This window comes from Amycolatopsis sp. NPDC114503 (assembly GCF_055633655.1).
Genome location: NZ_JBVKDT010000018.1, coordinates 1 through 57,671, shown reverse-complemented (window position 1 = coordinate 57,671; position 57,671 = coordinate 1). Strand labels below are relative to the sequence as shown.

Annotated in this window: 44 protein-coding genes, 1 pseudogene and 1 riboswitch (1 of these 46 running past the window's edge); of the genes and pseudogenes, 18 read left to right on the top strand and 27 right to left on the bottom strand. The window is 69.8% G+C overall.

Translation table 11 applies throughout. The annotated features are described in order from the left end of the window. On the top strand, window positions 1-176 hold the end of the coding sequence (locus ACZ7OI_RS44610; protein WP_470270155.1) for a glycosyltransferase. Its footprint begins 1,024 nt before the window's first position; the window shows 176 of its 1,200 coding nt (coding positions 1,025-1,200); its start codon lies beyond the left edge, outside the window; its stop codon occupies window positions 174-176. Window positions 177-186: 10 nt separating this feature from the next. Here the strand turns inward: ACZ7OI_RS44610 and ACZ7OI_RS44605 are convergent, their stop codons facing one another. From ACZ7OI_RS44605 to ACZ7OI_RS44585, 5 genes are all read right to left on the bottom strand, one after another. Next, a complete protein-coding gene (locus ACZ7OI_RS44605) occupies window positions 187-555 on the bottom strand; it encodes a DUF5684 domain-containing protein (RefSeq protein ID WP_470270154.1) in 369 nt (122 codons plus the stop codon). Window positions 556-701: 146 nt separating this feature from the next. Then, window positions 702-1,919 (bottom strand): glucose-1-phosphate adenylyltransferase, encoded by a 1,218-nt coding sequence (glgC, locus tag ACZ7OI_RS44600; protein ID WP_470270153.1) that lies wholly within the window; start codon window positions 1,917-1,919, stop codon window positions 702-704. Then, window positions 1,916-3,073 carry a glycogen synthase gene (gene glgA / locus ACZ7OI_RS44595; RefSeq protein WP_470270152.1) on the bottom strand — a complete coding sequence of 386 codons (1,158 nt, stop codon included), beginning with the start codon at window positions 3,071-3,073 and terminating at the stop codon, window positions 1,916-1,918. Before glgA ends, glgC begins: the two co-directional genes overlap by 4 nt. Before the next feature lie 66 nt (window positions 3,074-3,139). Then, window positions 3,140-3,904, bottom strand: a complete 765-nt coding sequence (locus ACZ7OI_RS44590) for a putative protein N(5)-glutamine methyltransferase (protein ID WP_470270151.1) — start codon at window positions 3,902-3,904, stop codon at window positions 3,140-3,142. Further along, complete coding sequence (locus tag ACZ7OI_RS44585) at window positions 3,901-4,395, bottom strand: universal stress protein (RefSeq protein WP_470270150.1); 495 nt, start codon at window positions 4,393-4,395, stop codon at window positions 3,901-3,903. Before ACZ7OI_RS44585 ends, ACZ7OI_RS44590 begins: the two co-directional genes overlap by 4 nt. Before the next feature lie 199 nt (window positions 4,396-4,594). Between ACZ7OI_RS44585 and ACZ7OI_RS44580 the strand changes: the two genes are divergently transcribed. Further along, on the top strand, window positions 4,595-6,667 hold the full coding sequence (locus tag ACZ7OI_RS44580; RefSeq protein ID WP_470270149.1) for an AMP-binding protein: 2,073 nt from the start codon (window positions 4,595-4,597) through the stop codon (window positions 6,665-6,667). A 1-nt stretch (window position 6,668) separates the two neighbouring features. Here ACZ7OI_RS44580 and ACZ7OI_RS44575 read toward each other — a convergent pair whose 3' ends face one another. Continuing rightward, on the bottom strand, window positions 6,669-10,829 hold the full coding sequence (locus ACZ7OI_RS44575; protein ID WP_470270148.1) for a tetratricopeptide repeat protein: 4,161 nt from the start codon (window positions 10,827-10,829) through the stop codon (window positions 6,669-6,671). Window positions 10,830-10,902: 73 nt separating this feature from the next. Further along, window positions 10,903-11,787, bottom strand: coding sequence for a LysR family transcriptional regulator ArgP (locus ACZ7OI_RS44570; protein WP_470270147.1), 885 nt, complete (start codon window positions 11,785-11,787; stop codon window positions 10,903-10,905). Between the two features lie 40 nt (window positions 11,788-11,827). On the opposite strand from ACZ7OI_RS44570, the gene ACZ7OI_RS44565 reads away from it, so the two are divergent. The 7 genes from ACZ7OI_RS44565 (at window position 11,828) to ACZ7OI_RS44535 (ending at window position 19,321) form a co-directional block, all read left to right on the top strand. After that, the gene (locus ACZ7OI_RS44565) at window positions 11,828-12,463 is read left to right on the top strand and encodes a LysE/ArgO family amino acid transporter (protein WP_470270146.1); all 636 of its coding nucleotides are present in this window, start codon (window positions 11,828-11,830) and stop codon (window positions 12,461-12,463) included. A gap of 70 nt (window positions 12,464-12,533) precedes the next feature. Then, window positions 12,534-12,986: a MarR family winged helix-turn-helix transcriptional regulator gene (locus tag ACZ7OI_RS44560; RefSeq protein ID WP_470270145.1), complete on the top strand. Its 453-nt coding sequence runs from the start codon at window positions 12,534-12,536 to the stop codon at window positions 12,984-12,986. A gap of 43 nt (window positions 12,987-13,029) precedes the next feature. Further along, window positions 13,030-13,827: an ABC transporter ATP-binding protein gene (locus tag ACZ7OI_RS44555; RefSeq protein WP_470270144.1), complete on the top strand. Its 798-nt coding sequence runs from the start codon at window positions 13,030-13,032 to the stop codon at window positions 13,825-13,827. Continuing rightward, on the top strand, window positions 13,787-14,608 hold the full coding sequence (locus tag ACZ7OI_RS44550; protein WP_470270143.1) for an ABC transporter permease: 822 nt from the start codon (window positions 13,787-13,789) through the stop codon (window positions 14,606-14,608). The genes ACZ7OI_RS44555 and ACZ7OI_RS44550 overlap by 41 nt, the downstream gene beginning before the upstream one ends. Window positions 14,609-14,653: 45 nt before the next feature. Then, entirely contained in the window at window positions 14,654-16,783 is a 2,130-nt protein-coding gene (locus ACZ7OI_RS44545) for a transglycosylase domain-containing protein (protein WP_470270142.1), read from the top strand. A gap of 96 nt (window positions 16,784-16,879) precedes the next feature. Continuing rightward, window positions 16,880-17,299: a contact-dependent growth inhibition system immunity protein gene (locus ACZ7OI_RS44540; protein WP_470270141.1), complete on the top strand. Its 420-nt coding sequence runs from the start codon at window positions 16,880-16,882 to the stop codon at window positions 17,297-17,299. 408 nt (window positions 17,300-17,707) lie between these two features. Beyond that, window positions 17,708-19,321: an AMP-binding protein gene (locus tag ACZ7OI_RS44535; RefSeq protein ID WP_470270246.1), complete on the top strand. Its 1,614-nt coding sequence runs from the start codon at window positions 17,708-17,710 to the stop codon at window positions 19,319-19,321. A 124-nt stretch (window positions 19,322-19,445) separates the two neighbouring features. Here ACZ7OI_RS44535 and ACZ7OI_RS44530 read toward each other — a convergent pair whose 3' ends face one another. The 4 genes from ACZ7OI_RS44530 to ACZ7OI_RS44515 all read right to left on the bottom strand — a co-directional run bounded on the left by ACZ7OI_RS44530 (window position 19,446) and on the right by ACZ7OI_RS44515 (window position 22,716). Continuing rightward, window positions 19,446-19,856 carry an ATP-binding protein gene (locus ACZ7OI_RS44530; protein ID WP_470270140.1) on the bottom strand — a complete coding sequence of 137 codons (411 nt, stop codon included), beginning with the start codon at window positions 19,854-19,856 and terminating at the stop codon, window positions 19,446-19,448. Window positions 19,857-19,858: 2 nt separating this feature from the next. After that, window positions 19,859-20,233, bottom strand: a complete 375-nt coding sequence (locus tag ACZ7OI_RS44525; protein WP_470233371.1) for an STAS domain-containing protein — start codon at window positions 20,231-20,233, stop codon at window positions 19,859-19,861. A gap of 327 nt (window positions 20,234-20,560) precedes the next feature. Further along, window positions 20,561-22,156: an FMN-binding glutamate synthase family protein gene (locus ACZ7OI_RS44520; protein WP_470270139.1), complete on the bottom strand. Its 1,596-nt coding sequence runs from the start codon at window positions 22,154-22,156 to the stop codon at window positions 20,561-20,563. Between the two features lie 41 nt (window positions 22,157-22,197). Next, complete coding sequence (locus tag ACZ7OI_RS44515; protein WP_470270138.1) at window positions 22,198-22,716, bottom strand: DUF6790 family protein; 519 nt, start codon at window positions 22,714-22,716, stop codon at window positions 22,198-22,200. A gap of 59 nt (window positions 22,717-22,775) precedes the next feature. Here ACZ7OI_RS44515 and ACZ7OI_RS44510 point away from each other — a divergent pair, with 59 nt between their 5' ends. Continuing rightward, complete coding sequence (locus ACZ7OI_RS44510) at window positions 22,776-23,189, top strand: MarR family winged helix-turn-helix transcriptional regulator (protein ID WP_470270137.1); 414 nt, start codon at window positions 22,776-22,778, stop codon at window positions 23,187-23,189. A 129-nt stretch (window positions 23,190-23,318) separates the two neighbouring features. Here ACZ7OI_RS44510 and metH read toward each other — a convergent pair whose 3' ends face one another. The 10 genes and pseudogenes from metH to ACZ7OI_RS44460 all read right to left on the bottom strand — a co-directional run bounded on the left by metH (window position 23,319) and on the right by ACZ7OI_RS44460 (window position 35,994). Then, the gene (metH, locus tag ACZ7OI_RS44505) at window positions 23,319-26,924 is read right to left on the bottom strand and encodes a methionine synthase (protein ID WP_470270136.1); all 3,606 of its coding nucleotides are present in this window, start codon (window positions 26,922-26,924) and stop codon (window positions 23,319-23,321) included. Between the two features lie 17 nt (window positions 26,925-26,941). Beyond that, a riboswitch (S-adenosyl-L-homocysteine riboswitch) is annotated at window positions 26,942-27,018 on the bottom strand. Between the two features lie 44 nt (window positions 27,019-27,062). Continuing rightward, window positions 27,063-27,665 carry a maleylpyruvate isomerase N-terminal domain-containing protein gene (locus tag ACZ7OI_RS44500; protein WP_470270135.1) on the bottom strand — a complete coding sequence of 201 codons (603 nt, stop codon included), beginning with the start codon at window positions 27,663-27,665 and terminating at the stop codon, window positions 27,063-27,065. Between the two features lie 4 nt (window positions 27,666-27,669). Then, the gene (locus ACZ7OI_RS44495; RefSeq protein WP_470270134.1) at window positions 27,670-29,040 is read right to left on the bottom strand and encodes a carboxylesterase/lipase family protein; all 1,371 of its coding nucleotides are present in this window, start codon (window positions 29,038-29,040) and stop codon (window positions 27,670-27,672) included. A 251-nt stretch (window positions 29,041-29,291) separates the two neighbouring features. Continuing rightward, window positions 29,292-30,053, bottom strand: a pseudogene (locus tag ACZ7OI_RS44490) (lysylphosphatidylglycerol synthase domain-containing protein); the annotation flags it as partial. After that, window positions 30,053-31,054, bottom strand: a complete 1,002-nt coding sequence (locus ACZ7OI_RS44485) for a glycosyltransferase family 4 protein (protein ID WP_470270245.1) — start codon at window positions 31,052-31,054, stop codon at window positions 30,053-30,055. The pseudogene ACZ7OI_RS44490 and the gene ACZ7OI_RS44485, both read right to left, overlap by 1 nt. Window positions 31,055-31,107: 53 nt before the next feature. Then, the gene (locus tag ACZ7OI_RS44480; RefSeq protein ID WP_470270133.1) at window positions 31,108-31,947 is read right to left on the bottom strand and encodes an aldo/keto reductase; all 840 of its coding nucleotides are present in this window, start codon (window positions 31,945-31,947) and stop codon (window positions 31,108-31,110) included. A gap of 43 nt (window positions 31,948-31,990) precedes the next feature. After that, window positions 31,991-32,326, bottom strand: coding sequence for an STAS domain-containing protein (locus tag ACZ7OI_RS44475; RefSeq protein WP_470270132.1), 336 nt, complete (start codon window positions 32,324-32,326; stop codon window positions 31,991-31,993). Between the two features lie 781 nt (window positions 32,327-33,107). Next, window positions 33,108-33,521 (bottom strand): SsgA family sporulation/cell division regulator, encoded by a 414-nt coding sequence (locus ACZ7OI_RS44470; RefSeq protein WP_470270131.1) that lies wholly within the window; start codon window positions 33,519-33,521, stop codon window positions 33,108-33,110. A 613-nt stretch (window positions 33,522-34,134) separates the two neighbouring features. Then, on the bottom strand, window positions 34,135-35,007 hold the full coding sequence (locus ACZ7OI_RS44465; protein WP_470270130.1) for an alpha/beta fold hydrolase: 873 nt from the start codon (window positions 35,005-35,007) through the stop codon (window positions 34,135-34,137). A gap of 51 nt (window positions 35,008-35,058) precedes the next feature. Further along, entirely contained in the window at window positions 35,059-35,994 is a 936-nt protein-coding gene (locus tag ACZ7OI_RS44460; protein ID WP_470270129.1) for a LysR family transcriptional regulator, read from the bottom strand. A gap of 118 nt (window positions 35,995-36,112) precedes the next feature. Here ACZ7OI_RS44460 and ACZ7OI_RS44455 point away from each other — a divergent pair, with 118 nt between their 5' ends. Both ACZ7OI_RS44455 and ACZ7OI_RS44450 read left to right on the top strand, forming a co-directional pair. Next, complete coding sequence (locus ACZ7OI_RS44455) at window positions 36,113-36,982, top strand: alpha/beta fold hydrolase (protein ID WP_470270128.1); 870 nt, start codon at window positions 36,113-36,115, stop codon at window positions 36,980-36,982. After that, the gene (locus ACZ7OI_RS44450) at window positions 36,979-38,385 is read left to right on the top strand and encodes an MFS transporter (RefSeq protein WP_470270127.1); all 1,407 of its coding nucleotides are present in this window, start codon (window positions 36,979-36,981) and stop codon (window positions 38,383-38,385) included. Before ACZ7OI_RS44455 ends, ACZ7OI_RS44450 begins: the two co-directional genes overlap by 4 nt. A gap of 13 nt (window positions 38,386-38,398) precedes the next feature. Here ACZ7OI_RS44450 and ACZ7OI_RS44445 read toward each other — a convergent pair whose 3' ends face one another. Continuing rightward, entirely contained in the window at window positions 38,399-39,313 is a 915-nt protein-coding gene (locus ACZ7OI_RS44445; protein ID WP_470270126.1) for a LysR family transcriptional regulator, read from the bottom strand. A 109-nt stretch (window positions 39,314-39,422) separates the two neighbouring features. Here ACZ7OI_RS44445 and ACZ7OI_RS44440 point away from each other — a divergent pair, with 109 nt between their 5' ends. From ACZ7OI_RS44440 to ACZ7OI_RS44420, 5 genes are read left to right on the top strand one after another with little or no spacing between them, the layout of a single operon-like run. Continuing rightward, the gene (locus ACZ7OI_RS44440; RefSeq protein WP_470270125.1) at window positions 39,423-40,175 is read left to right on the top strand and encodes an alpha/beta fold hydrolase; all 753 of its coding nucleotides are present in this window, start codon (window positions 39,423-39,425) and stop codon (window positions 40,173-40,175) included. A 32-nt stretch (window positions 40,176-40,207) separates the two neighbouring features. Then, window positions 40,208-41,008, top strand: a complete 801-nt coding sequence (locus ACZ7OI_RS44435) for an SDR family NAD(P)-dependent oxidoreductase (RefSeq protein WP_470270124.1) — start codon at window positions 40,208-40,210, stop codon at window positions 41,006-41,008. Then, on the top strand, window positions 41,005-41,850 hold the full coding sequence (locus ACZ7OI_RS44430) for a sugar phosphate isomerase/epimerase family protein (protein WP_470270123.1): 846 nt from the start codon (window positions 41,005-41,007) through the stop codon (window positions 41,848-41,850). Before ACZ7OI_RS44435 ends, ACZ7OI_RS44430 begins: the two co-directional genes overlap by 4 nt. A 31-nt stretch (window positions 41,851-41,881) precedes the next feature. Beyond that, window positions 41,882-43,168 (top strand): MFS transporter, encoded by a 1,287-nt coding sequence (locus ACZ7OI_RS44425; protein ID WP_470270122.1) that lies wholly within the window; start codon window positions 41,882-41,884, stop codon window positions 43,166-43,168. Continuing rightward, window positions 43,149-43,769 (top strand): nuclear transport factor 2 family protein, encoded by a 621-nt coding sequence (locus ACZ7OI_RS44420; RefSeq protein WP_470270121.1) that lies wholly within the window; start codon window positions 43,149-43,151, stop codon window positions 43,767-43,769. Before ACZ7OI_RS44425 ends, ACZ7OI_RS44420 begins: the two co-directional genes overlap by 20 nt. Window positions 43,770-43,894: 125 nt before the next feature. Here ACZ7OI_RS44420 and ACZ7OI_RS44415 read toward each other — a convergent pair whose 3' ends face one another. The 4 genes from ACZ7OI_RS44415 to ACZ7OI_RS44400 are packed head-to-tail and all read right to left on the bottom strand — an operon-like array spanning window position 43,895 to window position 48,850. Then, window positions 43,895-45,301, bottom strand: a complete 1,407-nt coding sequence (locus ACZ7OI_RS44415) for an L-fucose/L-arabinose isomerase family protein (RefSeq protein WP_470270120.1) — start codon at window positions 45,299-45,301, stop codon at window positions 43,895-43,897. 3 nt (window positions 45,302-45,304) lie between these two features. Then, window positions 45,305-46,315 carry a substrate-binding domain-containing protein gene (locus tag ACZ7OI_RS44410; protein ID WP_470270119.1) on the bottom strand — a complete coding sequence of 337 codons (1,011 nt, stop codon included), beginning with the start codon at window positions 46,313-46,315 and terminating at the stop codon, window positions 45,305-45,307. 22 nt (window positions 46,316-46,337) lie between these two features. Next, complete coding sequence (locus ACZ7OI_RS44405) at window positions 46,338-47,327, bottom strand: ABC transporter permease (protein WP_470270118.1); 990 nt, start codon at window positions 47,325-47,327, stop codon at window positions 46,338-46,340. Further along, window positions 47,324-48,850, bottom strand: coding sequence for a sugar ABC transporter ATP-binding protein (locus tag ACZ7OI_RS44400; RefSeq protein WP_470270117.1), 1,527 nt, complete (start codon window positions 48,848-48,850; stop codon window positions 47,324-47,326). The genes ACZ7OI_RS44405 and ACZ7OI_RS44400 overlap by 4 nt, the downstream gene beginning before the upstream one ends. Before the next feature lie 578 nt (window positions 48,851-49,428). On the opposite strand from ACZ7OI_RS44400, the gene ACZ7OI_RS44395 reads away from it, so the two are divergent. After that, window positions 49,429-54,891 carry an ATP-binding protein gene (locus ACZ7OI_RS44395; RefSeq protein ID WP_470270116.1) on the top strand — a complete coding sequence of 1,821 codons (5,463 nt, stop codon included), beginning with the start codon at window positions 49,429-49,431 and terminating at the stop codon, window positions 54,889-54,891. A 110-nt stretch (window positions 54,892-55,001) separates the two neighbouring features. Here the strand turns inward: ACZ7OI_RS44395 and dnaE are convergent. Continuing rightward, window positions 55,002-57,671 (bottom strand): DNA polymerase III subunit alpha (gene dnaE, locus ACZ7OI_RS44390; RefSeq protein WP_470270115.1); only part of this gene is annotated, 2,670 nt, incomplete at its 5' end.

The window sequence follows — 57,671 nt, the reverse complement described above, 5'->3', positions numbered from 1 at the left end:
GCGTCGGGCTGAGCCACGATCCGGCCGCTGTGGACGCCGAGACGATCCGGGAACTGGTGCGGCGGCTGCTCGAGGAGGACTCGTTCGCCTCGGCCGCGGCCGAGGTGCGCGCGGAGATCGCCGGGCAGGCGAGCCCGTCCGAGGTCATCGCGCGCGCCGTCGCCGCATTGGGCTGAACCGGATCCGTCACCGGGGACCGGGCGCGGTGTACCGGGCCCGGCCGAAGCCCAGGATCAGGTAACCGATGATCGAGAACAGGAACAGGCCGAAGAACCAGAAGACGCCGCTCTTGCCGAACGCCCTGGCGATGTCGAGCGACACGACGATGACGACCACCAGGTTGACCAGCGGGACGAGCAGCAGGAGCAGCCACCATCCGGAACGGCCGGCGACCTTCAGCCAGACGTAGACGTTGTAGATCGGGACGATCGCCGCCCACCCGGGGTATCCCGCCTTGGAGAACACCAGCCACAGCGCGACGACGGTGAGGACCGTGACGACGATCCCGCCCGAACCGAAGCCGAGTGCCGGATTGAACGAGGTCTCTTGGTTCACGGTGCGGGAGTCCTTTTCGAAGTGCCTGCCGGACGCGCGACTTTAACGTCGCGGGGCAGACACAGCAGAACGAACTCGGGCCGCGCTTCATTCATTGACCGAATGTGCCCGGCAATCGGGACGACAGGGCAGCGAGACCCCGTCGGCTAGATCGCGGTTTCTCCCTTGCCCAGCACCACAATCCCGAAATCGCTCACGTGGTAATGACCGCGGTCCCGTGCCAGATCCACCCCGATGTGCGCGCCCGGCGGGACAACCACGTTCTTGTCCAAGATCGCCCGCCGCACCACCGCGCCGCGGCCGACTCGCGCGCCGTCCAGCAGCACCGAACCCTGCACCACCGCGCCGTTCTCCACGAAAACATCCGGCGACAGCACGGAATCCACCACCTGCGCGCCGGAAATGATGCAGCCGTTGCTGACGATCGACTGGGTCGCCGTGCCGCCTTCCACGAACTTCGCCGCCGCGCGCTGGCCGGGGTGGGCCAGGATCGGCCATTTCCGGTTGTACAGGTTGAAAATCGGCTGCGTCGAAATCAGATCCGTGTGCGCGTCGTAATAGCTGTCGATCGTTCCGACGTCGCGCCAGTAGCCGTGGTCCCGGCCGGTTTCGCCGGGCACCACATTGCCGTTGAAGTCGTACACCGCCGCCTCGGATTTTTCCACCAGCGCCGGGATGATGTCGCGGCCCATGTCGTGTTTGGACGCCGGGTTCTTGGCGTCCGCGTGCAGCGCGTCGAGCATCACCTGCGTCGTGAAGACGTAATTGCCCATCGACACATACGATTCGTCCGGCGAATCCGGCAGGCCGGGCGGATCCTCGGGCTTCTCCAGGAACGCGTCGATCTTCGTCCCGTCCTCGGTGCTGATCACGCCGAACGAACGGGCCTCCGCGCGCGGCACGCGGATTCCGGCGACCGTCACGCCCGCGCCGGACGCGATGTGCGCGTCGATCATCTGCCGCGGGTCCATCCGGTAGATGTTGTCCGCGCCGAACACCGCGATGTACGCGGGCGATTCGTCGTGCACGAGGTTCAGGCTCTGGTGGATGGCGTCCGCGCTGCCCTGGAACCAGCGCGGGCCGAGCCGCTGCTGCGCGGGCACCGGCGTGACGTACTCGCCGGTCAGCGCCGACAGCCGCCACGTCGTCGAGATGTGCCGGTCCAGCGAATGCGATTTGTACTGCGTCAGCACGCAGATCCGGCGGATCCCGCCGTGCACCAGATTGGACAGCACGAAGTCGATCAGCCGGTGCACGCCGCCGAACGGGACCGCGGGCTTCGCGCGGTCGGTGGTCAGCGGCATCAGCCGTTTGCCCTCGCCCCCGGCGAGGACGATCCCCAGCACATCGGATCCGTCGATCACGAAACCCTCCCGCACGCCTCGTAAACCCCGACCGTCGCGGCGGCGATCGCTGCCCAGCCGAACTCTCCCACCGCGCGGTCCCGCCCGGCGAGGCCCAGCCGGGTGGCGCGGTCCCGGTCGGCGGCAAGGTCGTTGATCCCGCGCGCGAGCCCGGCCTCGAAAGCGCCGGGCTCGGTCTCGTCGTAATGCACCAGCACCCCGGTCTCGCCGTCGGCGACCACCTCCGGAATGCCGCCGACGTCGCTGGCCACCACCGCGGTGCCGCACGCCATCGCCTCCAGGTTCACGATGCCGAGCGGCTCGTAAACCGACGGGCACACGAACACCAGCGCGTGCGTCAGCAACTGGACGACTTCGGCGCGCGGCAGCATTTCCGGGATCCAGTGCACGCCGGACCGTTTTTCCTGCAGCTCCGCAACAAGCCCGCGGAATTCGGCGTCCAGCTCCGGCGTGTCCGCGCCGCCCGCGCACAGGATCAGCTGCACGTCTTCGTCCAAAGCGGCCCCGGCGCGCACGAGATGCGGCACGCCTTTTTGCCGCGTGATCCGTCCGACGAACAGCGCATACGGCCGGTTCGGATCGATGCCGTGCTTCTCCAGCACATCAGTGCCGGGATCGGGTTGGTACAGCTCGGTGTCGATGCCGTTGCGCACCACGTGCACCCGCGCCGGATCGACGTTCGGGTACGCGGCGAGCACGTCGCGTCGCATGCCGGAGCTGACCGCGATGATCGCGTCCGCCGCTTCGTAAGCGTCGCGCTCGATCCACGACGACACGCGGTAGCCGCCGCCGAGCTGCTCGGCCTTCCACGGCCTCAGCGGTTCGAGCGAATGCGCGGTGATGACGTGCGGAATGCCGTGCGCGAGCTTCGCCAGATGACCGCCGAGATTCGCGTACCAGGTATGACTGTGCGCGAGATCGTGGCCGGCGAGCGCGTCGGCCATCGAGACCGCGATGTCCATCGTGGCGAACGCGGGCTGGGCGTAACCGTGCGCGTCGCGGTGCCCGTGCGCGCCGTCCGGACGGTCGGGGCCCCAGCAGTGCACGTCAAGGTCGACCAGCGACCGCAGTTCCCGCGCGAGGAACTCGACGTGCACCCCCGCTCCCCCGTAGACGTCCGGCGGGTACTCCCGGGTGAGCAGGCCGACCTTCATGCGTCGACCCTAGACGGCCCCACCGGGCCCACGCAGTACGGAAAGCGGGCGAATCCGGTTTGCCGTTCAGTGTTCGCGCAGTCCCACCACGACCGTTGCGCCGAGTTCGTCATCCTCTTCGACGGCCGCGGCCAGCCCTGCCCGGCGCACCCCGGCGACAGCGGCGGCCGATTGGCGTTCGCTGGCTTCGAAAAGCACGTGCCCGCCCGGCGCGAGCCACGCCGGAGCCTCGGCGACGACGCGACGGAGCACGTCGAGACCGTCCGCGCCCCCGTCGAGCGCGACGCGGGGTTCGTGGTCGCGCGCCTCGGGCGGCATGAGCGCGACGTCGTCGGTGGGGACATACGGGACGTTCGCGATCAGCACGTCCACCCGGCCGCGCAACCGCTGCGGAAGCGGGGCGTAGAGATCGCCTTCGTAGACCTCACCAGGCACGTTCTGCCGAGCGCAGTCGACCGCGGCGGGCTCGACGTCCGCCGCGTGCAGTTCGATCCCGGGCAGCTCGGCCGCGACCGTTGCGCCCAGCGCACCGGAGCCGCAGCACAGATCGAGCACCACCGACTGTTTCCGCGCGAACCCGACGGCCAGCCGCACGAGCAGTTCGGTGCGGTGCCGGGGCACGAAAACGCCCGGCGCGACGACGAACCGGCGTCCGGCGAACTCCGCCCAGCCGAGGATGTACTCCAGCGGTTCCCCGGCGACCCTTCGCTCGACCATCGCGGCCAGGTCGCCCGATTGGCCCAGCAGGAGCCGCGCCTCGTCCTCGGCGAACACGCATCCGGCGGCACGCAGGCGCGCGACGGTGTCCTCAAAGTCCGCGAGATCGCTCACGGAACGACGACGACCGGCCAGGTCGCGGCGCGCACCAGCCGGTTGCCGACCGAGCCGACGAGCCGGTGCCCGCCCTGTTCGGACGCGCCGACCACGACCATGTCCGCGTTCGCCTCCTGCGCGGCCTGGCGCAGTTCGGGGAACGTCTCGCCGCGGCGGACCACGAACGTGACCGGCACCTGCAGGTCGGCCGCCCGGTCGCGCAGTTCCGCGCGCAGCAGCTCGATCTCCTCCTCGAAGGTCTGCTGCTGCACGTCGACCACCGCGGACGCGGCGAGGCCGGTCCACACCGTCGGCGCGGCCACGTACACCACGACCAGCCGCGCGCGCTGCCTCCGGGCGAGGCCGCCGCCGTAGGACGTCGCCCGCAGCCCGGTCGGCGACGTGTCCGCTCCGACCAGGATCACGCGCGGTCCGTCGGTGCCCCGTTCGTACGGGCCCGGGTCCCAGCTGGGTCCGTATTCCTCGACCAATTGCTCCACCCGGCCCATTATGTCCGGGGCGCCGGAACCCGCCCGATCGCGCCTGTCGCCGGCGGGGAAAACCCCGCAAGAAAATTCCCACCTGGTTGGATTTCCGGTCTTTCGGAGTACCCCAGGCCTCTCTTGCCTGGTAGCGTCCCCGCAACCTGAACACGCGTCCGGGAAGGACCGGGGAGCCCACACGCGTGCGGCGGCGAGGCGGATCGCGATGCGAGACGATGTAGTCGAGGCGAGTGCGGTGGTCGGGCACTCGCCCGAACAGGTGTGGCAGATCGTCGGCACGCCCGAGCTCTACCCGAGGTTCGTCCCGGCGATCAGCTGGTGCGAGGTCACCGTGCCCGCCGAACGCGGCCGCGGCCCGCACTGCCTGATCCGGCTGGCCCCGGACCGGGAAACCGTGGCCGAGGGCACCATCCACGCGGCGGTGTACCGGCCGGGCGAGCACGTCGTCTGGTGCGGCCTCCCGGACGAGCGGACCTGGGTGTCGGTCGAACTGCGCCCGGTCCCGCGCGGCGGCACCGAGATAGTGCTGCGGATGATGCTCCCGTCGCTGCCGCCGGAACACTCCGGCCTGCTCGCCCGCGGCACGGTGAAAGGCCTGCTCAAGCAGCTGTCGAAGCGGATCGGGCAACAGCTGTCCGGACTGCCGGGCGACCCGCCCGAGCACGAGCCGGCGACCGCCCTGCGCACGGCGAACACGCTGGTCCGCGCGGGCGTGCTGGCCGCGGGACGGCCGGACAAAATGGTCAAGCAGCTCAGTTCGTTCGCTCGCTGGGGCGCGACACTGGCCGGCGGGTACCTCGCCGCGACCGCCCGCGGCGCGGACGACATCGCGGTGCACGACGAGCGCAACACGCGCACGTTCGGCGAGATAGACGAACGCAGCAACCAGCTGGCCAACGCGCTGGCCGCGCTCGACGTCGAGGCCGGTTCGCGGGTCGCGCTGATGTGCCGCAACCACGCGGCGATGGTCGAGGCGTTCGTCGGATGCAGCAAGCTCGGCGTCGACGTCGTCCTGCTCAACACCGGCCTCTCCCCCGCCGCCGTCGAAGAAGTGCTCACGCAGCACCCGCCCGCCGCGGTGCTGGCCGACGACGAGTTCGCGCCGATCATCGCGTCAGTGCCCGGCGAATTCCCGCGCGTGAGCACGTGGGACGACGCCGATCAGGGCTACCGCACGCTGGACGAGCTGCTCCAGGACGCCCCCACGACGCGGCCGAAGCCGAGCGAACGCGAAGGCCGGATCGTCGTGCTGACCTCGGGCACCACCGGGGCCCCGAAGGGCGCGCGCCGTCCGACGCCGAAGGGCGTGAGCACGTCGGCGACCGTTTTGTCGCGAATCCCGTTGCGGGCAAGGGACAAGATCGCCGTGGCCGCCCCGCTGTTCCACAGCTGGGGACTGGCCGCGATGCAGCTCGGCATGGCGCTGCGGGCGGAGCTGTCGCTGATCCGCCGGTTCGACGCGGAGCACACGCTGCGCACGATCGCCGAACACCGCTGCGACGCGCTGTTCGCGGTGCCGATCATGCTGCAGCGGATCCTCGACCTGCCCGAACGCGTGCGCAACCGGTACGACCTGTCGTCGCTGCGGATCGTGGCGAGCAGCGGATCGGCGATGCCGGGCGCGTTCGTGACGTCGTTCATGGACACCTTCGGCGACGTCCTCTACAACTTCTACGGCTCCACCGAGGTTTCCTGGGCGAGCATCGCCGACCCGGCGGACCTGCGCGCCGCGCCGACGTCCGCCGGCCGCTGCCCGCCCGGCACCCAGGTGGCGATCCTGGACGAGGACCGCCGCCCCGTCCCGCCCGGCGACGAGGGCCAGATCTTCGTCGGCAACGACATGCTGTTCGACGGCTACACCAACGGTTCCAGCGTCCCGCGCGCCCACGACCTGATGGCCACCGGGGACGTCGGCTACCAGGACGCGTCCGGGCGGCTGTTCGTGACCGGCCGGGCCGACGAGATGATCGTGTCCGGCGGCGAGAACGTGTTCCCGCGCCCGGTCGAGGAAGCATTGGCCGCGCTGCCGGGCGTTTCCGACGCGGCCGTGGTCGGCGTACCGGACGACGAGTTCGGCCAGCGCCTCGCCGCCTACGTCGTCCTCCGCCACGGCGCGCGCATGCACGCCGAGGACGTCCGGCACTACATCCACCAGAAACTCGCCCGGTTCGCTGTGCCGCGCGACGTCTACTTCGTGCCCGAACTTCCCCGCAACGCCACCGGAAAGATCGTGAAGCGGCTTCTCAACGACGACCTCTGGCCCATCACGCAGGGATAAATCAGAACCTGGCCAACTGCCCCTGCGGCCCCGGGCTCGACGCGGCGGCGGTGACGCTGAACCGGCCCGGCCCGAACGTCTCCTCGCCGGTCGGGCCGGACGAGATCTGCCGGATGCTCGCGCTCAGATCCGCCTCGACCCCGCCGGGCAGCTTCAGCCTGATCAGGAACGGCAGCACCAATCCCACCACCATGAGCCCGACGAGCACCGGCGTGAGCGTCGTCAGCATGACGCCGGTGATCTTGTCGGACAGGAAGAACGCGACCCACAACGCGATCAGCGCGGCGATCCCGACGACCACCACGACGACGCTGCCCGCCGTGCTGCTCCGGGTGATCCGCAGGCTTTCCTCCATGATCTGCAGGCTGCGCTGCGCCTCGACGTTCCCCGGATCGAGTTTCACGCACCGGCGCAGATCGCGGATCGCCTTGCGCCGCTGCATCGGCTTCGCCGGGAAATCCCCGGCGGACTCAGCCAGTTTGTACCGCGCGACAGCGGCGACGAAGTAGGGCTCGGCTTCGTTCGAGGCAAGGGAAATCGCCTCCTGCGCGCGAGCGAGCGCGTCGGCGTGAAACTGCCGTCCTTGGGTGGCGTCGCCGCGTTCGATGAGCAATTTGGCCACTGCCACCAGCAACTGCCACCGCGGCAGGTCACAGTCGTTGCGGCGCAACGCTTGCTGCAGGACGTCTTCGCCCTCGACGAAATCGCCCGCTGACCGCATGAGCGCGACCGCGAGCCCGAGACTCGCGCTTCCGTTCGCCGGATCGATCTGCCGCGCCTGCCGGAAATGCCGCGCGGCGCCGGCGCCGGATTTGCCCGCCGGATCGTCGATTTCCCGCTGCAGATGGAGATATCCGAGTTCGACGTGCGCCTGGGCGTCGTACCAATCGCGTTCCAGCGCCGCGTCGAGGTGGGCTTCCGCCTCGTCGAACCGGCCGAGCTGCGAGTAAAGCGCGCCGAGATCGACGTAGCTGGCGTGATGGCGATCCAGTTCGACCGCGCGGCGGAAATGCTGTTCCGCCTGAGCGAACTGCCGCCGCTGGTAATTCAGCACCCCGAGGCAAGTGTGCGCGGCGTGATATCGCTTGTCCTTCTCCAGCACGGAAAAACACAGCTTCTCGGCTTCGTCGCGACGCTGCGGCGTAGCCTGCCGGACCAGGCACCAGGCGAGACCGAACTGGTGATCAGCGCTGTCCGGCTCCTTCTCGCAGGCGGTACGGAACCGTTCCTCAGCGGCCGGATAATCCCCCGCGGCGAACCGGATCCACCCCGACTGCGCCGCGGTTTCGGCTTCCTCGCCGGAATTCCGGGCATCGGCCCGCAACAGCGCGAGCTGCTGGTCGGCCTCGTCCAGCCGACGGCTGTCGTGGTAGATCCAGACGAGTTCCTCGCGCAGCGACCGGTTCCACGGCATCCGTTCCAGCACCTCGGCGACAGCCCGCTCGGCCTCGTCGAACCGGCGCAGCGAGCGCAGCGCGGCGGACCGCCCGGTGATCGCGTCCACGAGCAGCGGATCGATCCGCAGCGCCCGGTCGAACCAGGCGAGGCTCTCCTCGTACTTCAGCTGCTCGTCGTGCAGCAGGGCCAGCTCCGCCAGCAGATCCGGCTCGTCCGGACGCCGCTCGATCGCCTCCTTCGCCGCTGCTTCGGCCTCCTCGAACCGCCTCGTCCGGCGCAGCGCGACCACCCGCCACTCCAGCGCCAGCGCGTGGAGCGGATCCAGGTCGAGGGCTTGCCGGATGCTTTCCAGCGCCTCCTCGAAATGCCCCTCGTCGCCCAGCAGCAAGGCGCGCTCCACAAGCAGTTCAGGGGTATTCGGACAGAGCGCGATCGCTTCCTTGACCGCCGCCCGGGCTTCGCCGAACCGGCGCAGCCGGCGCAACGCGGTCACCCGCCATTCGAGCGCACCGGCGTGCTTCGGGTCGACCGCCAGCACCCGGTCGTACCACTGGATGGCTTCCTCGGCGCTGTCGCCGCCCCGGCAGAGCGCCGCCATCTGCATCAAGCCGGTGATGTTGCCCGGCTGCCGGTCGAGGATCGCCCGCGCGCTGGCCTTCGCCTCGTCGAACCGGCGCAGCCGGAAATACCCCACCGACAGGGCCAGCAATGCCCAGGAATGCGCCGGGTCGAGCTCGAGCGCCCGGCGGAACGAATCCAGCGCCTCCTCGAACCGGGACTCGTCGTACCGCACCCAGCCCAGCTGCACCAGGAGGTCCGGTTCGTCCGGGCGCTGCTTGATCGCCTCTTCCGCCGCTGCCTCGGCCTCCTCGAACCGCCGCAGCTGACGCAGCGAAGCCACGCGCTCCCCGAGCGCCCGAGCGTGCGCCGGGTCGAACTCCAGCACTCGGTCGCACCACGAAAGCGCTTCCTCGAACCGGGACCGGTCGGTCGCCAGCCAGGCTCGCTGCAGCAGCAGTTCCGGTTCGTCCGGGCACTGCTGGACCGCTTCCTCGAAGACTGCCTCGGCCTCGACGTGCCGGCGCAGCGAAATCAGCACCGACATCTGCGACCGCCAAGCCCAGGAAAACCGCGGGTCGAGACCGGCGGCCCGCTGGAACCACTCCAGCGCCTTCTCGTATTCGTGCTGGTCACCGTCGATCCAGCCCCGTTGCACCAGCAGGCTCGCGTTCTCCGGGTAGCGCGCGGCCGCGTCCTCCGCCGTCGCTTCGGCGTCGGAATAGCGGCACAGCTCGCGCAGCGTGTCGATTTTCGACCGCAGCGCGGGCAAATGCGAGGGCTCCAGCCCCAGAGCCCGGTCGTAGCACTCGAGGGCCTCCTCGTGCCGGAGCAGATCCCCGGCGACCCATCCGGCGACCACCCAGCGAGCGGGGTCGTCCGGATGCTGTCCGACCGCCTCCCGAGCGACCTCCTCGGCCGCTTCGAACCGCCGCAGCCCGCGAAGCGCGAACACCCGGTTCTCCAGCGTGCTCAGGTCCTCCGGATCGACGGCGAACGCCCGCTCGGCCCAGTTCAGCGCTTCCTCGAAGCGGAACCGGTCCTCGGCCACCTCGCCCGCTCTCAGCAAGCAGTCCACGTCGTCCGGATGCCGGTCGACCGCCTCCCGCGCGGCGACCTCCGCCTCGGCGAGCTTCCGCTGTTTCCGCAGCAGGTTCACCTTCGCCAGCAACGCGAGCTTGTCCCGCGGTTCGACCGCGAGGGCGCGGCCGACCCAGTCCAGTGCCTCGTCGAGGCGGGACTGGTCCTCGGCCAGCGCGCCGCCCTCCAGCAGAAGGCCGGCATCGTCCGGCCGAAGGTCGAGCGCCTCCCGCAGAGCCGGCTCGGCTTCGCCGAACCGCTCCAGCAGCCGCAGCTTCCGCACCCGCCACCGAAGCGCCGTGCCGAGCTGGGGCGCGATCTCCAGCGCCCGCTCGAACCAGGTCAGCGCCTCGTCGTCGCGCTCCCGGTAGTCGGCCACCCAGCCCATCTCGACCAGGAGCCGCGGCTCGCGGGGATGCAGTTCCATCGCCGCTTTGGCCGCGTCCTCCGCTTCCTCGGCCCGGTCCAGGTACCAGAGGGTGCTCACCCTGCACCGCAACGCCCACTCGTTCCGCGGATCGACCGCCAGCGCGCGTTCGTACCAGGCCAGCGCCTCCTCGTCGCGGTCCCGCTGGTCCGCTATCCGGCCCATCGTCGTCAGCGGATCCGGTTCGTCCGGGTGCCGCTCGATCGCCTGCCGGCCGGCCTCCTCCGCTTCCGCGTAACGCTTCAGCGAAGCCAGCGCCAACACCCGCCAGCGCGCCACGTCCACGCGCCCGGGATCGACCGCCAGGGCCTTTTCGAAGATCGGCAGCGCGTCCGCCCAGTCCTCTTGATCGCAGTGCACCCGCGCTTGGGCGTGCAGGATCTCCGGGTCGTCCGGGAACCGGATCAGCCCCGCTTCGGCCGCTGCGTGCGCCTCCTCGAACCGGCGGAGCTGGCTCAACCCCGCCACCAGCCACGCCGCCGCCAGTGCCGGGGAATCCGGGCAGTTCACCGCGTGCGCGAAGGACTCCAGGGCGTCTTCGAGGCGGTACTGGGTCAGCTGCACCTTCCCCAGCGCGATCCACCGCGCCGGGTCGTCCGGGAAGTCCCGCACCGCCTGGCGGCCCAGCTCCTCGGCCTCGGCCAGCTTCCAGTCGTCGCTCAGCCGGTCGATCGCCTCGGCGGTGGCCGCTTCCGTCACTGGAGTCCCTTTCCTTCGAGAAGCCCGCGCACAGCATGCCCGGTCCGGACGGGTTCTGTCTGCCGATCCGCGGTCACGGTCCCAGCGCGCGCCCGGCCGCCCTTCCCACCGCCTCCGCCACCGCGGCCAGCGGCGGCGAGTCGAGCTTCCACTGCTGCCAGTACAACGCCACGTCCACTGCCCGGTCCGGCGCGAGATCGACCAGTTCCCGCCCGGACAGCTGCAGGTCCGGCACCATCCCCCACCCCAGCCCGGCCGCCACCGCGTCCACAAAGGACACCGACGCCGGGACGTAGTGCCGGACCCGGCCCGGCAGCTTGCGCCGGGTCAAGCGGCGCAGAAAGCGGTCCTGCAGATCGTCTTTCCGATCGAACAGCACGGCGGGCGCGGCGGGCAGCCGTTCCGCCAGCGAACCGCCGTCCAGCCAGCGCCGCGCGAACTCCGCCGACGCCACCGCTCGGTACCGCATCGTGCCGAGACGGCTGACCGTGCAGCCCTGCACTGGCTGTGGCGTCGCGGTGATCGCGGCCATCACCAGCCCCTCGCGCAGCAGGGCGGCGGTGTGGTCCTGATCGTCGCTGCGCAGGTCGAACGAGACCGGCGGCTCGGCGGGCACCTCTTCGAGCGCGGGCAGGAACCAGGTGGCCAGCGAGTCCGCGTTGACCGCGATCGGCAGCGTCGTCGGCGCGCCGGGACCGCCGAGGCCGAGCTCCGCGCGGGTGTCCGCCTCGAGCCGGGTCAGCTGCCGCGCGAACCGCACCAGCACCTCGCCGGATTCGGTGAGCCGCACGGGTTTCGATCGCAGCACGAGCACCCGGCCGATCCGCTGTTCCAGCGCCTTCACCCGCTGGCTCACCGCGGGCGGCGTCACGTGCAGCACCGCGGCGGCGCGGTCGAACGACTGCTCGTCCACCACCGCGAGCAAGGTGCGGACCTGGTCGAGCGGAAGATCGGACATCACGATCGCTTATCTTAGTTCAGAATCTTTACCTGGAATAATGGTCGCTCCGGCTCTTAACGTCGGCAGGGTGATCGCTGCGCTCAGCGCCGGATTCGGCACCGGCATGTCCCTCATCGTCGCCATCGGCGCGCAGAACGCCTTTGTGCTCCGCCAAGGGCTGCGCGGCGGCCTGGTCGTGCCGGTGATCCTCGTGTGCACGCTGTCCGACGCGGTCCTCATCGCCGCCGGGGTGAGCGGGATCGGGGCAGTGCTGCAGCAGTGGCCGTCGGGGATCAGAGTGATCGCGATCGTCGGAGGGCTCTTCCTTGTGGGGTACGGAATCCTCGCCGCACGCCGCGCCTTCCGGCCGGGCACGCTGACCGTCTCCCCCACAGACCTGACCTCGCCGAAACGCACGCTCCTCACCTGTCTCGCACTCACCTGGCTCAACCCGCACGTCTACCTCGACACCGTTCTCCTCGTCGGCTCCGTCGCGGCCGGACACGGCGACAGCCGCTGGTTGTTCGGCATCGGCGCGGTGGTCGCGAGCGCGGTCTGGTTCAGCGCCCTCGGCCTCGGCGCGCGACGGCTGTCCGATGTGTTCGCCCGGCCGGCGGCCTGGCGGATCCTGGACGGCGTGATCGCGGCGACGATGATCGCGCTGGGCGTCGCCCTTCTCCTGCGCCGGGGATGAATCAGCAGGCTTCCGGCGAACGGGACATTTAGTGTTGCTAATGACTCTGAGTCAGAGCTAACTTGGCGGCATGCCCGCTCCCCGGATCGACCTCGCCGAACGCGTTCTCACCGCGGTACTGGGCGTACGCCGGGTCGTGCGCCGCCGCGTGCGCACCGAACTGCCCGGCCCGCATCTGCCCGGCTCCCAGGTGGAACTGCTGCGCGTGGTGCACCGGAACCCGGGCATCGGCGTCGCGGCGGCGGCCCGGGAACTGAGCCTCGCCGGGAATTCGGTGAGCACGCTCGTGAACGTGCTCACCGACGCCGGCCTGCTGCGCCGCGAAGTCGACCCGGCCGACCGCCGGGCCGCGCGGTTGCAGCTCACCGACGCGGCCCGGGACCGGATGGCGGCCTGGCGGCGCGCCCGCATCGGGCTCGTTTCCGAGGCGCTCGCTCAACTGTCCGAAGAGGACACCGCGGCGATCGTCGCCGCGCTGCCCGCTCTCGAACGGCTCACCGAGGTGCTCAAGGAGGACACATGAGCGCAGCTTGCTCCGGCGTGAAGCTCCTCAAGGAGGCGACAGCATGATCGAACCGGCAGTCCGCTGCACCGGATTGCGGCACGCCTTCGGCGCCACCGTCGCGGTCGACGGCGTGGATCTCTCCATCGAGGCAGGCGAAGTCTTCGGTCTCCTCGGCCCGAACGGAGCCGGGAAAACCACCACGATCCGGATGATCACCACGCTTCTGCCCGTCTCCCCGGACCGCATCAGCGTCTTCGGACTCGACGTCGCCCGCCGCCGGATGGCCGTCCGCAGGCTGATCGGCTATGTCCCGCAACAGCTTTCCGCCGACGGCGCGCTCACCGGCCGCGAGAACGTGTCGCTGTTCGCCCGGCTCTTCGACGTGCCGCGCCCGCAACGCGCCGTTCAGGTGCGCGAGGCGCTCGAACTGGTCGGACTGGAGAACGACGCGGACCGCCCGGCCGGCCGCTATTCCGGCGGCATGATCCGACGGCTGGAGCTGGCGCAGGCGCTGGTCAGCTCGCCCCGGCTGCTGATCCTCGACGAGCCGACCATCGGCCTCGACCCGGTGGCGCGTTCGGCGGTCTGGGAGCGGATCACCGAGATCCGCGCCAAAACCGGGATGACCGTGCTCGTCACCACTCATTACATGGACGAAGCCGAGCAGTACTGCGACCGCGTCGCGCTGATGCACAGCGGCAAGATCCGCGCGCTCGGCGCCCCGGCCGACCTCGAAGCCGGACTCGGCCCGGAGTCCACTTTGGACGACGTCTTCCGGACCGTCACCGGGAACGCGCTCGACGCAGGAGGGATCCGCGATGTCCGTGCCGCTCGCCGCACCGCCCGCCGTCTCGGCTGACCCCGGCCCGCTGGGACAGCTGCGCGTGCTGTTCTCCCGGATCGGCGCGATGTGCCTGGTGGAACTGCAGAAACTCCGCCGCGACCAGACCGAACTGCTCACCCGGGCGATCCAGCCCGCGCTGTGGCTGCTCATCTTCGGCGAAACGTTCACGCGGCTGCGCGCGATCCCGACCGGATCGGTGCCGTATCTCGACTATCTCGCGCCCGGCATCCTGGCCCAGTCCGCGTTGTTCATCTCCATCTTCTACGGCATCCAGATCATCTGGGAGCGCGACGCGGGCGTCCTCGCGAAGCTGCTCGTCACGCCCACGCCGCGCGCGGCACTGGTGGCGGGCAAGGCGTTCGCCGCCGGGGTGCGCGCGCTCGTCCAGGCGTTCATCGTGGTGATTCTCGCCGCGCTGCTCGGGGTCGGGCTGACCGCGAATCCGTTGCGGCTGCTCGGCACCGCGGTGGCCGTTGTGCTCGGTTCGGCCTTTTTCTGCTGTCTTTCCATCGTTATCGCCGGTTTGGTGCTTTCGCGCGAACGGCTGATGGGCATCGGCCAGGCGATCACGATGCCGCTGTTTTTCGGGTCCAACGCGCTCTATCCGGTGAACCTGATGCCGTCCTGGCTCAAGGTGCTGAGCCACGCGAACCCGCTGAGTTATCAAGTCGATGCCTTGCGGGGGCTCTTGATCGGCACCCCTGCGAACCTCTGGGCGGACTTCGGCGTCTTAGCAGGTGCGACCGCATCGGCGATCGCGGTCGCTTCGGCTCTGCTCGGAAGGCTGGCTCGATGAAACACCCTCGTCCGCACACCGGTTTCTCACCCGGACAGGCATAACGTGGGAACCGTGTCTCGTCGCAGGGGGATAGCCCCGTTCCTCGGATTGTGCGTGCTGGCCGGAATTCTCGTCGCGGGCGCGCTGGCCCCGGTCGCCATCGGAGCCGGCGTGCTGTCGAACCAGGTGAGCGATTCCGTCGACTCCATTTCCGCCGATCTCGTGCACGCGGAGCCGCCGCTCGTCACCACGGTCACCGACCGCAACGGCGGGACGATCGCGACTTTGTACGCGCAGTACCGCATTCCGGTCACCCCGGCGCAGATCTCCCCCGCGATGAAAGCCGCGATCGTCGACATCGAGGACCGCCGATTCTACAGCGAGGGCGGCGTCGACCCGCAGGGCATGCTGCGCGCCGCGGTGCACAACAGCTCCGGCGGAAACCTGCAGGGCGCGTCCACGCTCACGCAGCAGTACGTGAAGAACTACCTCGTGAACGTCGTGGACCGCAACAACAAGGCGGCGCAGCAACGGGATCAGGAGGATTCGCTGGCGCGCAAGCTGCGCGAGGCGAAGATGGCCGTGCAGCTGAGCCAGACCGTGTCGAAAGACGACATCCTGGCCGACTACCTGAACGTGGTCGAATACACCGGCACGGTCTACGGGGTCGGAGCCGCCGCGCAGGCGTATTTCGGGACGACAGCGGACAAACTGACCGTGCCGCAGGCCGCGTTGCTGGCCGGGATGGTGAACAACCCCAACGTCTACAACCCGTACACGCATCCGGACAAGGCGCTCCAACGGCGCAATCTGGTGATCGATTCGATGGTGTCCGCGCGCTCGATCCCGGCGTCCTACGGCGCGACAGCGAAGGCGACTCCGCTGGGCCTCAGCGGTTCGCGGCCGCAGGCTCCGTCGAGCACGTGCCTCGGCGCCGCCCCGGACGCCGGATTCTTCTGCGCGTACGCGGTGCGCTACCTCGTCCAGTCCGGGCTCACCGCCGACCAGATCGACACCGGCGGGTACACCGTGAAGACCACAATGGACCCGCACGTGAGCCAGGTGACGAAGGACGCGGTGAACGCGAACGTGCCGACCGCGCAGGACGGCGTCGCGAACACCTTCGCGAGCGTGCAACCGGGCAGCGACGGGCACCAGGTCCTCGCGATGGTCGCGAACCGCAACTACGGCACCGATCCCGACCAGGGCGAGACGTCCACGAACATCGTCGCCGACGCGAGCAACAAGTTCGGCGCGGGCTCGTCGTTCAAGATCTTCACCTCGGCCGCGGCGATGGTCACCGGGAAAGCGGGCCTGAACACGCCGCTGCCGAACCCGTTCAGCGACTGCTTCAACCCGCCCAACATGAACCGGTACACGCACTGCTATCCGGTGAGCAACGACGGCACGAGCTACCCGAACCCGATCTCGCTGGCCACCGGACTGGCGACGTCGCCGAACGTCGCCTTCGTCGGGCTGGAGGCGCAAGTGGGCATGCCCGCGGTGCTGGACATGGCGCGGAAACTGGGCCTGCGCAACACCATGGCGACCAACGACGCGGGCAGCAAGCCGATCACCGACCCGTCCGACGCGCGGTCGAAGAACCCGCAATACAACGAACCGCAGTCGCAGTACTTCCAGAACCTGCTGTCGTTCACGCTGGGCAACAGCCCGGTGAGCCCCTTGGAGATGGCGAACGTCTCCGCCACCCTGATGAGCGGCGGGATGTGGTGCCCGCCGAACCCGATCCTGTCCGTGACCGACCGCCACGGCCAGCCGGTTTCGCTGCACCAGCAGGCCTGCGAACAGGTGATCCCGCCCGGCGTCGCGAACACGCTGGAGGCGGGGCTGAGCCAGGACACGACCGTCGGCACGTCCGCCCGCGCGGCCCAGTCGGCGGGCTGGACCCACCCGGACATCGGCAAGACCGGCACCACGCAGGAAAGCGAATCCGTCGCGTTCGTCGGCGGAGTCGACCGCTACGCCGTGTCGTCCATGGTCTTCGCCGACGGCCCCCACCCCCAGGAAATCTGCCCCGGCACCCCGGTCCACCTGGGCGACTGCGGCCACGGCGCGTTCGGCGGCACGGTCGCCGCGCCGCCGTACTTCGCCGCGATGAACCAGCTCCTGGCCGGACAGCCGGACGTCCCGATCCCGCCGCCGGATCCCGCCTATCTGGACGCCCACGCCTGAGCTGCCGTGTGTCTTGAGGGGTTCCCTCACGGACTTTTCGCGAAGCCTCGGGTGTCCTCCGATGCGAAAATCCTCGCCGGAAGGAGGTGACCGCCCATGCCCCGACGAGCCGACCGGTCCGACCAGTCCCTGGAGCAGATCGAAAACTCCGATTGGGGCGACCCGCCCGCCGACGCGACGCGGCTGATCGAAACCGTGCATCGCTTGCGGCGCAAGCCGATCGCGCTGCTCACCGTCGAGGACGTCCGCCTCCTGCTCGGCCAGGACGTCGGCGCGCCGATCCTCGTGCCGCGGGCGCTGGCCATGCTGGAGCAAGACCCGCTCTGCGAGGGCGACTTCTATCCCGGCGATCTCCTCGAGTCGACGATGCGCGTACCGCCGTCCCACTGGCGCGCCCGCCCGGACCACCTCGAGCGGCTCGAACGTGTCATCGCGGCGATCGACACCTCCGCCGAGGACTTCGACAACCTCCTCCGCCGACGCATCGCCGCGTTCCGCGAGCGGCTCCGTTCCTGACCGGCCGGGCCACCCCGCCGCGCTCCGGCACGAAGCCGCGCACCACCTGCGGCCGCACCGAGGTCCCCACCCACCTCCGCGAGCGCCCCTGAGCGAATGACCCGAAACCCATCCCCGCCGTGCTCTGGAGCGCCCGCACCGTGGGCTTCGCTCCCCGCCTCCCGCGAACAGCACCGCGCCAGTCCACCCCGGACGCGCTCCGGAGCACCCGCACGGCGGACTTCGCCTGCCGCCTGCCGCCCCCACGCCCCACCCCCGCGGAAGCCCGAACCACCCGCGCCCCGGAGCGTCCCGACTGCGCTCCGTGCCCCCGCGAGCGCCGTCCGATGTTGCGTCTTCCTGACGGTCGTAAAACGTATTACAGTAGCTGGACGCGTGAATGGCCGTCGTCTGAATTGGGGGCACGTGGTGCAGCTCCAGCCGAGTGCGCATGTCGACACGTTCTGCCGGGACCACCTCCCGCCGTTCGAGCAGTGGCCGCGGTTGTGGTTCGACCTGCCCGAACTGCAGTACCCGGACCGGCTCAACGCGGCCACCCGCCTGCTCGACGACACGATCGCGCGCTGGGGAGCCGACCGTCCCGCGCTGCTCTCCCCCACCGAATCCTGGTCCTACGGCGAGCTTCTGACCCGCGCCAACCAGATCGCCCACGAACTCGTCGCACAAGGCGTCGTGCCCGGGAACCGCGTGCTGCTCCGCGGTCCGAACACCCCGTGGCTCGCCGCGTGCTGGCTCGGCGTACTGAAAGCGGGCGCGGTCGCCGTCGCCACCATGCCGATGCTGCGCGCGCACGAGCTGTCGAAAATCATCGAAGCCAGCTCGCCCGTCATCGCCCTCTGCGACCACCGGTATCCCGAGGAACTGCAGTCCTTCGACCTCCCCCTGATCCGCTACGGCGGCGACACCCCCGACGACCTGGCCGCCCGCTGCGCCACCCGCCCCGAGACCTTCGAGGACGTCGACACCGCCGCGGACGACGTCGCCCTCCTCGCCTTCACCTCCGGCACCACCGGCCGTCCCAAGGCGACCATGCATTTCCACCGCGACCTGCTCGCCATCGCCGACACGTTCTCCCGGCACCTGGTCAAACCCCGGGAAACCGACCTGTTCTGCGGCACTCCCCCGCTGGCGTTCACCTTCGGCCTCGGCGGCCTGCTGGTGTTCCCGCTGCACGCCGGCGCCGCGACGCTGCTCATCGAACGCGCCACCCCGGCCGAACTGGCCGACCTCGTCGCCGAGCACCGCGTGACGGTCCTGTTCACCGCGCCCACCGCATACCGGGCGATCCTGGCGTCCGACCGCCGCTCGATGCTTTCCGGTTTGCGACGCGCGGTCTCGGCAGGCGAGGCCCTGCCCGAATCCGTCGCGACCGACTTCCACGAGGCGACCGGCCACTGGCTCATCGACGGCATCGGCAGCACCGAAATGCTGCACGTCTTCATCTCCGCCGCCGACGAGGACGCCCGCCCCGGCGCCACCGGCCGCGCCGTCCCCGGCTATCGCGCGCAAATCGTCGACGACGAAGGCCGCCCCGTCCCCGACGGCACCCCCGGCCGGCTGGCCGTCCAAGGCCCGACCGGCTGCCGCTACCTGGCCGACGACCGGCAAACCGTCTTCGTCGAGGACGGCTGGAACCTGACCGGCGACACCTACGTCCGCGATTCCGACGGCTACTTCCACTACCGCGCCCGCAGCGACGACATGATCGTCTCGTCCGGCTACAACATCGCCGGTCCCGAGGTGGAGGAGGTGCTGCTGCGCCACCCGGACGTGCTGGAGTGCGCAGTGGTCGCCGCCCCGGACGACGCGCGCGGCTCGATCGTCGCCGCTTACGTGGTCCTCAACGACGGCGTGCCCGGCGACGACGCGAAGGCGAAGGAACTGCAGGAGTTCGCGAAATCCCTTGCCGCGCCGTACAAATACCCGCGGCGGGTGGAGTTCGTCCCGGACCTTCCGCGCAACCCGAGCGGAAAGGTCCAGCGGTACCTGCTGCGGCGTCGCGCCGCCGAACCGGTGAGCTGAGTTCCGAGCCCCGCTGTGCCCGCTCTGCCGTGAGCACTGGTCCGCTCACCGAAACCGAACCTCACCCCAGCCGCCCCGACGCGAGCACCGGGCCGTCCACACAGGCCTGCCCGCGAACCGGTCCTCAGTCCAGCTGCCATCGCAACGTGACCACTGTGCCGTCCGCGCTGGTCCGCACATCGGCCCGATCCGCCGTCGCCTGCACCAGCAGCAACCCGCGTCCGCGCACCGAAACCGGATCGTCCTCGACGTCGTCCGGCGGACGCCACTCCCCGTGGTCCGCGATCACGACCTCGACGCTGTCCGGCCGGCACACCGCGTCGAGATCCACCAGCCCCGGCTCGCCCGGGTAGGCGTGATCCGCGACGTTCGCCAGCGCCTCGTACCCGGCCAGCACGATGTCGTGCGCACGATCGTCCGGAATGCCCGACTCCAGCGCCCACGCCAGCAAGCGGTGCCGCAACGCGCGCAACGCCCCCGGTTCCGCCACGATCCCGTGACAGCTCAGTGCGCGGGTGTCCTCCTGCACGTCCATGGTCAACCGCCCGCCCCGGCGACCCCGGCCAGCGCCTGGTCCACCGAGGGGAACAGCGAGATCCACTCGTCGAGTCCGGTGGTCGTGAACGGCCGCGAGGTGATCGAGGACGTGCTCACGACCCGCAGCGCACCAGCGTCGAGCCGGCGATGCGCGCCGGCCAGCACCTGCAGTCCCGACGAGCTGAGGAAGTCGACCGCGCGCAGGTCCACGACCAGCACGCCGGGCTCCCGCTCGAGCACCCCGCCCACGAACTCGCCGAGTTCCGGCGCGGTGACCAGATCGATCTCGCCGCCCACCGTCACGACCGCGGCCGGCCCCCGCCACCGGACGGAAACCTCGAGGTCGCCTGCGTCCTGCCCGTCTCCCGAAGCCACGATTGACGATCGTGCCCGATCAGAGGACGGATCGCCAGTGGACCTCCGGTCGGCGGCGGCGCCGGACCCCCGCCTGGCCGTGCGCCCGCTCGGCCATCAGCGGGTCCGGCGCACGCCACTTGCGGTGAACCGCACGTCAATCCGGAGTTCGGGTTGGTTGCGGCTGGCAGGGAGCCGGAACTGATCGCACGCGCCGCGGTGCGGCCATGCAGAGGTCTGTGAGGGGAGCTCTGAGGGAATCTGATTCCCTCAGGGCTCCCCTCACAGACCGCCCACCTGTCTCGCAGCCGAATCACCCGGCGGAGGCAGCAGCACAACCATCCCCGCTCAACCGAACCGGTCCGGGTCAGCCGCTGCCCACTCCTCCGCCCACCCCTTCGGCGGCTCCCCCAGCAGCTCCCCCGGCTCCAGCCAGTCGTACCACTCGGCATACGACAGCACCGTCCGCGCATCCACCCGCCGACGCAGCATCTGCGGCGACAGCTCCGCCGGATCCGAAACCCCCATCGCCGCCATAATCCGCATCGCCGAAGCGACCGTGGCCTCCTGATAGCGCCGCACCCGCTCGGTCTTGTCCCCCACGTCCAGCGCTCGCCCCCGGCGCGGATCCTGCGTCGCGACCCCCACCGGGCACTTGTTCGTGTGGCACCTCTGCGACTGGATGCACCCCACCGCGAACATCATCGCCCGCGCCGCGTTCGTGTAGTCCGCGCCCTGGATCAGCCTCTTCACCACGTCCGCGCCGGTCGCGACCTTCCCGCTCGCTCCGAGCCGGATCCGGTCCCGCAATCCGGTGCCGACCAGTGCATTGTGGACAGTGTGCAGGCCCTCGGTGAGCGGCGTGCCAAGGTGATCCGCGAACTCCAGCGGAGCGGCACCGGTACCGCCCTCCGCGCCATCGACCACAATGAAGTCCGGCGTGACCCCTTCGGCCAGCATCGCCTTGCACACCGCCAGCACCTGCACCCGCGAGCCGACGCACAGTTTGAACCCGGTCGGCTTCCCGCCGGCCAACTCGCGCATCCGGGCAATGAACAGCACCAGTTCGCGCGGCGTCGAAAACACCCGATGGTACGGCGGGGAAACCACAGTCTCCCCTAACGGAACCTCGCGCACCCGGGCGATTTCCGCATTCACCTTCGTACCCGGAAGCACTCCGCCCATCCCGGGCTTGGCGCCTTGCGAAAGTTTCAAAGAAACGCACTTCACCGCATCGTGGGCGGCTTTGTCGGCGAAGGTCGAGGGATCGAAATCACCGTCGGAGGTTCGGCAGCCAAAGTACCCGGTGCCGATTTCCCAGATCAGGTCGCCGCCGCCACGAAGGTGATACTCCGACAGGCCGCCCTCGCCGGTGTCGTGGGCGAAACCGCCTCGGGCGGCTCCCTGGTTCAGCGCGAGGATTGCGTTACTGGACAAGGAACCGAAGCTCATCGCGGACACATTCAGCAAAGCCATCTCGTACGGCCGAGTACAGTCCGGCCCGCCGACCCGGACGCGCGGCACGGTATCCGGAACCGGCACCGGCGCGAGTGACGGGACGAGGAACTCGTATCCCTCGGCGTACACGTCACGCTCGGTGCCGAATGGTTCTTCCGCGGCAGTTCCTTTGGCGCGTTGATAGACTATGGACCAGACATCGCGGTCGTACGGGCGGCCGTCGAAGTTGCGTTCCACAAAGTACTGCTGCATTTCCGGGCGGAGGCTTTCGAGCAAGAACCGCAGATGCCCGAGCACGGGATAGTTCCGCAGCACCGAATGCCGCCGCTGGGTCATCTCGTACACCCCGGTCGCCGCGAGCACCAGCAACGGCGCCGCCAGGAACCACCACCACGCCGACACCGCCGCGCTGAGCGCTACCGCCCCGGCCGCGAGCACGACCAGCCCCGCGACCAGTCCGAATCGGACCACACTGAGTCTTGCCACGGCGTCGAAACTAACCCCCGTCGCCATGCCGCGCAGGTCGGCTAGACCAGCACGGGCTTCTCGGCGGCGGCCAGTCGCTTCGAGCGAACCGCGAGGACGATCAGCACCGCCGGGAACAGCAGGTCGCAGACCAGGACGCCGCCGGTGTTGCCCGGCGCGTGGTCGCCGTTCGCGAACCACTGGTACACGTGGCCGATCAGCGCGCCCCAGAGGAACATCCCGGCGCCGAGGCCGACGGTGATGCGCTCCCGAGGGGTCGCCGACGACGAGGCGGCGCGGAAGCCCATCACCGCGAGTCCGAGGTTGGCGAACGCGATCTCGAACTGGAACGGCGAGCGGGCGAACCCGATCGTGTCGGCCATCACGCCCGGCATGCCGAGGAAGGCCAAGACCATCCACAGACTGCCGCAGCCGAGCGCGGCGACGGCCCACCACCGCTGCCAGGTTTCGAGTCGCGCCTGCGGCGACGGGCTCTTCCGGGTGCGAAGCACCGCGCCGACGACCGCGATCAGCGGCCAGATGAGGGGGAACAGGGTCTGAGCTGTGTAAGGGATCTCCATGCCGATGAGTCTTGCATAGTTAATATTAACTCGTCAACACTCCTGGTAGGCTCGCTCCCGTGGAAGACGGACTTGCCGAAGCGCTGCATCGAGTGGTGTTCCTGCTGGGCGAAGCCGCGCGGCAGCGCGCGGACGGCTCAGGCGGATTGACGTACAGCCAGCTGCGGCTGCTGGGAACCGTGGAGGACATCGAACCCGCGACACAGCATCAGCTGGCCCAGGCGATGTCGGTGTCCGACCCGGCGATCAGCCGCGCGCTGCGCCCCCTGGAATCGGCCGGGCTCGTGCAGGTGCGCCAAGACCCCGAACACGCACGACGGCGGCTGGTCACCCTCACCGACGCCGGCCGCACAGCCTTCCACGACACCGGGAAACCGCTCCGGGACGAGTTCCGCGAGGCCTTGCTGGAGGCGGGTTTTCCGTACGAGCAGTATCTGCGCGACACCGAGCGGCTCGCCGAACTGCTGTCCTGAGGCGGGCTTGGGGAACGACCGCTCCAGAAATGCTGTGAGGGGAACCTTCAGGGAATCTGATTCCCTGAAGGTTCCCCTCACGGACGCGGCCCGTCACGCAAGGGCGACGGAACCGCGCGAAAAGACGGCTCAGTAAGCCAGATTAGGCCGCAGCCACCGCTCCACTTCGGACAGTTCCTCGCCGCGCCGGACCGCGTAGTCCTCCATCTGGTCGCGCCCCAGCCGGCCGACCGTGAAGTACCGCGATTCCGGATGCGCGAAGATCAGCCCGCTCACCGCAGCGGCCGGGGTCATCGCGTACGACTCGGTCAGGCCGATCCCCAGTTCCTCCGCGCCCAGCAGCTCGAACAGGTCCTTCTTCTCGCTGTGGTCCGGGCTCGCCGGGTAGCCGAGCGCGGGACGGATGCCGCGGAAGCGTTCCGCGTGCAGGTCCGCCAGGTCCGGCTGCACGTCCGGCTCGAACCAGCGGCGGCGGGCCTCCAGGTGCAGGTACTCGGCGAACGCCTCGGCCAGCCGGTCGGCCAGCGCCTTCACCATGATCGCCCGGTAGTCGTCGTGTTCGGCTTCATAGCGGGCGGCCAGGACCTCCGCGCCGTGGATCCCGACGGCGAATCCGCCCAGATGGTCGCCGAAACCGGCCGGGGCGACGTAGTCGGCCAGGCACCGGTTCGCGCGGCCGTCGGGCTTCTGCGTCTGCTGGCGCAGCATCGGGAACTTCCAGTCCGAGTACTCGCCGTCGAGCAGGATGTCGTCGCCCTCGGAATGCGCGGGCCAGAACGCGTACGCGCCGCGCGCGGTGAACGAGCCGTTCTCGATGATCTCGTCCAGCAGCTGGTTCGCGTCGTCGAACAGCTCGCGCGCGACCGGCTGGTCGAGGATCGCCGGGTACTTGCCCTTGAGTTCCCAGGCCAGGAACAGGAACTGCCAGTCGATCATCTCGCGCAGCTCGGGAATCGACGGCTCGACCACGCGCACGCCGGTGAACTCCGGCGTCGGGATCTCGTCGAACGACACCTTCTCGGCGTTGGCGCGGGCCTGCGAGACGGTCAGCATCGGCGTCGAGTGCCGGTTTTCGTGCTGGATCCGCAGCCGCTGCTGCTCCGCGCGGTTGGCGATGTCCAGCGCGTCGGCGCGGTCGGTGTCGAGCAGGTCGGACACCACGCCGACCACCCGCGACGCGTCGAGCACGTGCACCGTCGTGTGGTCGTACGCCGGCGCGATCTTCACCGCGGTGTGCTGCTTCGACGTGGTCGCGCCGCCGATCAGCAGCGGCAGCTTCAGCCCGCGCCGCTGCATTTCCTGCGCCACCGACACCATTTCGTCGAGCGACGGCGTGATCAGCCCGGACAGCCCGACGACGTCCGCGTGCTCGGCGACCGCGGTGTCGAGGATCTTCGCCGCGGGCACCATCACGCCGAGGTCGATCACCTCGTAGTTGTTGCAGCCCAGCACGACGCCGACGATGTTCTTGCCGATGTCGTGCACGTCGCCCTTCACCGTGGCGAGCACGACCTTGCCCTGGCCGCGAGTCGTCTCGAAGCGGCCCTCGGCCTGCAGCTTGGCCTTCTCGGCCTCCATGTACGGCTCGAGATACGCCACCGAACGCTTCATCACCCGCGCGCTCTTCACGACCTGCGGCAGGAACATCTTCCCGGAACCGAAGAGGTCGCCGACGATCTTCATGCCGTCCATCAGCGGGCCTTCGATCACCTCGAGCGGCCGGTCGAACTTCTGCCGGGCTTCCTCGGTGTCGTCCTCGATGAAGTCCACGATGCCGTGCACCAGCGCGTGCGAAAGCCGTTCCGCCACCGGGTTTTCGCGCCAGGACAAGTCGACGACGCGCTTGGTGCCGCTGCCCTTGACCGTCTCGGCGAATTCCACCAGCCGGTCGGTGGCGTCCTCGCGGCGGTCGAACAGGACGTCCTCGACCAGTTCCAGCAGGTCCTTCGGGATGTCCTCGTACACCGCGAGCTGGCCGGCGTTGACGATGCCCATGTCGAGCCCGGCGCGCACGGCGTGGAACAGGAACGCCGAGTGCATCGCCTCGCGCACGACATTGTTGCCGCGGAAGGAAAACGACAGGTTCGAGATGCCGCCGGAGGTGTGCGCGCCCGGACAGCGTTCCTTGATCAGCGGCAGCGCCTCGATGAACGCCTTCGCGTAGCCGTTGTGCTCGCTGATGCCGGTGGCGACGGCGAGCACGTTCGGGTCGAAAATGATGTCCTCGCCGGCGAAACCGGCCTCGCGGGTGAGCAGATCGTAAGCGCGGGAACAGATTTCGACCTTGCGCTCGACCGTGTCGGCCTGGCCCTTCTCGTCGAAGGCCATCACCACGACGCCGGCGCCGTAGTCGTGGATGCGCCGCGCCTGCTCCAGGAACGGGCCCTCGCCCTCCTTGAGGCTGATCGAGTTGACGACGCCCTTGCCCTGCACGCAGCGGAGCCCGGCTTCCAGCACGGTCCAGCGCGAGCTGTCCACCATCACCGGGATGCGCGCGACCTCGGGCTCGGTGGCGATCAGGTTGAGGAACGTCGTCATCTCCTGCTCGGATTCGAGCAGGTCGGCGTCGAAGTTGACGTCGAGCAGGTTCGCGCCGCCGCGGACCTGCTCCAGCGCGACGTCCACCGCCGCCTGGTGGTCGCCCGCCTCGATGAGCCTGCGGAATTTCGCCGAACCGGTGACGTTGGTGCGCTCGCCGATCATCACGAACCCGGTGTCCGCGCCGATCTTGAACGGCTCGAGGCCGGAGAACCGCGTGCTCGCCTCGTGCGCGGGCACCGGCCGCGGCGGAAGGCCCTTGACGGCCTCGGCGATCTTCGCGATGTGCGCGGGCGAGGTGCCGCAGCAGCCGCCGACGATGTTGACCATCCCGGCTCCGGCGAACTCGCCGAGCATGCCGCCGGTTTCCTCGGGCGTCTGGTCGTAGCCGCCGAACGCGTTGGGCAGGCCCGCATTCGGGTGGCACGCGGTGTAGGTGTCGGCGAGCTTCGCCAGTTCCTCCACGTGCGGCCGCATTTCGGCGGCGCCGAGCGAACAGTTGACGCCGACGACCATCGGGCGGGCGTGCGCGACGGAGGTCCAGAACGCCTCGACGGTCTGGCCGGACAGCGTGCGCCCGGACAGGTCGACGATGGTCACCGAAATCCACAGCGGCAGGTGCGGCGCGACCTCGCGGGCCGCGGTGATCGCGGCTTTGCAGTTGAGGGTGTCGAAAATCGTCTCGATCAGCAGCAGGTCGACGCCGCCGTCGGCGAGCGCCTTGATCTGCTCGGCGTACGAGGCTTTGACGTCCTCGTAGGTGACCGCGCGATACGCCGGGTCCTCGACCCGCGGCGACAGCGACAGCGTGACGTTCAGCGGGCCGATCGACCCGGCCACGAAACGGTTTTCGAACTCGTCCGCGGCCTGGCGCGCGAGTTCCGCGGCGCGCAGGTTCATCTCGCGCACGCGGTCCTGCAGGCCGTAGTCCGCCTGGCCGATGCTGGTGGCGGTGAACGTGTTGGTGGTGGTGATGTCCGCGCCCGCGGCCAGATATTGGCGGTGCACGTCGAGCACGACGTCCGGCCGCGTGAGGTTCAGCAGGTCCGGGTCGCCGGTGACGTCCTTCTCGTGCCCTTCGAGCCAGTCCGCCCGGTAGTCCTCCGGAGCGAGACCGGCGCCCTGCAGCATCGTGCCCCAGGCTCCGTCGAGCACGACGACGCGCTGGTCGAGCAGGTTCCGCAGGTTCTGGGTCATCGCCACCTCCGCATGAGTCCACGGAGGCGCCCTTGGATGGTGGTACCGGCCGAGCGTGGCGGACCACCGGTCCGTTGCAGCGCCTCTCGACCTGGTGGTCAAGACTACCGGATGTGACCACCTCGCGGGCAGGCGTGTTCACTCCTCGGGAATCGAGCGGTCCTCGAGCGGGCTGCCCCGCCATTTCCAGCCGGTCCGCCGGGGTCGCCCGGGCAGGCCGATCCGGCCGGCGCACCAGCGAAGCGCGTCCCAAGCGTCGGGAATCGGCTCCTGCTCGGGGAAAAGCCGCGCGACGACGCGGGCGCAGGTGTCGCGCGGCGGATCGATCGCGACGCCGAGGCCGCGGGCGATGTCGTCGCCGTGCAACAGGAGTTCCACGCAGCCCATCGCGGCGAATCCGGCCGGATCGGAGCGCCCGGTCGGGTGGTAGGCGCGTTCGCCCGGCTGGCCGGCCCGGACGGCGGCGGCGAGCAAACGGCCGCCGGTCAGGGCGAATTCGAGCAGTTCGGCCGGGGTCGCGTCGTCGTCGGTTTTGGCGAGGAAACGCACGTAACGGTCGGCCGGGCGGCTCACGACCTGGGCGGCGTAGGACAGGAGCGTGTCGCCGAGGTGCTCTGCGGTGCAACGGCAATCCCAGTCGAGATCGCCCGCCGGACGAGTCCAGTCGCCGCCGGTGACGGGTGCGAGGGCGGCGGAAACGCAGGCGAGGGCTTCGTCGAGATCTTCGGCGCGCACGGTCATGCGGTCAGCGTAGAGAAGCCCAGAAGCCGCAGTGGTGATCTTTCGCGAAACCGGTCAACGGGGCCGCGCCGCCCGGCCGGTACGCCACGGCGCGCCCGGTCGGACCGCCGCGGACGAAGGACGTCCAGTCGTCGGCCATCTGGTCGGCGAGGCGCTGCTGCGCCGGCGTGAAAGCTGTTGGCCGACCGTCAAAATCGAAGAGGTACGGCAGTTCCGCGGTGTGCGTGGCCCCCAGCGGGAACGGTGCTCGCAGCGCGGCCGCAGCCGGTGACGTCGGGTCGTTGAACTCATAGGTCGACACGCTCGGCAACGAGCTGGCCAGCTTCGCGGTCGGACAGGAGAACGCCCAATCGGTGACAGCCGCCGCGTAGGCGAGGGAAGCGTTGCCGCTGAACGCATCCACCGGGTATTCGCGAGCGACCGCGTCCGCGTTCGGGAACACGGTGGCAAGCGCTTGCGGGTAGCCGTGCCGCGTGACTTCGCGACCGGCCGCCGTCTGCTCGGCGAGGAAGTACGTGAACTCGTCGTGCGTCGTGCCCAGCATCACCGGCACCGGAGTCGCGGGAACCTTGCCGGGCAGCACCGAACCGCCGGTGACCGGGCCAGGCATCTCGATGCCCGCGATCGACCCGTACGCCGGCGCGGCCAGGAGTTTCTTTACGGGCAAGGCACGCAGGCATTCCGCAGCGGTCTGGCGATCGGCACAGCCGCGCGCGGCGGCGTACTCGACGCTCTTGCGTTCGGCGGCGGGAAGCGTCGCCTGTGCCTGGCACGGTCCACTTTGGATGATCGCGGCTCGGAACAGCCCGCGCGAACCGGGCGCGACGAGGTGATCGCACACCGACATCCCGCCCGCGGACTCCCCCGCGATCGTCACCTGGTTCGGGTCGCCGCCGAAGGATTCGATGTTGTCGCGCACCCACAACAGCGCCTGCTGCTGGTCGAGGAAGCCGTAGTTGCCCGGCTCCGGGCCCAGCGACGGGTCGGCGAGGAAGCCGAGCGCGCCGAGCCGGTAGTTGAGCGTGACGACCACCGCGTCGCCGCGGTCGACGAGCCGCGCGGCACCGTAGCGGTCGCCGCCGCCGGTGAGGAACGCGCCGCCGTGCAGCCACACCAGGACCGGCCGCCCGGTCTGGCCGGACGGCGGGGTCCAGACGTTGAGATAAAGACAGTCTTCGCTGGTCAGGGCTCCGTCGGCGGCCTGCGGACAGCGGGGCCCTGGTTTCGTGGCGTCGCGCTCCCCCGCCCAGGGCTCGACCGGGGCGGGCGGCTGCCAGCGCCGTTCGCCGACGGGTGCGGCCGCGTACGGGATGCCTTGGAAGAGCCGGTGATCGGGAGCGACGCTGCCGCGGACGGCGCCGGCGGCGGTGTGCACGACGTCGCCTGCCCGGCTGATCGCCGCGTCCGAAGCCGCGCAGGCCGGCGCGGCCAGAACGGGGACGACGGCCAGCGCCGCGAACCACCGTCGCCGAATCGCCCGAAATGCCGCTGCCACTGGCCGGACGATACCGGCCGGGCGTCCCGGCCCGGCCGCCGGATCATCCGGCGGAGCGCCAGAACCACCCCGCCGGGCAGCGTCGAGACCAGTCCGAGCACGCCGTAGCCGACCGCGACCGTCACACCCTGCTCCGCGCCCAGCCCGGCCGCGGCGAACGAAACCGCCGCCGTGCCCTCGCGCGGCCCGAACCCGCCGACGTTGAGCGGCATGCCCATCGCCAGCAACGCGAGCACCAGCAGCGGCAGCAGAACGCTCAGCGGCGCGGTCGTGCCGGCCGCCCGGGCGGCGACCACGAACAACGTCAGATGCCCGGCCACCGCCAGCACGGACCAGCCGGCCACGCCGGGCCACGCGCCGAGCACGCCGGTCCGGATGTCGGCCGCCCAGACGTGCCTGAGCCGTTGCCGCAGCGCCACCGCGACGACGAGCAGCGCGACGACCACGATCCCCAGGCAGATCAGCACCTGACGCGGCAACAGCTCCGGCCGGAAGACCACGACGGCCAGTCCGGCGGCCACCACCACGGTTTGCCCGGCGACGCGTTCGAGCACGACCGCCCGGACGCCGCGGCCGACGTCGCCGGAGCGTCGTCCGTGCTGCACCGCGCGGTGGACGTCGCCGAGGACGCCAGCGGGGAGGACACCGTTGAGGAACTGCGCGCCGTAGTAGTCGCCGACGGCTTCGCGGAACGGCAGGCTCAGCCCGAGCCGCGCCGCGACCAGCCGCCAGCGGGCGGCGCTCGCGAGCGTCGTCACGAGCCCGATGACCAGGGCTATCGCGATCGGCCCCGGGCCCAGCGCGCGCAGACCGCCGGTGAACGCCCCGGTGCCGAGCCGCCACCACAGTGCGGCGATGAGCGCGGCCCCGGCCAGCAGTCGCAGCCACCGCATCAACGCACCGCCAAGATTCCGCTCAACCGGGCCGCGGCGGCGGCCCACCCCTCCAGTGTGCGCGCCCTCGCCACAGCCGCCGCGCGGAGTCGTTTCCGCAGGGCAGGATCGTCTCGCCAGCTTCGGAGCGCTGCCGCCAGCGCTGCTTCGTCGCCAGGCGGGACGAGGAGGCCGGGCCTTTCGCCGTCCGGCGTGCGGCCGAGTGCGTCGGGGACGCCGCCGACGTCCGAGGCCAGCACCGGGATTCCGCGAGCGAGCGCTTCGGTGACGACCATTCCGTACGTCTCGGCGTGCGAGGGCAGGACCAGCAGGTCGGCTCGGTCGTAGGCGGCTTCTAGCGCTGCTCCGTCGAGCGGCCCGGTGAAACGGGCTCGGGGATGGCTCAAGCGGTTGGCGTAGGCCGGGTTTCGGGTGCGCGAGCCGACAAAGTCCGCTCGAAGACCATCCACTTCGGACAGTGCTTTCAGGAGGATGTCCTGACCCTTGCGCGGGGTCACGGCGGCGACGCAGATCAGCTGGGACACCCCGTCGGTCCCGGCCGCCCGCGGCGCCGGAGCGGTCCCGGGCGGTGCGATGTGGACGGTGGCGAGGCCGTGCCGCTTCTCGACGGCTCGGGCGGCGGCTGGGCTGGTGACGATGACCTGGTGCGCCAGCTGGAGCGCCTTCCGTTCGCGGGCGTCGAGGTCGGCCGCGCGGTGCGGGCTGTCGTCCGCCAACGGCAGGTGGACGAGGACAGCCAGGCCGACGCGGTCCGCGTGCGGGGCCAGGACGTCCGGCACTCCGCAGGCGACCAGGCCGTCGAGCAGCACTTTCGCGCCGTCGGGGACCTCGGCCAAGGCCCGGTCCAGTTCGCGCTTCGCGCCCTCGTCAGGGTCCGGCCAGGTCCCGCCGACCGGCCGCAGCCGCACCGGCAGGTGCTCGGCCATGCGGCGGTCGTAGGTGTTGCCGCCGCTGGGCACGCTGCGGTCGTCGATGTCGCCGGGCACCACGAAACAGGACAGTCGCACGCTGCCTCCTTCCTCACTGGAGACAACGTGCGACCGGATGATCTGGTTCAGCCTTCGAAGGTGTCCGGGTCGAAGCCCGTCCGGCGGCCCTCGTCGAGGCCGCTGAGGACGTCGAGGTCGCTGTCGCTGAGGGAGAAGTCGAAGATGTCGATGTTCTCCCGCATCCGCTTCGGCGACGACGACTTCGGGAACACGACGTTGCCGAGCTGCACGTGCCAGCGCAGCACGATCTGGGCGGGTGTCTTGCCGTGTTTTTCGGCCAGTTCGGCCAGCAGCGGGTCTTCGAGCACCTCGCCTTGCGCGAGCGGGCTCCAAGCCTCGGTCACGATGCCGTGCGCCTCGTGGTAGGCGCGCAGTTCCGGTTGCTGCAACGCGGGATGCAGCTCGATCTGGTTCACCGCGGGCACCGTCGCCGACTCCGCGGCCAGCCGTTCCAGGTGCGGGATCTGGAAGTTGGACACCCCGATCGCGCGGGCCTTGCCCGCGCGCCGCAGTTCCTCGAAACCGTGCCAGGTGGCCACGTACTTGTCCTGGTGCGGCAGCGGCCAGTGGATCAGGTAGAGGTCGACGTAGTCCAGTTCGAGGCGCTGCAGACTGCCTTCCATCGCGTTGATCGCGTTGTCGTGGCCGTGCGCGTCGTTCGCCAGTTTCGTCGTGACGAAGATTTCTTCGCGCGGCACGCCGGAATCGCGGATGCCCGCGCCGACGCCCTCTTCGTTGCGGTACATCTGCGCGGTGTCGAGGTGCCGGTACCCCGCCTCGAGCGCTTCGCGCACCCTCGCGGCGGTTTCCTCCGGCGGAATCTGGAAGACGCCCAGGCCGAACTGCGGAATCCGGACGCCGTCGGGGAGTTCTAGCTGCGGAACGCGGTTCGTCTCGATCGTCATACCGGCGGCCTACCCGTGCCCGGCGGCGGCGAAACTCGCTCGATCAGGCAGCGGCAATCTCGCGGACACCAAGGATTTCGTCCGCACCGGTCACCGCGAGACACCGCCGGACCGCGTGCGCCTGCCCGGGCACGACCGTGAACAGGGGGATCCGCTCGTGCGCGTCGAGCAGGGCGCGAACGCCGGCGCAGCTCAGGAACGCGACGCCGGACAGGTCGACGACCACCGGCCCGGTCAACGGCGCGACCGCCTCTTCGAAAACGTGCGCGGTGGCCGCGTCGAGGTCGCCGACCGGGGCGAGATGGATCGCATCCGCCTGCCGAGCCGCGCGGACAGTCAATTCGACCGGCGCGGTGACGCCGGGAAGGTGGAGAGTCATGGGTTTGCGCTCCTTTCGCAGAGATCTGCTGGGGGCGCTGACCGCAGTACGGTTCTGGACAACAGCCAACACTGAAGACCGTACGCGTTCTGCCCATGCGGTCAACCCGGACGACGGGGAGGTTCACTCACGCGGCTGCGGAGTCCGCCTGTTCGGGGGCGCCTGGCCGGTGGAGGGTTGACGGGGTGCGCAGGGGTTGGGCCGGACTGAGCGGTTGGCGGATTGCGCAGGGGTGAGTCTGGCTGGCGTGTTTATTGGCGGGTTGCCGGTTTATGTGGCGGAGACGGGATTCGTCCACCGGACGGGCACTCTCGGGCGGCTGGGCGCATTGCGCAGCGGTGAGCCCGACTGGCGTGCCTATTGGCGGGTCGCCGGTTTAGGCGGCGGCGACGGGGATTCGTCCACCGGACGGGCACTCTCGGGCGGCTGGGCGCATTGCGCAGCGGTGAGCCCGACTGGCGTGCCTATTGGCGGGTCGCCGGTTTAGGCGGCGGCGACGGGGATTCGTCCACCGGACGGGCACTCTCGGGCGGCTGGGCGCATTGCGCAAGGGTGAGCCTGGCGGGCGTGTTTATTGACGAGTCGCCGGTTATGCGGCGGAGACGGGATTCGTTCACCGGCCGGGCACTCTGGGCACCTGAGCGGATTGCCCGATCGGGTCGCCGTTTCACGCGACGCCCTCTCGGGCTACCGGCGCGATTCGCGCGGCGACTCTCGCGGCAGGCCAGTCCGCCTGGACGAGAGCCGCCCGGACACCCGCGTGGATGTCCACTGTGGACCGTCAGTCGCGGAGGGCGAGCTTCGCGAGTTCCTCGTCGAAGTCGAAGCAACGGTCTTCGGAGCCGACCGGGACCTCGTCGTAGGTGCGGTCGAGGAAGTCGGCGAGTTCGTTCGCCGCCGCCTCCAGCACCGCGGAACCGTCCGGCGCGTTCAGCTCCACCAGCACGCGGCTGTCGTCGGCGGCCGGTCGCACCTGGACGTCGCCGTCGCCCGCCGGGGCGAGCAGGCCGTCGGCGAGCAGGTCGCGCCCGAACAGCCAGCGCACGACGCCACCGCCGGCGTGGTAGCCGACCGACACCGCGAACGGATCCTCCGGGTCGTATTCCAAATCGGCGCGCACCGGCAGCGGGACGGACCCGAACGTGCGCAACCCGAAGATGATCGTCGCGCGGACGACCTGCGGTTCGGTTTCCACGACGGCGCCTCCTTCGTTACCCGGTCGCGAACCTGTTCGGACCGAAGTGAATGTTTCTCAATAAGTAACGCGCCGTAAGAGCCTAAGCTGCCCAACCGAGCAGATTTCACTCCAACGGTGGAGATCTACGTCTCAGTTGGCTACGCAAGGGCAGCATTGACGGCAGGATCGGGCAGCGCGCATGCCGCTGCCCGCGCCGGACAGGAACGGCTTCGACCTGCGAAAACGGAGTGCCACGATCGTGGAGCCGGAAGGGTCCGGAGACGCACGGAGGGGGCGGGTTCGCCGCCGGGCAATTTTGGCGATCAGGCGGACCGAATCGATTCAAGGGCGGGCGACGGCTCGATTGCCCTCGTGAGCGGTTACGCCGGTCCGAACCGGCCTCCCCTCGCTTGGCCGTTGGGTCTTCTCGACAGCGCGATCTCCCGAGCAGGGTGCCGCGGCAATCGGCGAGGATCAGAACCGGTCTTCCTCGATTGACCGCTGGCGCTTCTCGACAGCGCATTCTCCCCAACCAGGGTGACGCGGAGCGGCCTGAGGCAACCAGGCGGGAACAGCTCGGCAGCGGCGCGAGCGCGCAGCGGTTTCCCGAGGCGAGGTCGGTTCGGGAAGGTCAGCGGGCCTGCCCCAGAAAGGCCTCGACAGCGTCCACAACCTCGCCGGGCGCTTCTTCCGGAACGTAGTGGCCGCCAGGAACCGCATGCCCGCTGACCGCGGAGGGAACAGCGTGATGTTCCTGCCAGACCCGCACCACGTCGCGCCCGCCGAGGCCGCCCTCGGCACCCCACAGGAGCAGCAGCGGGGTCTGCACCCGCAGCCCGCGAGCGTGATCCGCCTCGTCGCGTTCGAGGTCGGCCGAGAAGCCGGTCCGGTAGTCCTCGAAGGACGCCCGCAGACGCGCCGGGTCGCTGAACGCCTCGACGTAGTGCTTGAAGGTTTCCTCGTCGACGGCACCGGATTCGCGAACCCTGGCGAAGAAATGACCGAGATAGGCCTCGACATTCCCCTCGACCAGCTTCGCGGCCAGCTCCGTGTTCCGGTGGAAGAACCAGTGCCACATCGCGCTCGCCGAACCGCGGTCGAACGAGTTCATGACCACCCTCGTGGGCAGAATGTCCAGCAGCGCCAGCGCCTTGACGTCCGACGGGTGATCGAGCGCCCAGCGATGCGCGACCCGCGCGCCGCGGTCGTGCCCGATCACCGTCGCCGACTCGAACCCCAGGTGACGGATCAGACCGCTCAGATCCGCGGCGGCGGCCCGTTTGCCGTAATCCCCGGACCGGGCGAGGCCCGAAGCGCCGTAACCGCGCAGATCCGGGGCGACGACGGTGCGGCCCTGGCTGAGCGGCTCGATCACGTGGCGCCAGCACGCGTTCGTCTGCGGCCACCCGTGCACCAGGACGACCAGCTCCGGCCCGTCGCCTTCGACGCGGTAAGCCAGTTCGACGTCGTCGAGGCGCACCGATTCGAGCGTATCCCGAGGCATAGTTCTCCTTGCGGTCGTTGAGTTTTCTCGCATCCACAGTGGACTCGAAGGTCAGGAGGCTCCGAGCGCCGGATGGCGGGCGAGCAGGTCGTCCAGCCGGGTGCCGACCTCCGCGCAGTTCTGCCGCACCACGGCGAGGAACGCCGCGAGAACCGGCGAGGAATCGGTCGCCCGGAACGACATCTGCAGATCCGGCAGCCGGAAGCGGGGTGCGACGTCGCAGAACCGGATGTCGTCGCGGGCGATCAGGCGCATCCGGTCCGGGCCGAGCCCGACCCCCGCTCCGCACGCGGCGAGCCCGGCGATCGTGTGGACGTCACGCGCCAGCGCGGCCCCGTCGAGGGCGGCGGGATCGTGCTCGAACAACGGTCGCAGGTAAGAACCGGCGGCGTCCGCGCTGACCACGAGCGGCTCGCGCGCCAGCTGCCCGGCCTCGACGGATCGCTGTCCGGCGAAGGGATGCGCCGCCGAGACCACGGCCACCAGGTGATCCGCGCCGATGGGCACCGTCACCAGGTCTTCCGCCCCGACCCCGCGAGGACTGCCGCGCCCCACCGCGACGTCCAGTTCGCCGGCGAGCAGCGCCGCGGACGCGGTCGGCGTGTCCAGTTCCTGGAGGACCATCCGGACGTCCGGATGGGTCCGCCGGAACCGGCCGAGCACGCCCGGCAGCGGGTCGAGCAGCGCGGAGCCGATGAACCCGAGCCGCAGCCGCCCGGTCTCTCCGCGCGCGGCGCGGCCCGCCTCGACCCTCGCGAGACTCATCTCGGCGAGCGCGCTGCTCGCCCTGGCGAGGAAGGCATTGCCCGCGGCGGTGGGGAAAACGCCGCGCGGGGTGCGGTCGAACAGCCGCTCGCCGACCTCGCGTTCGAGCGCGGCGATCTGAGTCGAGAGCGGCGGCTGGGCGATGCCCAGCGACGCGGCGGCGCGGCCGAAATGCTGGTGCTCGGCGAGCGCCAGAGCGTAGCGAAGATGGCGGGTTTCCACGCGGCCACGATACGCGGAAAGTATGACGAAGGCGTTCGTCAGATATGAGAGTAGATAACGAGGCGGTGCTGCGGTGACCTGGTGAGGTCCGTGATCAACGCTTTCGAAGGGCCCTGGAATGACCCGTCCGTCCTCGTCCGAGACCGTCCTGCTGCTCGTGCACGGCGCCTGGCACGCCGCTGCGCACTGGAGTTCGACCCAGCGCGCGCTCGGCCGCCACGGCCTCGCCAGCATTGCCATCGACCTGCCCGGCAGCGGGCTCGACGCGCCCGTCCCCAGCGGGTACTTCCAGCCCGGCCAGCCGGGGCTCGCCACCGAGAAGTCGGCGCTGCGCGACCTCACCCTGCAGGACAGCACCGACGTCGTGCTCGAAGCGCTGGTCAGCGCCCGCACCCGCTACCGGAATGTGGTGCTGGTCGCGCACAGCGCCGCTGGCTCGGCGGTGTCGGCCGCCGCGGAGCAGGCTTCCGAGCTCCTCGACCGCCTCGTGTATCTGTCCTCGTTCGTCCCCGCGGGCCGGCCCCGGTTCGCCGACTACATCGAAGCCAAGGAGAACGCCGGCGCCATCCAGGTTCCGCCGATCGGCGACCCGGCCGAACTGGGCGCGATCCGGATCAATCCGCTTTCACCCGACCCGGCGGTGACCGACGTCATCCGGCGCGCGTTCCTGAACGACCTGCCCGCGGACGCCTCGGACTCGTGGCGGCAGTTCCTGCACCCGGATCACCCGTTCTCGCACTTCGTCACGCCGGTTCCGCTCTCGGCGGAGCGCTGGGGACGGCTCCCGCGCTCCTACATCCGGCTGACCGGCGACCTCGCCCTGCCTCCGGTGACCCAGGATCTGATGATCTCCGAGGCCGACCAGGTGACGCCGGACAATCCGTTCCAGGTGCATTCCCTCCCGGGCGGCCATTCGCCGTTCGTGATCCGGCCGGACGAGCTGGCGACGCTGTTCGCCGCCATCGCGTTGCAGCGGCCCGCCCGATGACCACGGTGCGTTCCCCCGCCCAGCGGCGGCTTCTCCTGCCGATCATCTTGTCCGGCACGTTCGTTCAGCTGTTCAGCGTCACGGTCATGCAGGTGGGCGTGGTCGACGTCCAGCGGGATCTGGGCGCCGGGGCGGGCGAGAGCCAATTGGTTCTCGCCGCCTACACCCTCGCCTACGCCTGCTCGCTGATCGTTTCCGCGCGACTGGGAGACAACTACGGCTACCGGAAGATGTTCATCGCCGGGATGGCGGTGTTCACCCTCGCCTCGATCGGCGCCGCCGCCGCGCCCGAGGCGTGGGTGCTGATCGCCGGACGCCTGCTGCAGGGTTTCGGCAGCGGGCTGATGGCGCCGCAGATCCTGTCGATCATCCAGTCCGCGGTGCCCCCGGAGCGTCGTGCCGCCGCGTTGAGCGCGTTCGGCGCGACCATGGCCGCGGCTTCGCTCGCGGGCCCGGTGCTCGGCGGGGTGCTGATCGAACTCGACCCGCTGGGCCTGGGCTGGCGGGCGGCGATGCTGCTGACCGTTCCCGTCGGTATCGCCGCCCTCGCGCTCTCCCCCGCGCTGCCGCCGGATTCCGGCGAACGCACGGCGGGTCGCGTCGACCGGACCGGGGCGGCGCTGAGTCTGCTCGGCTTGGCCCTGCTGGTCTTTCCCCTGACGATGGGACGGGACGCCGGATGGCCTTGGTGGACGTGGCTGAGCCTGGCGCTGGCCGCGGCGCTGCTGGCCGGCTTCGCGATTTCCCAGCGCAGGGCGGCGGATCCGCTCGTCCATCCGTCCACATTGGCCGAACCGGCGACGCGATGGGGGCTGGGCGTCGTCCTGGTGTTCAACGCCGGAGTGCCGTCCTTCACGCTGCTGCTGTCGATGCACCTGCAGGGCGTGCAGGGCTGGAGTCCTCTTCAGACCGGGCTCGGCATCACCCCGTACGCCGTCGGGGCGCTGGCCGGGAGCGGGATCGCGAACAGGCTGGGCCGGCGCTTCGGCCCGTGGGCTCTGGCGGCGTCCTCCCTGGCAATGGGATTGGTGTCGCTGGTCGTCCCGGTGACCATCAGCGATCCCGCCCTGCTGTGGGTGTACTGGCTCGCGCTGTGCCTCGGCGGCATCGGGTTCGGGGTGTTCACCGCTTCGGCGTTCACCCAGATCATCGCGAGAGTCCGCCCCGAAGCCGCGACGTCGGTCTCGGGATTGCTCCCGACGGCACAGCAACTGGGCGGAACTCTGGGCGTCACGTTCGCCGGTATCGCTTACGCAGCGGCCGCCGGGAACCCCGGTCAGGCGTTGTGGCACGCGATGACCTACGAGGCAGCAGTGTTTGCGCTGGCCGCCGCCTTCGCGGTCGGGCTGGTCGGCCGCGCTACCCGAAAAGCACCGGCACGGCCCGATTCGGCGATCTGCTGAACGAGCCTCTTCCTCACGACTGCGACGACGGAACGCTGTAAGTGGGGTCGCCCCGGTATTTCCGCGCGGTTTCCCGCATGCACTGCCGGAGCAGGTCGCCGTATTTCAGGTCGGTGCCTGCCCAAGCGGCCCAGGTCCGCATCCAGTGTTCGGGCCGGTTTTCGCTGAGCGGGACCCATGTCCAGCCGGGGAACCACTTGCGTGCCGAGGCATTGCCGATGAGGATCGCGTCCACTTGGGAGCTTTTGGCGATCAGTTCGCTGTGTTCCGAGAAGGCGCGAAACAGCCAGTCGACTTCGGTGCGAGTGGCGGCGGCAGCCGTGCGGAGGCTGATTTCCTCGCCTTTGGAGGAATGCGCCATGACGCGCAGGCCGGCCAGGTCGGTGACGTCGATTTCGGCTCGGACGGCCGGCAGCGCGTCTTCACGGAAAACGCAGCCGAGTCGTTGCCGGAACAGCAGTTCCGAGCGGAGTTCGGGCGGTTCGGTGTGCATCAGGCTCAGATCGAGCAGACCGTTGTTGAGCATCCGCCGCTGTTCCTCGCTGGTGGCCTCGACGATGGCGAACCGGACCTCCGGCGCCGCGGCGGCGACCGACGCCAGGTAATCCTCGATCCAGCCGTGCGGAACGCCCGAGGGCACTCCGAGATGCACGAGGTGCCCGCCTGCCGACGCGGTCTGGAGGACCTCCGGGACCCGGTCGACGAGTTCGAAGATCGACAGCAGGTGCGCGCGCAGGCCTTCCCCGACGACGGTCAGCGTGGTGCCGCCGGGCGTGCGCAGCAGCAGCTGGTGCCCGAGGTTCTTCTCCAGCTGGGCGATCTGCCTGCTCAGCGTGGGCTGGGTGAGGTGCAAGGCGGCCGCGGCGCGCGAGATCGAGCCGTATTCGGCCACCGCGCGGAAGTAGTCGAGCTGACGCAACTCAAGCATGGGGACATGCTATGCCTCCGGAGCATGGGGATGGCCGATAGTAGGTATTTGCTAAATAGCCTGCGGCCGCTGACGATCTGTGGAGCGAAGACACTCCCCGGAGGACCCCATGAGCGCAGAGATCGTCGAACTGGCCTTCGATCGGTTTTCCGGTGGCGCCGCGCCGTTCTCCTTCGTGCTCGTGCACGGCTGGGCTCGATCCCGTTCGGACTGGGCTCCGATCCTCAACGGTCTCCGCGGCCTCGCTCCGGTCGTAGCGGTGGACCTGCGCGGGCACGGCGAGTCCCGGCCGGGCGAGGGCATGCGGCTTCCGGAGGTCGCGGCCGACCTCCGTGCCGTGATCGAACGTCTCGGGCTTGCTCGCGTCGTGCTGGTCGGGCACTCCGCGGGCAGCGAGGCCGCCGCCTTCCTCGCTCGGCAGGAGCCGGAGCTCGTCACCGGTCTGGTGGTCGTCGATCCGGCGTTCGGGCTTCCTGACGACGACCGCGCGCGGATCGAGGCGCTGGCCGGACGGCTCCGGCGGGAAGACCCTGTCGCCGTCGCGGCCGAGCACTTCCGGAAGTCCGGGCCCAGCCCGTTGCCGGACGCCGGCGGGCCGGTCTCGGCCACGCCGGAGGCGATCCGCGATCTGTTCGCCGACTTCGCTTTCGCGCCGGAGGCCCTGCATTTCCAGACCCAGACCGCCGGGTTCTTCGCCGGTTTCCCCGTGCCGGTGCTGGCGTTCTACCGGAACGAAGAACGTGCCGCTCTCGCCCGCGAAATCCTTCCCGCCGCCCGGATCCAGGTGCTTCCGGGCGGCCATTGGACCCACCACGAGCATCCCGGCGCGGTCGTGGCCACGATCGCGGAGTGGATCCGCTGACCATTTTCTCGTGCGCTGAAAGGAAAGCAGAAATGACCGAACCGCAACGCGTCGCCATCGTCACCGGCGGGGCCGGAAAACTGGGGAGCGCCATCGCGGCGCGGCTCCTCGAGGACGGCGTCGCCGTGGTGGTGGCGGACGTGAACGGGGACGCGGCAGCCGCGACCGTGGCGGGCTTCCGCGAGCGGTTCGCCGCTCCCTCCCTCGACATCGCCGCCGACCTCGGGTCCGTCGAGGCGATCGAGTCGCTGGTGGACGAGACGGGCGGCCGGTTCGGCCGGATCGACATCGTCGTCAACAACGCCGCGGTGAACCGCCGTTCGACCCTGTCCGAACTCGCCCCGGCCGACTGGGACCTGATGAGCGGCGTGAACCTGCGCGCGCCGGCGATCCTGGTGAGCCGCGCGCTCGGTTTCTTCAAGGCGCAAAACAGCGGCGCGATCGTCAACATCGCCTCGCGGAATTGGGTTTCCGGCGGCCCGGTGGCCTACACGACGATGAAGGCCGGCCTCGTCGGCATGACCCGCTCGTTCGCCACCGAACTGGCGAAATACCGCGTCACCGCCAACGCCGTGGCGCCCAGCTTCATCGAATCGGACTTCACCGGCTACGACCGCGACGAGGAGCAGATGCGGCGGCTGACGGAGCAGTACCAAGCGATCACCCCGCTCCCGCGCATGGCCGAACCCCGCGACGTCGCGAACGCCGTCGCGTTCCTCGCCTCGCCCGCCGCGTCCTTCATCACCGGCGAAGTCCTGCACGTCTGCGGCGGAGCCCAGCTCGCCCCGCTCCCCCGGACGCCGCTCGCCGTCGAGCACGCGGCGCGGCGATGAGGTTCAGCGTCGCGACGATCTCGTTGCCCACCTTGGACATCGGCGAGTCGATCGCCGAAATCGCCGCGGCCGGGTTCGGCGGCGTCGAATGGCGCGTCGAGCCGCGGCCCGGCAGCATCCCGGATTCCCCGCCCGCGCACCCGTTCCTCGTGGACCACCGGTCCACTCTCCCGCTCGACGTGGCGGCGGCGGAGAGCGTGGCGGCGGAAACTCGCGCGGCCGGGCTCGAAGTGGTCGGACTGGCCCCCTACGTCGAAGTCGGGGACACCCCCACGCTGCGTCTGGCCTGTGCGATGGCCGCTGCCGCCGGCACCGGGCAGATCCGCTTGCAGGCACCGCGGATCTCCCGCACGAACAAACCGTATTCCTTGCTCTACGAGGAAACGGTCGCGTTCTTCGCCGACGTCGAGGCCACGGCGAAGGAAACCGGCGTCCGGGCGTTGCTGGAAATCCACCACAACACCATCTGCTCCAGCGCGTCTTTGGCACACCGGGTGGTCGCACGGTTCGATCCGGCGCACGTCGGCGTCATCTACGACGTCGGGAATTTCGTCTTCGAAGGCTACGAGGCCCACGAAATCGCACTCGACCTGCTCGGCGACCACCTTGGGCACGTGCACCTGAAGAACGCCGCGCACTTCCGGTCACCGGGCGGATCGTGGCGGCCGGGGTGGACACCGCTCGAAGACGGCGAGGTCGACGTACCGCACGTTCTCCGGCTCCTTCACGAACACGGCTACCGCGGCTGGGTGTCCGTGGAGGACATGAGCCTCGACCGCACGCCCCGCGCCACGTTGCGCCACAACGCGGCACAGCTGCGCGAGTGGGGCCTGCTGCGCTGACACGGCACCGTCCAGGACAAGGAGGTCCCCCATGGACACCACGGAGTCATCCACCCGCACGGCCCTGCCCGGACAAGCGGCCGCTTCCCGCTACCGCTGGGTGATCTTGGCCAGCTGCTGGCTCGCGTTCACGCTCATCTACGTCAACCGCACCGCGTGGTCGGTGGTCGCCGTCGACGCCTCGCACTCCCTCGGACTTTCCGTGGCGCAGCTCGGGATCTTCGCCACCGCGTTGTCCATCGGCTACGTCGTCACGAACATCCCCGGCGGGATCGTCGCCGACCTGATCGGCGGCCGCATGGCGGCCGGGATCTCCTTGGTGGCGGCGGGAATGCTGACCTTCGCGTTCGGCAGCGTCACGAACGTCGGCGTGGGAATCGCGATCCAGATCCTCATCGGGCTGGTCAGCGGCGCCGACGTCGCGTCCTTCACCAAGCTGATCAGCCGCTGGTTCCCGCCTCGCGAACGCGGGACCGCGTTCGGCCTGTACATCACGTCGACCGCACTGGGCGGGGTGATCGCGAACGCGTCCATCCCGGGATTGCTGACGGCGCTGCACTGGAACGGGGTCTACTACCTCCTCGGCGCGCTGACCGTCGCGGTCGGCGTGGTGTGCTGGGCCCTCCTGCGCAACGACCCGCCGACCCCGGTCGAACCCGCCGGCGAGCCCCCGGCCCCGGGCAGCGGCCGGCTCGGTCTGCGCGCGATGTTCGCCAATCGCAACCTCGTGTCGCTCGCGGCGGCCGGCCTCGGCATGCAATGGGCCACCCTCGGGTTCCTGGCCTGGGGCAATTCGCTGATGGTCAAGGCGCTCGGCTTGTCCGCCGGGAAGGCCGCGCTGGTGATGGTCATCGTCAGCACCACGGCCATCGGGGTCAAACCGCTGGTCGGCTTCCTGTCCGACCGCGTCCGCGGCACGCGCAAGGCGCATCTGATGGTGCTCAGCGGGTACTTCGCGCTCATTCTGGCCGTATTCGGGATGGTCCGGAGCTACTCGGCACTGCTCGTGCTCGCGCCATTCCTCGGGCTCGGCGTCTACGGCTATACGGTGCTCACGAACTCGACCGTGCCCCAGTACGCGGATCCGCGGTTCGTCGGCGGGTCCTTCGGTTTCGCCAACACCGCCTGGCAGCTCGGCGGCGTCTTCGCGCCGGTCGCGGTGGGCGCGGTGTTCAGCGCCACCGGTTCGCTGTTCCTCGCCCTCGCGGTTCTGGCGGCCGGCCCGTTGCTGGGAGTATTCCTGCTCCTGCCCATCCGCGAACAAGCCAAGACAATGGACGCCGCTGAAGGGAGCACTCGTGTCCACAGCAGACACTGACCGCCTCGAAATCCGCACACTGGTGGAAAACTGGGCCCTGTGGCGAGACGCGGGAGACTGGGAGCGGTTCGCCACGGTATGGCATCCCGGCACGGGCTGGATGAGCGCGACCTGGTTCCAGGGCCCGGCGGCCGAATTCATCGTCGCAAGCCGCGAGGGATTCGAGAACGGCGTGAGCATCCTGCATTTCCTGGGCGGGCACACTGCCGACATCGCCGGCGATCGCGCGGTCGCGCAGACGAAGATGACCATCAACCAGCGCGCGGACGTCGACGGCGTGCCCGTGGACGTGGTGTGCGCCGGCCGGTTCTACGATTTCCTCGCGGTGCACGAGCAGCAGTGGAAGATCGTGCGCCGCCAGCCGATCTACGAGAAAGACCGGCTCGACGCGGTCGACCCGGCGGCGTCGCTGTCCCTCGATCCGGCCCTGCTCGGCCGCTTTCCGGTCGGCTACCGGCACCTCGGCTATGTCCAGACGAAGGCCGGGTTCACCGTTCGGGACGGACTCCCCGGCCTGACCGGCGCCGCCGTCGAAACGCTGTACCGGCAAGGAAAGGACTGGCTGGCAGGTTCGGACACGCCCGGAATCCCGATTCGCTGAAGGCTCCGGCCGGACGCTCATCCCGGCCGGAGCTGGTCAACGGCGGCACGACTGGCGGTGGCTGGCCGGGGTGGCTAGCCACCGTTAGCCTCCCTGCCAGGTCCTCGCCTCCCGCAGAGGTCCGGTCAGCGGCTCCACTCCTCCACCCGCACCCCCATCAACCCGGCCGCTGCCCGGAGCTCCCTCCGGCGGTCACCCGGCACAGCGTGGATGTGGTTCGCCCCGAAGCGCGACAGGAACGTCTCCGCCGCCACGTCCAGGCGCGCGAACGCGTGCGGCCACTCCCGCGTGGACCGCGAGACCAATTCCTCCGTCGTCCGCTCGTCGTAGTTCTCGAACTCCCCCAGCATCAGCTGCATCCGGTATTCCCCGTCCAGCCGGCTCAGCCTCGCCAAGGTCATCCGGCCCGGGGCGGCGATGTGCTGCACCGACGCACCTCCGGCCGGGAAAAAGAAAACCTCCGGATAGAGGTGCACCTTGGCCAGATTCTCCGCCGGATCCTCGCTCCGCGCGGCGAACCACGTCGCGTGCTGGCCGGAGTTGCACAAATCCCACACGTCCCGATCCGGATGGTAATGCCGGACATCGGCGAAAAGCACTGGCGTACCGGTGATCCGGTGCATCAGCTGCATGGTCAGCGCACCGTCCATGTCCGCCTCGGTGGCGGTGACGTGCACCGCCTTGGGGCCGTTCCAATCGTAAGGGTCGTTGAGCAGCGCCTCGGCGACATCAGCCGTCGCGAAATGCTCTGTCAGCTCCGGTTGTGCTTTGATGCCGGAGAAATCCAGGTGCCGTTCCGCCGCGACGTCGCGCACGGCCAGGTACAGGCGCAGTTGCCGTTCCAGCAATTCCGGGGTGAGCCGGTCGCCGTCGTAGTGCACGGTGGCGCGTTCTTCCAGCCACTTCCGGCCGCTGGCAGCCTCGGCCGAAGAACCGGATTCCGCGCGGCGGACCAGTTCGTACTGGTCGATTTCCTCGACATCCACGCCGAACTGGCGCATCCATTGATCGGTATTGGCCACCGCGGTGTTCATCCCCATCGGCCGCCCGCCGAAACGGCCGAAAGTCGCACCGCGCAACGAACCGACAGCGGCGGCGGCGCTCGCGTGCGCGCCGACATCGGCGATCAGCCCCGGATCGGAAGGCGCACCCCACAACCGGGTGTGCGAGCGGCCGATCTGGTCGAGCGCGCCCCCGGCGGCGAGCATCCCGACCAAGCCCGGCTCAGTGGGATCGGTGCTCGCGACCAGCAGCAGCGGACCCGGTGTCGCGTCCGCGGCCAGCATTGTGAAATGCGGGAAGGCCCACACGGCGTAGTACAACACCGTCACGTCCACCGAACTCGCCGCGACCGAGCGCGCGGCCGCGGTCGCGGTGGTGTTCGTGGCGACCAGTCCCCCGGTGACGACGTCGTGCCCGGCCGCGGTCAGGGCGGCGGTGAACTCGTCCGCTTTGGACCGGATGAAGCCGGTGTTCCGCCGGTGCACGTGGTCGCGACCGTCGGAGACGGCAAGGACACCGATTCGCGCCATATGTCAGCTCCGGTTCAGCTCGGCGTACACCTGGGCCGCGTTGTCGCGCGTCACCAAGCGGGTGGACAGGGTCTGCGTCTTGGGCACCGGCTGGCAGTCGACGAGCAGTTTCTTCGCCGCCGCAACGGCTTCCTTGCCGCCGGTGGGGTAAATGAACGTCGCGGACAACCGGCCAGCCTCGACCGCCTTGATGCCGCCTTCGGGCACCGGCAGGCCGTCGATGCCGACGATCGGCAGGTCCGCGCGGCCCGCGTTCTGCGCGGCGATGCGCGCGCCTTCGGCCATCGGGTCGTTCTCGGAGAACATCGCCTGCGCGTCCGGGTGCGCCTTCAGCAACGCGTCCGCCTGCTGTTGTCCCTTGTCCCGCAACCAGTCCGCGTCCGCGCTGCCCACGACGGTGATGTTGCGGTCCGTGATGCCCTGGTTGAACCCGTCGCTGCGCTCCTTGGCGGGCGTCGACCCGGCGAGACCCTTCAACTCGACTACTTTCCCGCCGCGGGGCAGCAATTTCTCGGCGAAGAACTTGCCCGCTTGGCGGCCGATGTCCACATTGTCCGCGCCGATGAACGACGTGTACCCGTCGCCGTCCACTTTCCGGTCCAGCACCAGCACCGGAATCCCCTGGTCGTACGCCTTCTTCACGACGCTGGTCAGCGGCGTCGCCTCGTTCGGGCTGATGATCAGCAGGTCGATGCCCTGGGTGAGGAAGGTGTTGACCTGCTCGACCTGTTTCGCGTTGTCCTGCGCGGCATCCGCGTAACTGACGCTGAACTGCGGCACGCCGGCCGCGGCCTTGCGGACGTCGTCGTCCATCCGCACGCGGTACGGTTCGGCGAGATTCGCCTGGCTCATCCCGATTTTGTATTTCCCGCCCGGACCGCGGCATTGTTTCGCGGCCGGCGCGGTGCCGGAAGCCGCTCCCGGCGCGTTCTCGTGGGTGGTGCCGCAGGCGGTGACGGCCGAGACGAGGGCCAGCCCCGCCAGTACCGTCCCGCCGCGGATGATGCCGGACATCTGCTCCTCTTTCCCCGAACGCCTATGCCGTGGCCGGGCGCAGCCGCTGCAGGCCCGCGGCGAGCACGATCACCGCGCCGACCACGATCAGCTGGACGTTCGAATCGATGTCGTTGAGCTGGAGAATGTTGTCGAGCACGCCGACCAGCAGAGCGCCCGCGACGGTGCCGGACACCGACCCGCGCCCGCCGGACAGGCTGGTTCCGCCGATCACGACGGCCGCGATGGCGTTCAGCTCGTAGCCGGTGCCGTCGTTGGGCCCGCCGAAGTTGTACTGTCCCGCGTGGACGATCCCGGCCAGCGCGGCGAGCAGCCCGCACAAGCCGAAGACCAGCACCTTCACCCGGATCACCGGCACTCCGGACAGCACCGCCGCCTTTTCGTTGCCGCCGATCGCGTACACGTGCCGGGAAAACGCGCTCGCCCGCAGCACGAGCACCGCCAGCGCGGCGACGACCACGAAGAACAGCGCCGGGATCGGCACCACGCCGCCGAACGTCCGCTCGCCCAGCAGCGAAAACGGCACCGGAGCCTGGCCGGGACCGTCGCCGTAGGTGATCGAAACGCCCTCGCCGCCGGACCACATCCGGGCGATCCCGCGCGCGACCTGCATTCCGGCGAGCGTCACGATGAACGACTGGATCCGGAACCGCGCGCTCGCGATCCCTTGCAGCAGCCCGAAACCGAAGCCGAGCGCGAGGATCATCAGCACGCCGGGCACGAGCCCCCAGCCGCCGCTGGTGAGCAGCAGCGCGACGCCGACGCTGGCCAGCCCCATCACCGAGCCCACCGACAGGTCGATGCCGCCGACCAGGATCACCAGCGTCATGCCGACCGCGATGATGCCGATCTCGGAGATCGCGCGGACGACGTTGAACAGGTTGCCGCTGCCGAGGAACACCAGCTCCCCGTCACGATGCGGCGAGAAGACGATCGCGGCGGCGAAAACGAGCACCAGCCCGAAAACGCTCTGGAACCGGAACACCGCGGCCAGCACTCCGCGCCCGTTCACCGGACGTCTCCCATCGACGCGGCGAGCAGTTCCGCCTCGCCGGCGCTGGCCGTGTCCAGTTCGTGCACGCTGCGTCCGCCGCGCAGCACCACCACGCGGTCGCACACCCCGACCAGCTCGGCCGGTTCCGACGACGCCAGCAGCACCCCGACGCCGCTGCGCGCGGCCTCGCCGAGCAACCGGTAGATCTCCGCCTTCGCCCCGACGTCCACCCCGCGCGTCGGCTCGTCCAGCAGCAGCAACACCGGTTCGGCGAGCAAAGCCCGGCCCAGCACCACTTTCTGCTGATTCCCGCCGGACAGCGAGCCCACCGGATCGGCGAGCGAGACCAGTTTCACCCCGAGCCGCCCCGCTTCCTCCCCCGCCACCGCACGCTCGCGGCGGCCGGAAACGATCCCGAACCGAGCCAACCGCTCCACAATGGACAGCACAGTGTTCGCCACGACGGAATGCTCCAGCGCCAGCCCCGCGATCCGCCGGTCCTCGGGCACGAACGCGATCCCGGACCGCAGCGACCCGCGCGGCGACCGCGGCCGGAACTCCTTTCCGCGCAAGAAAATCCTTCCGCTCAGCACCTTTCCCCCGGAAGCGCCGTACAGCGTCTCCAGCAGCTCCGTCCGCCCCGCACCGAGCAACCCGGCGACGCCGACGATTTCCCCGGCCCGGACAGTCAGGCTGATCCCGTCCGGCTCCCGCCGCCCGGCACGCGGCCGCACCACCAGATCCTCCACCCGAAGCACGTCGTCCTGATCCGGCGAGGACACGCTGTCGGCACGGAACATCAGGTGCACCGGACGGCCCACCATCGCCTCCGCGGCCCGTTCGGCGGTCAGCTCCGCCGCGCTGAACTCCGCGACGACCTCGCCGTTGCGCAGCACCGTCGCGCGGTCCGCGACCCGGCCGATCTCGTCCATCCGGTGCGACACGTAGACAATCGCCGCCCCGTCGGCGCGCAACTGGTCGATGACCGTGAACAACCGCTCCACCTCGCGCGGCGACAGCGCCGACGTCGGTTCGTCCATCAGCAGGATCCGCGCGTCCAGCGACAGCGCTTTCGCGATGGTGACGAGCTGCTGTTCGCCGGTGCGCAGCCGTTCGACCGGCGTGCGCGGATCGAGGTCGACGCCGGAGCGCTCGAGCACCTCGCGCGTGGCCGCGACCATCCGCCGCCGGTCGATTGTGCCGCCGCGAGTGTGCGGTTCGCGGCCGAGAAAGACGTTCTCCGCCACCGAAAGCGCGGGAACGAGGTCCAGTTCCTGGTGGATCATCGCGACCCCGGCGCGGCGCGCGTCGGCCGGACGGGCGAACCGGACCGCCTCCCCCGCGATCCGGATCGCCCCCTCCCCGGCGGCGACCTCCCCGGACAAGATCTTCAGCAGCGTGGACTTGCCTGCCCCGTTCTCGCCGAGCAGCGCGTGCACCTCCCCCTTCGCCGCGGTGAAGTCCACCGCGCCCAGGGCACGCACCCCGCCGTAGGCCTTGCTGACGCCGGCCAGCTCGACCAGCGCGACGCCGTCTCCCATGCCCCGCCCTCTCGGCCCGCCCCGTGTCGAGAAATCGATTACCCGCGACGTTAGGGGCAGCCCAAGGGGGTGTCAAGGGTCACATTTTCCCATTGCCCGCGGGGCATCGGCCGAGTTCGGCCGCGGCCTCGCCCTCGACGGTGCCGCAAGGTCCCCGCTGGCAGACGGTCCGGTGCGCGAAAGGTCCGTGAAGGGGCCCTTGAGGGAATCAGATTCCCTCAAGGAGTCCTTCACGGACGTTCGCGGAAGCGGGCCGGGGTGGGCCGGGTCCCGCGCCTGAACTCCGGGTAACCCCTGACCAACCCCCTGGAAACGCCTGGCCGTCCAGTTGCCGCCGCCCCTGGCCGAGCGGGCGTGATTTGTGGCATACCTCGCGAGAAACGAGGTCCGGACGACGTGACACGAGCCGTTTTTGGCGGGTTCCTACAAACCGGCAGGCGCGGCATGCGTCATCCGCGACATTGGTGTACCCGGCGGTAAGGGAGCAATGTGTACGACTGAAGACAGGCGACGTTCCGGCGGGTCCGGCGTCGCCTGCTGTGCGTGGGAGTAGCTGGGTTCGCTGGGAGGCTTTGTCCGTGTTCAATCGCGTCGCCATCGTCAATCGCGGAGAGGCCGCGATGCGGCTGATCCACGCCGTCCGGGACCTGTCCGCCGAGACCGGGCGACGGATCGAGACGGTCGCGCTCTACACGGACGCGGACGCCACCGCGACTTTCGTCCGCGAAGCCGACGTCGCCTATTCGCTCGGCCCCGCCTCCGCGCGGCCCTACCTCGACCTCTCCAAGCTGGAGAAGGCGCTGGTCGACACCAAGGCCGACGCCGCCTGGGTCGGCTGGGGCTTCGTCGCCGAGGACCCGGCGTTCGCCGAGCTGTGCGAGAAGGTCGGGGTCGCCTTCGTCGGCCCGAGCGCGGACGCGATGCGCAAGCTCGGCGACAAGATCGGCGCGAAGCTGATCGCCGAGGAGGTCGGCGTCCCGGTCGCTCCGTGGAGCGGCGGCGAGGTCGCGACGCTGGAAGAAGCGCTGGCCGCGGGCGACAAGATCGGCTACCCGCTGATGCTCAAGGCCACCGCGGGCGGCGGCGGGCGCGGCATCCGCAAGGTGGAGTCGGCGGGCGATCTCACCGAGGCGTACGAGCGCACCAGCCAGGAAGCGCTGCGCGCGTTCGGCAGCGGCGTCGTGTTCCTGGAGCGCCTGGTCACCGGCGCGCGGCACGTCGAGGTCCAGGTGATCTCCGACGGCGAGACCGCATGGGCGCTCGGCGTCCGCGACTGCTCGGTGCAGCGGCGCAACCAGAAGATCATCGAGGAGTCCGCGTCGCCGGTGCTCGGGCCGGACCAGACCGCGGAGCTGAAGGCGTCGGCCGAGCGGCTCGCGGTCGCGGTCGGCTACCGCGGCGCGTGCACCGTCGAATTCCTCTACCACCCCGGCGACCGGATGTTCGCCTTCCTCGAGGTCAACACCCGGCTCCAGGTGGAACACCCGATCACCGAGATCACCACCGGCACCGACCTGGTGCGGCTGCAGCTGCACGTCGCGTCCGGCGGCAAGCTCGAAGGCGAGCAGCCCGCCGAGGCCGGGCACGCCGTCGAGGCGCGGCTCAACGCCGAGGACCCGGACCGCGACTTCGCGCCGTCGCCGGGCCGCATCGCGCGGCTGCTGCTGCCCGCCGGCCCGGGCATCCGGGTCGACACCGGCGTGAGCGAGGGCGACACGATCCCCGCCGACTTCGACTCGATGATCGCCAAGATCATCGCCTACGGCCGCGACCGCGACCAGGCGCTCGCGCGGCTGCGCCGGGCGATGTCCGAGACGTCCGTGCTCATCGAGGGCGGCGCCACCAACAAGAGCTTCGTGCTCGACCTGCTCGACCAGCCCGAGGTGATCGACGCCAGCGCGGACACCGGCTGGATCGACCGCGTCCGCGCCGAAGGCCGTCTCGTCACCACGCGGCACTCCGCGGTCGCGCTCGCCGCAGCCGCGATCGAGGCCTACGAGGACGACGAGGAGGTCGGGCGGCAGCGTCTGCTGTCCACCGCTTTCGGCGGCCGTCCGCAGGTGCGCCACGAAATCCGTCCGCTGGACCTGAAACTGCGCGGCGCTTCGTACCGCGTCACGGTCGCGCGCACCGGGCCGAAGCGGTTCCGGATCGGCGTCAGCGGCGGCGGCGACGTGCACCCGGCCGACGTCGAGATCGAGCGCTTCGACGAGTACAGCGGGCAGATCACCGTCAACGGCACGCGGTTCCGGCTCGTCACCGGAACGCACGGGCCGATCCACCTGGTCGAGGTCGACGGCGTCACGCACCGGATCAGCCGCGACGAGGGCGGCGTCGTCCGCTCCCCCGCGCCCGCGCTGGTGGTCGCCACGCCGGTCGCTGTGGACGACGAGGTCGAATCCGGCGCGCCGGTGCTCGTGCTGGAAAGCATGAAGATGGAGACGGTGCTGCGCGCGCCGTTCCGGGCCAGGGTCAAGGAACTCCCGGTGTCGATCGGCAGCCAGGTGGAGACCGGGGCGCCGCTGCTGCGCCTCGAACCGCTCGCCGACGAGACCGAGGACGAGGCCGCCGCGGAGGCCGAGACCGCCGAGATCGACCTGCCCGCCGAACCGGGCGGCACCAGCGCGGCCGACCGGGTCGAGCGCGGCAGCCAGGATCTGCGCAGCCTGCTGCTCGGCTTCGACGTCGACCCGCACGACCAGGACCGCGTGCTCAGCGGCTACCTGGCGGCGCGCGCCGAGCTGCCGTCGCGTCCGCTGGAGGGCGAACTCGGGCTGCTGGACGTCTTCGCCGACCTGTCCGAGCTGAGCCGGAACAAGCCGGCCGCGGACGACCTCAGCGCGTCGAGCCCGGTGCACAGCGCCCGCGAGTACTTCCACACCTACCTGCAGAGCCTCGACGTCGAGCGGGCCGGGCTGCCGGAGAAATTCCAGGGCAGGCTGCGCCGCGTGCTCGGCCACTACGGCGTCGGCGACCTGGAGCGCACGCCGGAGCTGGAAGAGGCGGTCTTCCGGATTTTCCTCGCCCAGCAACGGGCTTCGAGCGACAGCGCGATCATTTCCGCGCTGCTGCGGCAGTGGCTCGCCGAGGCCCCGCCGTCGGCCGAGCTGCGCGAAACGGCCGGGCTCGCGCTGGAACACCTGGTCGCCGCCACCCAGCTGCGGTTCCCGGCGGTCAGCGACCTCGCCCGCGGCGTGGTGTTCCGCTGGTTCGCGCAGCCGCTGCTGCGCCGGGCCCGCGCCGAGGTGTACGCCGAGATCCGCGGCCACCTGCGGTACCTCGACCGCAATCCGGACGCGGCCGACCGCGCCGAGCGGATCTCCGGCATGGTCTCGAGCAACGAGCCGCTGGTGCGGCTGCTCGGCCAGCGGATCGGACGGCCGGGCGCGGACCCGGCCCCGATGCTCGAGGTGCTGACCCGGCGCTACTACGGCAACAAGGCGCTCACCGACGTGCGCGTGCGCGAGGTCGCGGGCTGTTCGTTCGTCACCGCTTCGCACCCGGAACCGGCGCGCGTGGTCACCACCGCGGTCGACTTCCCGCAGCTGCCGGACGCGATGCGCGCGGTGGCCGAGCTGTCCGCCGGCGCCGGTGCGCCGGTGGCCGCGGACGTCTATCTGAAGTGGACAGACCAGCCCGACAGCGACGCGATGGCCGCGAAGCTGGGCGAAATCGTTGCCGCGCAACCGCTTCCGGCGGACGTCGACCGGGTCGTCACCACCGTCGCCGGAGGCGGCGGCGCGGTGATGCACCACCACTTCACCTTCCGCCGGACCGAATCCGGGTTCGCCGAGGACCGGGTGATCCGCGGGCTGCACCCGCGCGTCGCCGAGCGGCTGCAGCTGGAACGGCTGCAGGAATTCGACCTCACGCGGCTGCCGTCGGCGGACGAAGAGGTGTACCTGTTCACCGGCACCGCGAAGGCGAACCCGGCCGACGAGCGGCTGATCGCGATGGCCCAGGTCCGCGACCTCACCCCGCTGCGCGAGGCGGACGGCAGGCTCGTGTCGCTGCCCTCGGCCGAGGACACGCTCGCCGCGTGCCTCGACGCGGTCCGCAACGCGCAGGCACGGCGTCCGGCGAAGAACCGGTTCGACACCAACCGGATCGTCATCTACGTGTGGCCGACGAGCGAGCTGACGATGGACGAGCTGAACCTGCTCGCCCGCCGCGTGCTGCCGACCACCGCGGGCGCGGGGCTGGAGGAAATCCAGTTCCTGGCCCGGCAGCGGAACGCCGAAACCGGCGAGCTGACCGACATCGCGGTGACGGTCCGCAACGAGGTCGGCGCGGGCGTGCGGCTGTCGGTCGAGGCTCCCAGCACCGAACCGGTGCAGCCGCTGGACGACTACCGGCAGAAGGTGCTGCGCGCGGCGCGCCGCGACACGGTGTACCCGTACGAACTCACCGAACTGCTGGCCGGCGGCGGGTCCTTCGCGGAGCACGACCTCGACGACAGCGGCGTGCTGGTGCCGGTCGACCGGCCGCGCGGGCAGAACAAGGCCGGTCTCGTGGCGGGTGTGGTCAGCACGCCGACCGACCTCGTTCCCGAGGGCGTCAAGCGCGTGGTGCTGCTGGGCGACCCGACGAAGTCGCTCGGCGCGCTGGCCGAACCGGAGTGCACGCGGGTGATCGCGGCGCTGAACCTGGCGCAGGAGCTGCGGGTTCCGGTCGAATGGTTCGCGCTGTCGTCCGGCGCGCGGATCTCGATGGAGTCCGGCACCGAGAACATGGACTGGGTCGCGGCCGCGCTCAAGCGGATCGTGGAGTTCACCCAGGACGGCGGCGAGATCAACATCGTGGTCGCCGGGATCACCGTGGGCGCGCAGCCGTACTGGAACGCTGAGGCCACGATGCTCATGCACACCAAGGGCATCCTGGTGATGACGCCGGATTCGGCGATGGTGCTCACCGGCAAGCAGTCGCTGGACTTCTCCGGCGGCGTGTCGGCCGAGGACAACTTCGGCATCGGCGGCTACGACCGGGTGATGGGCCCGAACGGGCAGGCGCAGTACTGGGCGCCGAACCTCGCCGGAGCGCGCGACGTGCTGATGGCGCACTACGCGCACACCTACGTCGTGCCGGGCGAGACTGGCCCGCGCCAGGCGGTCACCACCGACCCGGCCGGCCGCGACGTGTCGGACTACCCGCACGCCGTCGTCGGCAGCGATTTCGCCACGGTGGGCCAGATTTTCTCCTCCGAGCACAACCCGGACCGCAAGAAGCCGTTCGACATCCGCACGGTGATGCGCGCGCTGTCCGACCAGGACCACCCGGTGCTGGAACGCTGGGCGGGCATGGCGGACGCGGACACCGCCGCGGTGCAGGACGTGCACATCGGCGGCCGTCCGGTGTGCCTGCTGGGCATCGAATCGCGCTCGGTGCCGCGCCGCGGCTTCCCTCCCACCGACGGCCCGGACACGTTCACCGCGGGCACGCTGTTCCCGAAGTCGTCGAAGAAGGCGGCCCGCGCGATCAACGCGGCCAGCGGCAACCGTCCGCTGGTGGTGCTGGCGAACCTGTCCGGCTTCGACGGCTCGCCGGAGTCGATGAAGAAGCTCCAGCTGGAGTACGGGGCCGAGATCGGCCGCGCGATCGTGAACTTCGAAGGCCCGATCGTGTTCACCGTGATCTCGCGCTACCACGGCGGGGCGTTCGTGGTGTTCTCGAAGGCGCTGAACCCGAACATGACGGTGCTGGCGCTGGAAGGTTCGTTCGCGTCCGTGCTGGGCGGCGCTCCGGCGGCCGCGGTGGTGTTCGCGGGCGAGGTCAAGACCCGGACGGCGAACGACCCGCGGGTGGCTGGGCTGCAGAAGCGGCTCGGCGAGCTGAGCGGGGCCGAGCGGGCGGCGTGCGCGGCGGAGCTGGCTGAGGTGACGTCGTCGGTGCGGGCGGAGAAGCTCGGCGAGGTGGCGTCGGAGTTCGACCGGGTGCACAGCATCCAGCGCGCTGTCGAGGTCGGGTCGGTGGACGCGATCGTCAGCACGGCTCAGCTTCGGCCGCGGATCATCGAGGCGATCGAGCACGGCCTGAAGGGCTGAGGACTCTCGTGAGTGCTGGCACCGGTTCTAACCGGCGCCAGCACTCACAAGGCCAGCGAAGAGGTGCGGGTGTCGTGAGTGTTCATGCCGGTTAGAACCGGCGTTGCCACTCACGAGGCCACCGTGATCCCCCGGATCGTTTTCACCTCGCCCAGCAGCGCCGAGGTCACCTTCACCGAGTAGCCGTCCAGGGCGTAACGCCGCTCCCCCACGTGCAGGTGCACCGGCGTGTTTCCCTGGTGCGCCAGCAAAGTCTGCTTGAGTTCCAGCACCACCGGCAGCGTCACCTTCTCCGCCCGCGTGTGCAGCACCAGCGGCGTTTCCCCGAGCTCCGTCAGGTCCAGCGGCGCCAGATCCGCCCCGAAGACCGACATTTTGTCCTCCCGCCAGTTCACCCGGCCCTTCACGAGCACCGCGTTGTCCTCCACCAGGTCCGCCGCGCACAACGCGTACGACTTGGCGAAGAACAACACCTCGAGCGACGCGTCCAAATCCTCGACCGTGCAGATCGCCCACGGTTCGCCCTTTTTGTTCACCCGCCGCTCCAGCGAAGTGATCAATCCCGCGACGACGAGTTCTCCTTCTTTCGGCGGGTTATCGATGATCGCCGCGATCGCGCGGGGCGCGTGTTTACGGAGGACGCCCTCGGCACCGTCCAGTGGATGGGCTGAAACGTAGAGCCCGAGCATGTCTCGTTCGTGCGCCAGCAATTGCTTGCGCGGCCACTCCTCGGCGGTGAATTTCACGTGCGCCAAGGGAGACGAGGCCGGTTCTTCGTTTTCGCCGCCGAACAGGTCGAACTGGCCCATCGCTTCCTGGCGCTTGAGCGGAACCACGGCTTCCACCGCGTCCTCGTGCACCTGGATCATCGACAGCCGCGTGTGGCCCATCGAATCGAACGCGCCCGCCTTGACCAGCGATTCAATGACCCGCTTGTTGCAGGCCACCAGCTCCGACTTGTCCAAGAACTCGGTGAACGAGGAGTACTTGCCCTTCTCCTCGCGCGTCTTGATGATCGACTCCACCACGTTCGCGCCCACGTTGCGCACCGCGCCCAAACCAAACCGGATGTCGCTCCCGACGGCCGCGAACCGCAAAGCCGACTCGTTCACATCCGGCGGCAGCACCTTGATCCCCAGCCGACGGCACTCCGACAGATAGATCGCCGACTTGTCCTTGTTGTCACCCACCGACGTCAACAACGCGGCCATGTACTCCGCGGTGTAATTCGCCTTCAGATACGCCGTCCAATATCCGACGAGCGCGTACCCGGCGGCGTGCGACTTGTTGAACGCGTACCCGGCGAACGGGAGAATCGTGTCCCACAACGCTTGCACAGCCTCGCCGGAGAACCCGTTGTCGATCATCCCGGCGCGGAAACCCTCGAATTCCTTTTCGAGGACTTCTTTCTTCTTCTTGCCCATCGCGCGCCGCAGCACGTCGGCGCGGCCCATCGAGTATCCGGCGACCTTCTGCGCGATCTGCATGATCTGTTCCTGATACACCACCAGGCCGTGTGTTTCGGCGAGGATCTCGCGCAGCGGTTCCTCCAGTTCCGGATGGATCGGCTCGACGGCCTGCCGCTTGTTCTTGCGGTCGGCGTAGTTGTTGTGCGTGTTCATCGCCATCGGACCCGGCCGGTAGAGCGCGTTGACGGCCACGATGTCCTCGAACCCGGTGGGACGCATGCGGCGCAACAGATCCCGCATCGCGCCACCGTCCAATTGGAACACTCCGAGACTGTCGCCGCGGACCAGCAGCGCGAAGGTCCCGGGATCGTCGGTGGCCAGCCGGTCGAGGTCGATGTCCTCGCCGCGGTTGGCCTTGATGTTCTCCAGCGCGTCGCCGATGACGGTGAGGTTGCGCAGTCCGAGGAAGTCCATCTTCAGCAGGCCGATGGCCTCGCACGACGGATAGTCCCAGCCGGTGATGATCGACCCGTCGTCCCTGCGCCACAACGGAATAACGTTCATCAAGGGTTCACTCGACATGATCACCGCGCAGGCATGCACGCCCGCGTTGCGGATCAGGCCTTCGAGACCGCGGGCGGTGTCGAAGATCGTCTTGCACTCTTCGTCGGTCTCGACCAGCGTGCGGACCTCGGCCGCTTCCGCGTAACGCTCGTGTCCGGCGTCCACGATCCCCGCCAGCGGAATGTCTTTGGCCGCCACCGGCGGCGGCAAGGCTTTGGAGATCCGGTCCGCGATCGAGTACCCCGGTTGTCCGAAGTGGACTCGCGCGGAGTCCTTGATCGCCGCCTTGGTCTTAATCGTGCCGAAGGTGATCACCTGCGCGACCCGGTCGGCACCGTACTTGTCGGTGGCGTAGCGGATCATCTCGCCGCGGCGGCGGTCGTCGAAGTCCATGTCGATGTCCGGCATGGACACTCGTTCCGGGTTCAGGAAGCGTTCGAACAGCAGACCGTGCCGGATCGGGTCGAGGTTGGTGATGCGCAGCGCGTACGCGACCAGCGATCCCGCCGCCGACCCGCGCCCCGGCCCCACCCGGATTCCGGCTTCGCGGGCGTGCGTCATCAGATCAGCCGTGATCAAGAAGTACCCAGGAAACCCTTTGTCCACAATGACATCGAGTTCATACTCAGCGCGCTCCCGGTACTCCCCAGGCACCCCGTCCGGCAACCGGTGCGCCAGCCCCGCCATCACTTCGTGATGCAGCCAGGTGGCCTCGGTGTGGCCTTCGGGGACGTCGAAGACCGGCATCCGGTCCTTGTGCGTGTACACGTCCTCATACGACTCCACGCGCTCCGCGATCAGCAGCGT

What these genes read in the sequence shown, in the direction of transcription:
- glgA (WP_470270152.1), bottom strand. Translation starts at nt 3,073, where the DNA reads ATGAAGGTCGGCCTGCTCACCCGGGAGTACCCGCCGGACGTCTACGGG.
- ACZ7OI_RS44585 (WP_470270150.1), bottom strand. Translation starts at nt 4,395, where the DNA reads ATGGGCCGGGTGGAGCAATTGGTCGAGGAATACGGACCCAGCTGGGAC.
- ACZ7OI_RS44580 (WP_470270149.1), top strand. Translation starts at nt 4,595, where the DNA reads ATGCGAGACGATGTAGTCGAGGCGAGTGCGGTGGTCGGGCACTCGCCC.
- ACZ7OI_RS44570 (WP_470270147.1), bottom strand. Translation starts at nt 11,787, where the DNA reads ATGTCCGATCTTCCGCTCGACCAGGTCCGCACCTTGCTCGCGGTGGTG.
- ACZ7OI_RS44565 (WP_470270146.1), top strand. Translation starts at nt 11,828, where the DNA reads ATGGTCGCTCCGGCTCTTAACGTCGGCAGGGTGATCGCTGCGCTCAGC.
- ACZ7OI_RS44560 (WP_470270145.1), top strand. Translation starts at nt 12,534, where the DNA reads ATGCCCGCTCCCCGGATCGACCTCGCCGAACGCGTTCTCACCGCGGTA.
- ACZ7OI_RS44555 (WP_470270144.1), top strand. Translation starts at nt 13,030, where the DNA reads ATGATCGAACCGGCAGTCCGCTGCACCGGATTGCGGCACGCCTTCGGC.
- ACZ7OI_RS44550 (WP_470270143.1), top strand. Translation starts at nt 13,787, where the DNA reads ATGTCCGTGCCGCTCGCCGCACCGCCCGCCGTCTCGGCTGACCCCGGC.
- ACZ7OI_RS44540 (WP_470270141.1), top strand. Translation starts at nt 16,880, where the DNA reads ATGCCCCGACGAGCCGACCGGTCCGACCAGTCCCTGGAGCAGATCGAA.
- ACZ7OI_RS44530 (WP_470270140.1), bottom strand. Translation starts at nt 19,856, where the DNA reads ATGGACGTGCAGGAGGACACCCGCGCACTGAGCTGTCACGGGATCGTG.
- ACZ7OI_RS44515 (WP_470270138.1), bottom strand. Translation starts at nt 22,716, where the DNA reads ATGGAGATCCCTTACACAGCTCAGACCCTGTTCCCCCTCATCTGGCCG.
- metH (WP_470270136.1), bottom strand. Translation starts at nt 26,924, where the DNA reads ATGACCCAGAACCTGCGGAACCTGCTCGACCAGCGCGTCGTCGTGCTC.
- ACZ7OI_RS44500 (WP_470270135.1), bottom strand. Translation starts at nt 27,665, where the DNA reads ATGACCGTGCGCGCCGAAGATCTCGACGAAGCCCTCGCCTGCGTTTCC.
- ACZ7OI_RS44480 (WP_470270133.1), bottom strand. Translation starts at nt 31,947, where the DNA reads ATGACGATCGAGACGAACCGCGTTCCGCAGCTAGAACTCCCCGACGGC.
- ACZ7OI_RS44475 (WP_470270132.1), bottom strand. Translation starts at nt 32,326, where the DNA reads ATGACTCTCCACCTTCCCGGCGTCACCGCGCCGGTCGAATTGACTGTC.
- ACZ7OI_RS44465 (WP_470270130.1), bottom strand. Translation starts at nt 35,007, where the DNA reads ATGCCTCGGGATACGCTCGAATCGGTGCGCCTCGACGACGTCGAACTG.
- ACZ7OI_RS44455 (WP_470270128.1), top strand. Translation starts at nt 36,113, where the DNA reads ATGACCCGTCCGTCCTCGTCCGAGACCGTCCTGCTGCTCGTGCACGGC.
- ACZ7OI_RS44450 (WP_470270127.1), top strand. Translation starts at nt 36,979, where the DNA reads ATGACCACGGTGCGTTCCCCCGCCCAGCGGCGGCTTCTCCTGCCGATC.
- ACZ7OI_RS44445 (WP_470270126.1), bottom strand. Translation starts at nt 39,313, where the DNA reads ATGCTTGAGTTGCGTCAGCTCGACTACTTCCGCGCGGTGGCCGAATAC.
- ACZ7OI_RS44440 (WP_470270125.1), top strand. Translation starts at nt 39,423, where the DNA reads ATGAGCGCAGAGATCGTCGAACTGGCCTTCGATCGGTTTTCCGGTGGC.
- ACZ7OI_RS44435 (WP_470270124.1), top strand. Translation starts at nt 40,208, where the DNA reads ATGACCGAACCGCAACGCGTCGCCATCGTCACCGGCGGGGCCGGAAAA.
- ACZ7OI_RS44430 (WP_470270123.1), top strand. Translation starts at nt 41,005, where the DNA reads ATGAGGTTCAGCGTCGCGACGATCTCGTTGCCCACCTTGGACATCGGC.
- ACZ7OI_RS44425 (WP_470270122.1), top strand. Translation starts at nt 41,882, where the DNA reads ATGGACACCACGGAGTCATCCACCCGCACGGCCCTGCCCGGACAAGCG.
- ACZ7OI_RS44415 (WP_470270120.1), bottom strand. Translation starts at nt 45,301, where the DNA reads ATGGCGCGAATCGGTGTCCTTGCCGTCTCCGACGGTCGCGACCACGTG.
- ACZ7OI_RS44410 (WP_470270119.1), bottom strand. Translation starts at nt 46,315, where the DNA reads ATGTCCGGCATCATCCGCGGCGGGACGGTACTGGCGGGGCTGGCCCTC.
- ACZ7OI_RS44400 (WP_470270117.1), bottom strand. Translation starts at nt 48,850, where the DNA reads ATGGGAGACGGCGTCGCGCTGGTCGAGCTGGCCGGCGTCAGCAAGGCC.